The 46,040-nt window shown below is 44.6% G+C and carries 34 protein-coding genes, 2 tRNA genes and 1 pseudogene; 32 read left to right on the top strand and 5 right to left on the bottom strand.

Translation table 11 applies throughout. The features are described 5' to 3' along the window. Positions 1-135: 135 nt before the first annotated feature. The 8 genes from QZ323_RS08980 to QZ323_RS08945 all read left to right on the top strand — a co-directional run bounded on the left by QZ323_RS08980 (position 136) and on the right by QZ323_RS08945 (position 8,606). On the top strand, positions 136-1,281 hold the full coding sequence (locus tag QZ323_RS08980; protein WP_294634271.1) for a HAMP domain-containing sensor histidine kinase: 1,146 nt from the start codon (positions 136-138) through the stop codon (positions 1,279-1,281). Between the two features lie 74 nt (positions 1,282-1,355). Beyond that, the gene (locus QZ323_RS08975; protein ID WP_294634273.1) at positions 1,356-1,940 is read left to right on the top strand and encodes a DUF177 domain-containing protein; all 585 of its coding nucleotides are present in this window, start codon (positions 1,356-1,358) and stop codon (positions 1,938-1,940) included. A gap of 12 nt (positions 1,941-1,952) precedes the next feature. Beyond that, complete coding sequence (gene rpmF, locus QZ323_RS08970; RefSeq protein ID WP_002562387.1) at positions 1,953-2,138, top strand: 50S ribosomal protein L32; 186 nt, start codon at positions 1,953-1,955, stop codon at positions 2,136-2,138. Positions 2,139-2,257: 119 nt separating this feature from the next. Further along, positions 2,258-3,262, top strand: a complete 1,005-nt coding sequence (locus tag QZ323_RS08965) for a beta-ketoacyl-ACP synthase III (protein ID WP_294634269.1) — start codon at positions 2,258-2,260, stop codon at positions 3,260-3,262. An 80-nt stretch (positions 3,263-3,342) separates the two neighbouring features. Beyond that, on the top strand, positions 3,343-4,224 hold the full coding sequence (gene era, locus QZ323_RS08960) for a GTPase Era (RefSeq protein ID WP_294634268.1): 882 nt from the start codon (positions 3,343-3,345) through the stop codon (positions 4,222-4,224). Between the two features lie 47 nt (positions 4,225-4,271). Then, positions 4,272-5,585, top strand: coding sequence for a ribosome biogenesis GTPase Der (gene der, locus QZ323_RS08955; protein WP_294634267.1), 1,314 nt, complete (start codon positions 4,272-4,274; stop codon positions 5,583-5,585). A 152-nt stretch (positions 5,586-5,737) separates the two neighbouring features. Next, positions 5,738-7,945, top strand: a complete 2,208-nt coding sequence (locus QZ323_RS08950) for a tetratricopeptide repeat-containing sensor histidine kinase (protein WP_294634265.1) — start codon at positions 5,738-5,740, stop codon at positions 7,943-7,945. Between the two features lie 7 nt (positions 7,946-7,952). Next, positions 7,953-8,606 (top strand): response regulator transcription factor, encoded by a 654-nt coding sequence (locus QZ323_RS08945; protein WP_294634264.1) that lies wholly within the window; start codon positions 7,953-7,955, stop codon positions 8,604-8,606. A gap of 349 nt (positions 8,607-8,955) precedes the next feature. Here the strand turns inward: QZ323_RS08945 and QZ323_RS08940 are convergent, their stop codons facing one another. Together QZ323_RS08940 and QZ323_RS08935 are read right to left on the bottom strand one after the other, a co-directional pair. Continuing rightward, positions 8,956-9,726, bottom strand: a complete 771-nt coding sequence (locus QZ323_RS08940) for an ABC transporter ATP-binding protein (protein ID WP_294634262.1) — start codon at positions 9,724-9,726, stop codon at positions 8,956-8,958. After that, positions 9,723-10,466 carry an ABC transporter permease gene (locus tag QZ323_RS08935; RefSeq protein WP_294634261.1) on the bottom strand — a complete coding sequence of 248 codons (744 nt, stop codon included), beginning with the start codon at positions 10,464-10,466 and terminating at the stop codon, positions 9,723-9,725. Before QZ323_RS08935 ends, QZ323_RS08940 begins: the two co-directional genes overlap by 4 nt. Positions 10,467-10,567: 101 nt before the next feature. Between QZ323_RS08935 and lptB the strand changes: the two genes are divergently transcribed. Then, a complete protein-coding gene (gene lptB / locus QZ323_RS08930; protein ID WP_294634259.1) occupies positions 10,568-11,323 on the top strand; it encodes an LPS export ABC transporter ATP-binding protein in 756 nt (251 codons plus the stop codon). A 141-nt stretch (positions 11,324-11,464) separates the two neighbouring features. Here the strand turns inward: lptB and QZ323_RS08925 are convergent, their stop codons facing one another. Next, a complete protein-coding gene (locus tag QZ323_RS08925) occupies positions 11,465-11,713 on the bottom strand; it encodes an RNA-binding protein (protein ID WP_294634257.1) in 249 nt (82 codons plus the stop codon). Positions 11,714-12,744: 1,031 nt separating this feature from the next. Here QZ323_RS08925 and tig point away from each other — a divergent pair. The 11 genes from tig to mutL all read left to right on the top strand — a co-directional run bounded on the left by tig (position 12,745) and on the right by mutL (position 28,673). Further along, positions 12,745-14,100: a trigger factor gene (gene tig, locus QZ323_RS08920; protein WP_294634255.1), complete on the top strand. Its 1,356-nt coding sequence runs from the start codon at positions 12,745-12,747 to the stop codon at positions 14,098-14,100. A gap of 271 nt (positions 14,101-14,371) precedes the next feature. Beyond that, positions 14,372-15,034, top strand: a complete 663-nt coding sequence (clpP, locus tag QZ323_RS08915; protein ID WP_294634254.1) for an ATP-dependent Clp endopeptidase proteolytic subunit ClpP — start codon at positions 14,372-14,374, stop codon at positions 15,032-15,034. A 2-nt stretch (positions 15,035-15,036) separates the two neighbouring features. Beyond that, on the top strand, positions 15,037-16,305 hold the full coding sequence (gene clpX, locus QZ323_RS08910; RefSeq protein ID WP_294634253.1) for an ATP-dependent Clp protease ATP-binding subunit ClpX: 1,269 nt from the start codon (positions 15,037-15,039) through the stop codon (positions 16,303-16,305). Positions 16,306-16,472: 167 nt separating this feature from the next. Further along, positions 16,473-18,656 carry a DNA helicase RecQ gene (gene recQ, locus QZ323_RS08905; protein WP_294634252.1) on the top strand — a complete coding sequence of 728 codons (2,184 nt, stop codon included), beginning with the start codon at positions 16,473-16,475 and terminating at the stop codon, positions 18,654-18,656. A gap of 202 nt (positions 18,657-18,858) precedes the next feature. Next, positions 18,859-20,334 (top strand): IMP dehydrogenase, encoded by a 1,476-nt coding sequence (gene guaB, locus QZ323_RS08900; RefSeq protein WP_294634250.1) that lies wholly within the window; start codon positions 18,859-18,861, stop codon positions 20,332-20,334. Positions 20,335-20,834: 500 nt separating this feature from the next. Next, positions 20,835-22,376 carry a peptidylprolyl isomerase gene (locus QZ323_RS08895; RefSeq protein WP_294634249.1) on the top strand — a complete coding sequence of 514 codons (1,542 nt, stop codon included), beginning with the start codon at positions 20,835-20,837 and terminating at the stop codon, positions 22,374-22,376. 58 nt (positions 22,377-22,434) lie between these two features. Further along, complete coding sequence (locus tag QZ323_RS08890) at positions 22,435-23,277, top strand: peptidylprolyl isomerase (protein WP_294634248.1); 843 nt, start codon at positions 22,435-22,437, stop codon at positions 23,275-23,277. A 14-nt stretch (positions 23,278-23,291) separates the two neighbouring features. Next, entirely contained in the window at positions 23,292-24,659 is a 1,368-nt protein-coding gene (locus tag QZ323_RS08885) for a peptidylprolyl isomerase (protein ID WP_294634247.1), read from the top strand. Positions 24,660-24,684: 25 nt separating this feature from the next. Further along, a complete protein-coding gene (locus QZ323_RS08880; protein ID WP_294634246.1) occupies positions 24,685-26,346 on the top strand; it encodes an OstA-like protein in 1,662 nt (553 codons plus the stop codon). 5 nt (positions 26,347-26,351) lie between these two features. Further along, the gene (locus QZ323_RS08875) at positions 26,352-26,642 is read left to right on the top strand and encodes a hypothetical protein (protein WP_294634245.1); all 291 of its coding nucleotides are present in this window, start codon (positions 26,352-26,354) and stop codon (positions 26,640-26,642) included. Positions 26,643-26,720: 78 nt separating this feature from the next. Further along, complete coding sequence (mutL, locus tag QZ323_RS08870) at positions 26,721-28,673, top strand: DNA mismatch repair endonuclease MutL (protein ID WP_294634244.1); 1,953 nt, start codon at positions 26,721-26,723, stop codon at positions 28,671-28,673. A gap of 190 nt (positions 28,674-28,863) precedes the next feature. Here mutL and trpS read toward each other — a convergent pair whose 3' ends face one another. Continuing rightward, positions 28,864-29,958 carry a tryptophan--tRNA ligase gene (trpS, locus tag QZ323_RS08865; protein ID WP_294634243.1) on the bottom strand — a complete coding sequence of 365 codons (1,095 nt, stop codon included), beginning with the start codon at positions 29,956-29,958 and terminating at the stop codon, positions 28,864-28,866. A gap of 1,280 nt (positions 29,959-31,238) precedes the next feature. Between trpS and QZ323_RS08860 the strand changes: the two genes are divergently transcribed. From QZ323_RS08860 to tsf, 12 genes are all read left to right on the top strand, one after another. After that, the gene (locus QZ323_RS08860; RefSeq protein ID WP_294634242.1) at positions 31,239-31,862 is read left to right on the top strand and encodes a hypothetical protein; all 624 of its coding nucleotides are present in this window, start codon (positions 31,239-31,241) and stop codon (positions 31,860-31,862) included. Positions 31,863-31,949: 87 nt separating this feature from the next. Then, positions 31,950-32,951, top strand: coding sequence for an O-antigen ligase family protein (locus QZ323_RS08855; protein ID WP_363174877.1), 1,002 nt, complete (start codon positions 31,950-31,952; stop codon positions 32,949-32,951). 520 nt (positions 32,952-33,471) lie between these two features. Continuing rightward, complete coding sequence (carB, locus tag QZ323_RS08850) at positions 33,472-36,696, top strand: carbamoyl-phosphate synthase (glutamine-hydrolyzing) large subunit (protein WP_294634238.1); 3,225 nt, start codon at positions 33,472-33,474, stop codon at positions 36,694-36,696. 316 nt (positions 36,697-37,012) lie between these two features. Then, a tRNA-Val gene (locus tag QZ323_RS08845) sits at positions 37,013-37,087 on the top strand. Between the two features lie 30 nt (positions 37,088-37,117). Beyond that, positions 37,118-37,192, top strand: a tRNA-Val gene (locus tag QZ323_RS08840). 260 nt (positions 37,193-37,452) lie between these two features. After that, positions 37,453-38,799, top strand: a complete 1,347-nt coding sequence (gene purB / locus QZ323_RS08835; protein WP_294634237.1) for an adenylosuccinate lyase — start codon at positions 37,453-37,455, stop codon at positions 38,797-38,799. A gap of 135 nt (positions 38,800-38,934) precedes the next feature. Continuing rightward, entirely contained in the window at positions 38,935-40,353 is a 1,419-nt protein-coding gene (locus tag QZ323_RS08830; protein WP_294634236.1) for a pseudouridine synthase, read from the top strand. 30 nt (positions 40,354-40,383) lie between these two features. Continuing rightward, entirely contained in the window at positions 40,384-41,787 is a 1,404-nt protein-coding gene (asnS, locus tag QZ323_RS08825) for an asparagine--tRNA ligase (protein WP_294634235.1), read from the top strand. A gap of 357 nt (positions 41,788-42,144) precedes the next feature. After that, positions 42,145-42,606, top strand: a complete 462-nt coding sequence (gene rplM, locus QZ323_RS08820) for a 50S ribosomal protein L13 (RefSeq protein WP_294634234.1) — start codon at positions 42,145-42,147, stop codon at positions 42,604-42,606. Between the two features lie 5 nt (positions 42,607-42,611). Then, a complete protein-coding gene (gene rpsI / locus QZ323_RS08815; RefSeq protein ID WP_294634233.1) occupies positions 42,612-42,998 on the top strand; it encodes a 30S ribosomal protein S9 in 387 nt (128 codons plus the stop codon). Positions 42,999-43,302: 304 nt separating this feature from the next. After that, positions 43,303-44,136, top strand: coding sequence for a 30S ribosomal protein S2 (rpsB, locus tag QZ323_RS08810; protein ID WP_294634232.1), 834 nt, complete (start codon positions 43,303-43,305; stop codon positions 44,134-44,136). Between the two features lie 130 nt (positions 44,137-44,266). Continuing rightward, positions 44,267-45,259, top strand: coding sequence for a translation elongation factor Ts (gene tsf, locus QZ323_RS08805; RefSeq protein WP_294634231.1), 993 nt, complete (start codon positions 44,267-44,269; stop codon positions 45,257-45,259). A 352-nt stretch (positions 45,260-45,611) separates the two neighbouring features. Here the strand turns inward: tsf and QZ323_RS08800 are convergent. Next, a pseudogene (locus tag QZ323_RS08800) lies at positions 45,612-45,848 on the bottom strand (hypothetical protein); the annotation flags it as partial. Between the last annotated feature and the right edge of the window lie 192 nt (positions 45,849-46,040).

The raw sequence follows: 46,040 nt of genomic DNA, 5'->3' as shown, positions 1-46,040 counted from the left end.
TTCGATATATTGTCTATTGACAATGGAAAGATACTTCAATTTCTTTTAGGAATTTAATAATTGATAATGGAAAGAGAATAGATAAACTATATATAATTCGTCGCAGTTCAAGAAGGTCTTATCAATATGTAGATTATGAAGAAACCTGGTCTGATTAAATTTTGGTTAGTATTGGCTGCCATATTAATAGCCATTGCTTCCCTTTGCGTTTCCCACACTCTTATTAACGATCTGTTTAACGAAGAGCGGGGGCGTATGGAACTATGGGCAGAAGCCATGAAGAATTTGCAAACGGCAGATGAGAATACTGATCTGACTATGGTTCTGAAAGTGCTGAATGCTAATCATACCATTCCGGTGATCGTGGCCAATCAGGCTGATGAAATACAAACTTATCGGAACATAAGGTTTACCTCTTCTGATACACTTGCCGTCCTGAAAGAGAATTTAAGCCACTTTGGTAGTGAACGCCATTGCATTCGGATTGATTTGGGTGACGGTGATAATGGTGATTATCTGAATGTGTACTATGGACCTTCCTTGCTTCTGACTCGTCTTGCAGTCTATCCTTATATACAATTGGCTGTGGTACTCATTTTTGTCTTAGTTGCCATATTCGCTTTGTTGAGTTCCAAAAAGGTGGAACAGAATAAAGTATGGGTCGGGCTTTCGAAAGAAACGGCTCATCAATTGGGCACTCCCATCTCTTCACTCATGGCTTGGACGGAACTGTTGAAGTCGAAATATCCGTTGGATGACCTTCTGCCGGCAATGGCGGAAGACGTGGAGCGTCTGCAGGTGATTGCCAACCGTTTTTCTAAAATAGGTTCCATCCCTGAATTGGAAAGTGTAGATATTAAGTTGCTATTGGAGAAAGTGACGGATTATATGGGGCACCGTACCTCGGATAAGGTAAAGATCATAACCCGTTTGCCGGACGAATATCCGATGTTGCGGTTGAATGCAGCTTTGTTTGAATGGGTGATAGAGAACCTTTGCAAGAATGCTATTGATGCAATGGGCGGAGTAGGCACCTTGATTATTTCGGTGCAAGAAACCTCGAAATACTGCTACATTGATGTGGCTGATACGGGTAAGGGCATCGATCGGCGCAATTTTGAAACTGTTTTTGCACCGGGTTATACGACTAAAAAGAGAGGGTGGGGACTAGGCTTGTCATTGGCACGCCGGATTGTGGTTGACTATCATTCCGGACGTATATTTGTGAAGCAATCGGAGATAAATAAAGGAACTATATTCAGAATAGAGCTTAAAAAATAAATATTTCGTTGCTAATTTATACATAATGAGGATAATTATTTGTATCTTTGTCGCCCGAATAAATGAAAGAAGCTTTGGGAAAGTTTGATAAATACAAAATAGACTTGAAAGGTATGCAAGCAGACTCTTGTAAATATGAGTTTGTCTTGGATAATCTTTTCTTCGTTAACATTGATGGACCGGAAGTACAGAAGGGTAAAGTCAATGTTACATTGGTTGTAAAGAAAACATCTCGTGCTTTCGAATTGAGTTTCCAAACGGATGGTATGGTATGGGTACCGTGCGACCGTTGTTTGGATGACATGGAGCAACCGGTTAGTTCTACTGATAAGTTGTTGGTGAAGTTCGGTCATGAATATGCGGAAGAGGGTGATAACCTCATTGTGATTCCGGAAGAAGAAGGGGAAATCAATGTGGCATGGTTCATGTATGAGTTCATAGCATTGGCTATTCCGATGAAGCATGTGCATGCTCCTGGAAAATGCAATAAGGCAATGAGTGGTAAGTTGCATAAGCATCTGCGTACGAAGGCAGGTGATGAGGATGCGGAAGATGAAATGTTCATGGGAGAAGACAATACGTTGCCTGATATGGGTGAGGAAGAAACGCCGATTGATCCGCGTTGGAATGAATTAAAGAAAATATTAGATAACAATTAAAGATTAAGAAAAATGGCACATCCTAAGAGAAGACAGTCTAAAACAAGAACTGCAAAGAGAAGAACTCATGATAAGGCAGTAGCTCCTACTTTGGCTATTTGCCCGAACTGTGGCGAGTGGCATGTATACCACACTGTATGTGGTGCTTGCGGATATTACAGAGGCAAGCTTGCTATTGAAAAAGAAGCTGCTGTTTGATTTGCAGCCTGATAAAGAATATACCTGAATGTCGGTTGTCTAAAAAGATTTATGAGGGTGAACCGGTAAACCTTTTTAGACAATCGTTGTTTAGGTATTTGTTAATTTAAGCAGGATTAATGGAAAAAATAAATGCAGTAATTACAGGAGTCGGTGGATATGTACCTGAGTATATCTTGACAAACGACGAGATATCAAGGATGGTAGATACCAATGATGAATGGATTATGACTCGTATCGGAGTAAAAGAAAGACGAATTTTGAATGAAGAGGGATTAGGTACTTCGTATATGGCGCGTAAGGCCGTTAAACAGTTGATGCAGCGTACTGGTGCCGATCCTGATGATATTGATCTGATTGTTGTCGCTACTACTACTCCTGATTATCATTTCCCTTCTACAGCATCCATCTTATGTGATAAGTTGGGGTTGAAGCATGCTTTTGCCTTTGATTTGCAGGCTGCCTGCAGCGGTTTCCTCTATTTGTTGGAAGTCGGGGCAAACTTTATTCGTTCGGGAAATTATAAGAAAATAATTTTAGTGGGTGCTGATAAAATGTCGTCTATGGTAGACTATACCGAGCGTGCCACTTGCCCGATATTCGGTGACGGTGCGGCTGCGGTGATGATGGAACCCACGACGGAAGATGTGGGTGTGATGGATTCTATCTTAAGAACGGACGGTAAGGGATTACCTTTCTTGCATATGAAAGCCGGTGGTTCTGTATGCCCTCCTTCCTATTTCACGGTAGACAATCACATGCACTTTATTTATCAGGAAGGCCGTACGGTATTTAAATATGCTGTTTCAAATATGTCGGATGCTTGTGCTGCTATCGCGGAAAGGAATCACCTGAACAAAGACAATATCGACTGGATTATTCCTCATCAGGCAAACTTGCGTATCATTGACGCAGTGGCTCATCGCCTGGAGGTTCCTCGTGAGAAAGTGATGGTCAACATCGAGCGCTATGGTAACACCAGTGCAGGTACTCTTCCGCTTTGCTTGTGGGACTTCGAAGATAAATTGAAAAAAGGAGATAATCTGATCTTCACGGCATTTGGTGCGGGATTTACTTGGGGAGCCCTTTACATGAAGTGGGGTTATGATGGAAAGAAACAGTAACTGACGTTACACTATAGAAATAAGAAAAACGCATCCTATTTTCGATGCGTTTTTTTGTCTCAACTAAAATATGGAATGTGATGCATAAAGCAGGTTTTGTAAATATTGTGGGGAATCCGAATGTAGGCAAGTCTACGTTGATGAATGCTTTGATAGGCGAACGGATTTCGATTGCTACTTTCAAGGCACAGACAACCCGTCATCGTATTATGGGAATATATAATACGGATGATATGCAGATTGTGTTTTCGGATACTCCGGGAGTGCTGAAACCGCAATACAAATTGCAGGAGTCTATGCTGAACTTTTCGACTTCAGCGTTGACGGATGCAGATGTTTTATTGTACGTGACAGACGTGGTTGAGACGCCCGACAAGCATAGCGAGTTTGTCGAAAAGGTGGCGAAAATGAATGTGCCGGTGCTATTGCTTATCAATAAGATCGACTTGTCCGATCAGGAGAAATTGGAGGCGATAGTGGAAGCATGGAGAGAATTGTTGCCTACGGCAGAAATTATTCCTATTTCTGCTTCGATGAAGTTTAATGTGGAATATGTGATGAAGCGGGTGAAAGAGTTGTTGCCCGATTCGCCTCCTTATTTTGACAAAGACCAGTGGACGGACAAGCCTGCCCGTTTCTTTGTTACGGAGATTATTCGCGAGAAAATCCTGTTGTATTATGACAAGGAGATTCCATATTCGGTAGAGGTAGTGGTGGAACAGTTTAAGGAAGACGCTAAGAAAATACATATCCATGCCGTGATTTATGTAGAGCGTGATTCACAGAAAGGGATTATCATCGGCAAGCAGGGTAGGGCATTGAAGAAAGTGGCTACGGAAGCTCGCCGTGATTTGGAGAAATTCTTTGGAAAAACGATTTTCCTGGAGACATTTGTGAAGGTGGATAAGGATTGGAGAAGCTCGGACAAGGAACTCCGTAATTTTGGTTATCAACTGGATTAAGAATATTCATACGACTGTGACAGTCGTGAAAAACAAGAGAGAAAACTATGGGAAATTTAGTTGCAATTGTAGGACGTCCCAATGTGGGGAAGTCGACCTTATTTAACCGCTTGACCCGGACACGTCAGGCGATTGTGAACGAAGAAGCAGGAACTACGCGTGACCGCCAGTATGGAAAGTCCGAATGGTTGGGAAGGGAGTTCTCTGTGGTAGACACCGGCGGATGGGTGGTAAATTCCGATGATATATTCGAGGAAGAGATACGCAAACAGGTATTGATGGCTGTGGAAGAAGCGGATGTCATTCTGTTTGTGGTGGATGTGATGAATGGGGTGACTGACCTCGACATGCAGGTGGCTGCGATTTTGCGCCGTGCCAAGAAGCCGGTATTGCTGATAGCCAATAAGACGGATAACGGAGAGTTGCAATACAATGCTCCCGAATTTTATAAGTTGGGATTGGGCGATCCTTATTGCATTTCAGCGATGACCGGCAGTGGAACCGGTGATATGATGGATCTGATAGTGGGTACATTCAAAAAGGATACAGATGAGATATTGGATGAGGATATTCCACGTTTTGCAGTGGTGGGACGTCCCAATGCCGGTAAGTCTTCCATCGTGAATGCCTTTATTGGCGAAGACCGTAATATCGTGACAGAGATTGCCGGTACGACGCGCGATTCCATTTATACCCGTTACAATAAGTTCGGGTTTGATTTCTACTTGGTGGATACGGCAGGTATCCGTAAGAAAAACAAGGTAAGTGAAGACTTGGAATATTATTCAGTAATCCGTTCTATCCGTTCCATCGAAAATGCGGATGTATGTATTTTGATGCTGGATGCCACGCGTGGTATTGAAAGTCAGGACCTGAACATCTTCTCTTTGATACAGAGGAATGCCAAAGGATTGGTGGTCGTGGTGAATAAGTGGGATTTGGTGCAAGACAAGACAGTGAAAGTAATGAAAACTTTCGAAGATGCCATTCGTAACCGCTTTGCTCCCTTTACCGATTTTCCTATTATTTTTGCTTCAGCTCTGACGAAACAACGTATCCTGAAGGTATTGGAAGAGGCACGCGAGGTGTACAATAACCGCATGACACGTATATCTACCGCCCGTTTGAATGAAGAGATGCTTCCGCTGATAGAAGCCTATCCGCCTCCTTCCATCAAGGGTAAATATATTAAGATAAAGTATATTACCCAGTTGCCCAATACCAAAATCCCTTCTTTCGTTTATTTTGCCAATCTGCCACAATACGTGAAAGAACCGTATAAGCGTTTCCTGGAGAACAAAATGCGCGAAAAGTGGAACTTGACGGGAACGCCGATTAATATTTACCTCCGCCAGAAGTAATACGTTTAGACTTAGAAATATTGAAATGAAACCATCTGATTTTATAATAAATCGGATGGTTTTTTCTTTTTTTCCTGGAATATGTAAACGAAAAATAGGTTTATATGGATATATTATCTATTTTTGTATAATAACTAAAAAAGAAAGAACGGATGAAACGTCAAGGGTGGTTGTTTGTGGCTCTTTGGTTCTTCTCCATAGCTGTGCTATGGGCGGAGGATGGGGGAGATTTGCACTCTCTGCGGCAACACGCCGCTCGCAATAAAAGTTTGGATAGCTATGTTGAAGTCTGTAAGTACCTCTATCAGACAGAGGAGGATGCAGATCTGTTGTTGCTCTATGCAGACTCCATCCATCAATTGGCCGTTGGCAGCGGGATGCCGGAACAGCTTGTAGAATACTATGTCTGGGCAAGTGAAGGGTATTTCATCAAGGGAGAGTTTGAGCAAGGATATGCGTTGAAACGTAAAGCGATAGCTTTAGCTGAGGAGATAGAGTTGCCGTTGCAGGTGACCCAAGCATGTTGCGATATGGGATATTACTGCAACACGGACGCCCGTTACGATTCCGCCCGCTACTATTTCCGTAAAGGGTTGAATGCCGGTCAGGATTTGCAGGGAATGGAAGACGTGTGCCGTACAATGCTGACCAATTATGCCAGTTCGTTCCTCTTCGAGGGACAGACAGATTCCGCTTTGGTCTATACGATTCGTGCCAGCGAACGTTCTGCGGCAGATAAAGATACGGCTATGCTGATTGAAAATCTAAACCAGCTGGGTACGATTTACCGGCGGAAGAAGGACATGGAGAATTGCATATACAACTTTGAACAGGCATTGCATCTGTGTGAATTACGCGGAAATCACAGTGCGGTCGCTTTCATCTATGGGAACATAGCGACTGCCTATTGTGACTGGAACCGGCCGCAAGATGCCATTCGTTTTTCGAGGAAGGCAGTGGAACATGCCTTGAAGACCGGAAACAAACGAAGGATCGGAGCGTGCTACGTCAATCAGGGTGCTATTCAGGTCAAGGTGGAGGAGATGCGTGCCGAAGGAATCACCATATTGCTGAAGGCTATCCCTATTTTGGAGCAGGTGAATGACAAACGGTTTCTGTGTGATGCCTACAATTATCTGGTCAATGCATACCGCTTGGAGGGAGACTTGGATGTGGCAATGCAATATTTGCAGAAGTTGGATAAGTTGGCACACGAGTTGCAGACTGATGCGGAACGTTTCCGATACTATCAGGCAAAAGCTGCTTTGTTGCAGGACAACGGAAACTATTCGGAAGCGAGTGCCTATTACCGGAGGATGACGGACATGCTTCGTGCCGGATATAAGGATACGCGCGATTATGACCATTATAAACATCTGTCTGAATGCTATTTGTCAATGGGTAACTACTCTTTGGCATACGACTATTTGACTCAGGCTTATGCTTTGCGCGACTCGGTGTTTCATACAGAACAGACAGAACAATTGTCCGAATACTCCGTGAAGTACCAGACGAAAGAGAAAGAACTGGAGATTGTGACCCTGAAGCGGGAGCAACTGGAGCGGGAGACTTATATTCTGCGCCATCGCATCGTGGTAGGTTCAGTGATTTCGTTGCTGATCATGTTGCTGTTGGGGTTGCTTTATGCCCGCCAACGGCAGAAAGCAAGGATAGCACTGCTGGCAAGTGCGGCAAGCGAGAAGGAGCGCCAGTTCGTTGAACTTCAGAAAGAAACAGAATTGCGCCTGACACGGAAGTACATTGATGGTTTGGAGAGTGAACGTGAACGGCTGGCAACGGAGTTGCACGATGATGTCTGCAACAGTCTGCTTGCACTTGAGATGAACATACGTGCCCTTTCCAGTGAGACAAATACGGAACTGGACGAGCAGCTGGATCTGCTCGACAATACCCGCGAAAGGGTGCGGACACTCTCACATGAATTGATGCCGCCTGTCTTCCAGTATGCCACGCTTGACGAAATGTTGGCTGACTATGTGCTACATCTCTCCTTGCCGGACAAGATGCGTGCGGAATATCACTCTACGGAGGGAGTCGACTGGAACCGTGTGCCTAAGTTCATAGGTTTTGAATGCTACCGTATCGTTCAGGAGGCGGTGAGCAATGCGTTGAAGCATGCCGGCAGCGACGCCCGGTTGAGTGTGGAACTGTCATTGGAGGAAGACAATCGCTGTTCCATATCCGTGTCGGATGACGGCAAAGGATTTGAAATGAACAAGAAAACCAATGGAATAGGATTGCAGACCATCCGGCAGCGAGCTGAGACAATTGGTGCTGAAGTTGAATTGGCTTCCGCTCCGGGAAGAGGAACCCGGTTGAAGGTAAGCGTGTTAATCTAGTCGAACGATGGAGAAGAAAGTAAAGGCAGAATTATTGGTAGTAGACGATCATAGCCTGGTGTTGGAGGGTATCTGTGAGGTGGTGAATAAAATGCCGGAGGCGGTAGTGGCGGATGCGGTGACTTCCGGCAAGAAGGCTATGGAGTTGATAGAGAAGCGGGACTATGATGCATATATAATGGATATCAGTATTCCTGAAATATCCGGTTTTGATCTGATTGCGCGAATCCGCGAGTTGAATGAGTTGGCGCGTATTGTGGTGATTACGATGCACGAAGAGATTTGGATGATCAACCGCTTGGCGCAATATGGAGTTAATGTCATTGTCTTGAAAACGTCGGCTACTACAGAATTGGTTGCGGCGGTCCGCAACGTGCTTCGTGGAGAGAGTTATACCTGTTCCCGATTCGCTTTCATAGCCCATAAACTGAGTTTGGGGATGGTGGGTATGCAGTCGAAGGATATCCCGACACGGCGCGAACGCGATGTGCTGGAAGCAGTGGCAAAGGGGATGAATACCCATGAAATTGCGCTTCTACTGAAAATATCGGAAAATACTGTGGAAACATTTCGCAAAAGGCTGATTAGTAAGTTTGAGGCGAAAAATGCTATAGACATGGTAGTCAAGGCGGTTTCTCAAGGATGGATAAAATTGGATTGAGTTGTGAATATTCTAAATGGTAACGGTTTACCGTGATTTTTTATTATCTAATTTTCCCTATCTTTGTTCCCGTAATTGAAATAGTGAAGGTGTGTCGTAAATGTTTTTTTGACACATTTCCTACAAGACAATCAAAGTATGTCGTGAAGATATATGTAGATTCTATTAACTGGTTTTATGAGGGAAAGAAGGTGTATCAAAACGCCTTTTTTAAGAAAATCACTCCTGCCACAGCTATTTGTGGCAGGGGTGATTCTTTCAATTCGGGCATTATGACACACCTTCTTTAGTAATAGTATGCTCCATGGTCTGCTATATGCAGCTACGTCGGACCGATGCTTTCGGTTCATCATCCTTCGATATTCTGTACTTCCACTTCTTTTACCTTGCGGAACAGATCTGAGGCAAAGATGAAATCGTTCAGTTTCTGGTTGCTGGAGGTGAAGATATCATCTTTACTGCCCTCCCACTCTTTGTGTCCGTCGTAGATATAGATGATTTTCTCTCCGATGCCCATTACGGAATTCATGTCGTGGGTATTGATAAGGGTCGTCATGTTGTATTCATGGGTGATGTCGCGCACCAGTTCATCAATGACGAGTGACGTCTTCGGGTCGAGACCGGAGTTGGGTTCGTCGCAGAACAGGTATTGGGGATTGAGGGCTATGGCACGAGCTATGGCAACGCGCTTCTGCATTCCACCACTGATTTCGCCGGGGAATTTATCTTTCGCGTTCGATAGGTTCACGCGGTCCAGACAGAACAGGGCACGCCGTGTGCGGTCGCGCAACGTGTCATTGCTGAACATGTTCAGCGGAAACATGACATTATCCAGCACGGTCATGGAGTCGAACAAGGCGGCGCTCTGGAAAATCATTCCCATTTCCCGTCTCAAAGCCTTCTTTTCCTTCTTTCCCATAGCCAGAAAATTACGATTATCGTATAACAATTCCCCCCGTTCGGGTGTAAGCAATCCGACAATGCACTTCATGAGCACCGTCTTTCCCGAACCGCTTTGTCCGATGATGAGGTTGGTTTTTCCGTTCTCGAAGGTGGTGTTGATATCTTTTAACACATCTTTACCTTCAAATGATTTCCAGAGTCCTTTCAGTTCAATCATCCCATTAAGAGTTTAGTTAATATTAAGTCGGCAAATAGAATCAGTACGCTGCTACACACCACAGAGTCCGTGGATGCCTTGCCGACCTCTATGGATCCTCCCTCAACGGTATAGCCGAAGAAGGCCGATACGCTGGAGATGATGAACGCGAAAAACAATGACTTGATGATGCCGCCCCAGATGAACCATTCCACAAACATATATTGCAAGCCGTATTCCAAATCTACAGCCGACATGATTCCGCCAAACCAGCAGGCAGCGAAGGCGCCGATGACTCCGGCGAAAATGCTGAACGTAACCAAGAACGGGATGGTGGTGACCATGGCAAAAATCTTGGGAAGTATCAGGTAATTGGCGGAGTTGATACCCATGATCTCAAGGGCGTCAATCTGCTGCGTCACCCGCATGCTACCCAACTCGGAGGCAATGTTGGAACCTACCTTTCCCGCCAGTATCAGACACATGATGGAGGACGAAAATTCCAGCAACATGATTTCGCGCGTGACGTAGCCCACTGTCCAGCGTGGCATGAACGGGCTTTCGATGTTCAGCTTGATCTGTATGGTAATGACCGCGCCGATAAAGAAAGATATCAGCAGGACAATACCTATCGAGTTCACGCCAAGTTGCCCTATCTCGTTGAGATATTGGTGGAAGAACATGCGCATGCGTTCCGGACGGGCAAAAGTGCGTCCCATCAGCTGGATATATCTTCCGACGGTTTTAAGTGCTTTTATCATGACTCTTAACTATTTTGTGTGCAAATATAGCCCATTTTCAGTTGATAATTGCTACATTTGCGGCAAAATGTGTGACTAATAGGGTCGTAAGCTGTAAGAATATGGAAGAGAGCAAAATGGTGCTTCGCACCGAAGATTTGGTGAAAAAATATGGAAAACGTACGGTGGTGAGCCACGTCTCCATCAATGTGAAGCAGGGAGAGATTGTAGGTTTGTTGGGGCCGAACGGTGCCGGCAAGACGACTTCATTCTATATGACTGTAGGATTGATCACGCCTAACGAGGGGCGTATCTTCTTGGACGATTTGGACATTACGAAGTATCCGGTGTATAAGCGCGCACAGACAGGTATTGGTTATTTGGCACAGGAGGCTTCCGTATTCCGTCAGATGAGCGTGGAAGACAACATTGCTTCCGTATTGGAAATGACGGACAGACCCTTGGAGTATCAGAAAGATAAGTTGGAAAGTCTGATTGCGGAATTCCGTCTACAGAAAGTGCGCAAGAACAAAGGTAACCAGTTGTCGGGAGGCGAGCGCCGCCGTACGGAGATTGCCCGTTGTCTTGCCATCGACCCTAAGTTCATTATGCTTGACGAACCTTTTGCCGGTGTCGACCCGATTGCGGTGGAAGATATCCAGCAGATTGTGTGGAAGCTGAAAGATAAGAACATCGGTATTCTGATTACCGACCATAATGTGCAGGAGACACTGAGCATCACGGACCGTGCCTATCTGCTATTCGAAGGCAAGATCCTGTTTCAGGGTACGCCGGAAGAGTTGGCAGAGAATAAGATTGTACGTGAGAAATATCTGAGCAACAGTTTCGTGCTTCGCCGCAAAGATTTTATGAAATGATTTTTAAATAGCTAAGAGGTAATCACCGTGTTTCGTTAGGAGTTAAATCCGATATTCTTGGTATGTATGTGTAAGAATATTGGCTTTAACTCCTTAACTTTATCATATCTCCTTAAACTTCCCGGTATCGGGAATAGTGAATTAATATTTCGGAGGTCTTGCTTCTTTGACTACCATGTTGCGTCCGAAGTATTCGGCGCCGTCAAGTTCTTCGATAGCTTTGGCAGCAGCGGCAGAATCTTCCATTTCGACGAATGCGATGCCTCTGAAGCGTCCAGTTTCGCGATCCTTGATGAATTTAACTCCGGTTACCGTACCGTATTCTTCCATGACCTTTTGCAGGTCTGATTCCCTAACTCTGTAGTTAAGGTTTCCTACGTAAATGTTCATAATGAAAATGTAAAATAAATAAATTGAATAAAACTCTCTACGAATAGTGATTATAATAATAAAAGGATTACAATAACAGAGAGTTTACAAAAGCGTTCTGATAAAAAACGGAGTAAAAACCATGCAATGGAAATCTAAATAAATAGTATATCGCTATTCCGCAACAAAGAAACGCAATAATATCGGATTGGCAATGCTTTTTTTACCTTTTTTTGTTCTTTGCTGCTTTTCAGACCATATTTCGCATCCAAAGGAGTGTTAATACCTGGCTGCCTCTTATCTCATATCCCCAAGAGACGAAGAGTTTTTTAAAACTGCTTCCTGCCAGAAGAGGACACAATCACATGGCTTATTGTGACAATTCCCGTAGAGAAATACATTTTTCTCCTATGTTTATTCTTATAGGATAGCTTGTTGGTGTATTAACTACCAATGTGGAACAGCTGTTCCATATATGTGGTTCTACTTCTCCACGATTGTGGAACACGTGAACCACGGACGTGGAGCAACTGTTTCACAGCTGTGGATAATCTATAAACATCGTACTTCAATAGGATGAACACAGGAGGTTATTACAATAAAAACGCAACATAAACAGATGTGCCTCCTGCCCGGCATAGGTAAGTACATGACGGAAACCGGAAAAGGAAACAGAATAATGGCAAAATAAACCGGAAAAACAGCCTTTAAGTAAGCGTCTCCGCGATGCCGTCTTGTTTTATTTACCGAAGTGGTGTAGGCGATTTTACCTACATCGCTGCTTACACCGCTACCTACACCGCTGTATTTGATTGTCAGACAGGAATGTAGCGCATGGGTGTAGGTGGTGTAGGTAAAATGCGCAAAAATCTCATGTATACGCGCGCGAAAGATTTTCGGAAATATACTCGGAGATATACAAAGTTACTTGTCCCTCTTGGCTTCTCACGAAATAATTCAGCATTGTTTTTTGAAAATTGAAAGAATAACACTAATTTTGCACCCTCATTTGAGATTGGAATAAAGTATAAATCAAATAAATAATTGTCAGAATGAACGTTTCATTACAAAACATTGACAAGGTAAGCGCTTTGCTTACCGTAAAACTTGAGAAAGCTGATTATCAGGAGAAAGTTGATAAATCATTGAAAGGCATTCGCCAGAAAGCCCAAGTTCCGGGTTTCCGCAAAGGAATGGTGCCGATGAGCCTGGTGAAGAAGATGTATGGTAAATCTGTCATTGCTGAAGAAGTGAACAAAACGTTGTCGGAAGCTGTATACAAGTATATCCAAGATAATAAGGTGAATATTTTGGGTGAGCCGCTGCCTAATGAAGACAAACAGCCGGATATCGACTTCGATACAATGGAAGAATTCGAATTCCTGTTCGACATCGCTTTGGCGCCGGAATTCAAGGCAGAAGTAACCGCTGAAGATGAAGTGGATTATTATACGATTGAAGTTACCGACGAAATGGTAGACAATCAGGTAAAAGCATATACTCAGCGTACCGGTAAATATGAGCAGGTAGAGGCTTACGAAGCTAACGACATGCTGAAAGGTCTGATCGCCGAGCTGGACGAAAACGGCAACACGAAAGAAGGCGGTGTACAGGTAGAAGGTGCTGTCATGATGCCGTCTTACATGAAGAACGACGAGCAGAAAGCCATTTTTGCTAATGCAAAAGTAAATGACGTGCTCGTGTTCAATCCCTATACTGCATGGGACGGTAATGCTGCCGAACTTGCTTCTTTGCTGAAGATCGATAAGGAAGCTGCTGCTGAGATGAAGTCAAACTTCAGCTATCAGGTAACTGAAATTACCCGCTTTGTTCCGGGCGAACTGAATCAGGAGATTTTCGATCAGGTATGTGGCGAAGGCGTAGTGAAGACAGAAGAAGAGTTCCGCGCTAAGGTGAAAGAAGTAATCGCCAACCAGTTCGTTGTAGACGGCGATTATAAATTCCTGATCGATGCCCGTAAGATGTTGATGGAAAAAGTCGGCAAGCTGGAATTCCCTGATGCACTGCTGAAACGCATCATGCGTCTGAACAATCAGGATAAAGACGAGAAGTTCGTGGAAGACAACTACGAAAAGAGCCTCGAAGAACTGACTTGGCATCTGATCAAAGAGCAGTTGGTAGAAGCTAACGGTATCAAGGTGGAACAGGAAGATGTAGCCAACATGGCGAAAGAAGCTACTCGCGCACAATTCGCACAATACGGCATGATGAGCGTTCCTGAAGATATTTTGGAGAACTACGCAAAAGAAATGCTGAAAAAGAAAGAAAGTGTAGAAGGTCTGGTGAACCGCGTAATCGAGACGAAACTGGCTTCTGCCTTGAAGTCTCAGGTGAGACTGAACAACAAGTCTATTTCGGCAGAAGAATTCAACAAAATGTTTGAATAAGCATTTTTGTGCAGAAATCGGATTATTAAGGAGATATTGAAGGAGTTAAGGGAATTTCGGTTAACTCCGTTAATCACTTAGAGCCTGTTTGAATTTTCCTCAAAAAGAACTCTCAAAAGAAAGCTGAACAAAATTCAAACAGGCTTTTAATTATAAAAAACATCAAAGAAACACAGAGTTTTATATCAATAACTCTGTGTTTTTTTGTGTCTCTGTGTTCTTTTTTGTTTCTTTGCATCCTCATTTTAAAAATCTAAAATAAATACACAATATGGATGATTTTAGAAAATACGCTACCAAGCATTTAGGTATGAACAGTCTGGTGCTGGACGATGTGATTAAGTCGCAAACCGGATATTTGAATCCCTATATCCTCGAAGAGCGCCAGTTGAACGTAACCCAGCTGGATGTTTTCTCCCGTTTGATGATGGATCGTATCATTTTCTTGGGTACTCAGATTGACGACTATACCGCCAACACATTGCAAGCACAGCTGCTTTATCTGGACTCGGTAGATCCAGGTAAGGATATTTCCATCTATATCAATTCGCCCGGAGGTTCCGTATATGCCGGACTGGGCATCTATGACACGATGCAGTTTATCACAAGCGATGTAGCTACCATCTGTACGGGTATGGCAGCAAGTATGGCAGCCGTGCTGCTGGTGGCAGGTGCCGAAAAGAAACGCTCGGCGCTGACACATTCCCGCGTGATGATCCATCAGCCGATGGGCGGTGCGCAAGGACAGGCGTCGGATATCGAAATCACTGCACGTGAGATCCAGAAGTTAAAGAAAGAATTGTATTCTATCATTGCCGACCATTCTCATACACCTTTTGATAAGGTATGGGCGGATTCAGACCGTGACTATTGGATGACCGCACAAGAGGCTAAGGAATATGGCATGATAGACGAAGTTTTGATAAAGAAATAAATATGGGAACTTCAAAAAAAAGCCAGTCGCCAACGTGTAACTTTTGCGGACGTTCGGAAAATGAAGTCGGATTCCTCATTACGGGACTGAACGGTCACATCTGCGACAGTTGTGTCACGCAAGCTTATGATATCGTACAGCAGGCGATGGGGGGTACGGGTAGTGCAAACGGCTCGTATAAAGGTAAAGGCGCATCGGCACTGAACCTGAAGAAACTTCCGAAACCGATCGAGATCAAGGAATTTCTTGATCAATACGTCATCGGTCAGGATGATGCCAAACGTTTCCTTGCCGTGTCGGTCTACAACCACTACAAACGGTTGATGCAGCAGACCGGTGGCGACGATGTGGAAATCGAAAAGTCAAACATTATCATGGTAGGAAGTACCGGAACGGGAAAAACATTGTTGGCGCGTACTATCGCCAAACTGCTTCAGGTGCCTTTTACTATTGTAGATGCTACGGTGCTGACCGAAGCCGGATACGTGGGCGAAGACATCGAAAGCATTCTCACCCGTCTGCTTCAAGTGGCCGATTACAATGTGCCGGAAGCCGAGCGGGGAATCGTGTTCATTGACGAGATTGACAAGATAGCCCGTAAGGGAGACAATCCTTCCATTACGCGCGACGTAAGTGGTGAGGGTGTGCAGCAAGGACTGCTGAAGCTGCTGGAAGGTTCCGTCGTGAACGTACCTCCCCAAGGCGGACGCAAGCATCCGGATCAGAAAATGATTCCGGTGAATACGAAGAACATCCTATTCATCTGCGGTGGTGCATTCGACGGTATCGAGAAGAAAATCGCTCAACGACTGAACACGCATGTGGTGGGTTATGGTGCAGTGCGCAACACGTCAGTGCTCGACAAGAACAACATGATGCAGTACATCGCTCCGCAAGACCTGAAATCATTCGGGTTGATACCCGAAATCATAGGTCGTCTGCCGGTGTTGACTTATCTGAATCCGTTGGACCGGACTGCCTTGCGTGCCATCCTTACGGAACCTAAGAACTCCATCATCAAACAATACATCAAACTGTTCGAGATGGATGGCGTGAAACTGACATTCGAAGATGCTGTCTTCGAGTATATCGTAGATAAGGCTGTGGAATATAAGTTAGGTGCCCGCGGATTGCGCTCCATCGTAGAGACCATCATGATGGATGCCATGTTCGAAACCCCTTCTGACTGTCCGGAAAGTTTTGTGATCACATTGGACTATGCAAAACGGCAACTGGAGAAAGTGAATATTGCAAAATTGCAAAATGCTTAAAATCAGGAGGTAGAAAACGTGAAAATCGGTTTTTTTGTTTTTTATTGAAAAATATTCATTGGATTATGCTTGATATTTAAGAAGTTGTTTATAACTTTGTTAGGGCTCTTTCGAGAAGACCACTAATCGAGATAGTAAACATCACTAATAAAACAACCTAATGAATCATGGCAGGGAAGAAGATTAATTTGACAGACCAATTGAAGAAGTACTTCGGATTTGACACGTTTAAAGGGAATCAGGAAGCTATTATACAGAATTTATTGGCGGGTAATGACACATTCGTGCTGATGCCTACGGGAGGAGGCAAATCGTTGTGCTACCAATTGCCTTCCTTACTGATGGAAGGTACAGGCATTGTAATATCTCCGTTGATCGCCCTGATGAAAAACCAGGTCGATGCGATGCGCAACTTTAGTGAAGAAGACGGTATTGCTCATTTTATAAACTCTTCCCTTAATAAAAGTGCGATAGACCAGGTGAAGTCTGACATCCTCAGCGGAAAGACCAAACTGCTGTACGTAGCTCCCGAATCGTTGACGAAAGAAGAGAACGTGGAGTTTCTGAAGACAGTCAAGATCGCTTTCTATGCTGTGGACGAAGCACACTGTATATCCGAATGGGGACATGACTTCCGTCCGGAATACCGTCGTATCCGCCCTATAATCAATGAAATCGGAAAAGCTCCGGTGATAGCTCTGACGGCGACTGCCACGCCTAAGGTGCAACACGATATCCAGAAGAACCTGGGTATGGTGGATGCCGTGGTGTTTAAGTCATCGTTCAACCGCCCGAACCTCTATTATGAGGTACGGCCTAAAACCAATAATATAGATCGGGATATCATCAAGTTCATCAAGAACAATCCGGAAAAGTCGGGCATTATCTACTGCCTGAGCCGGAAGAAGGTAGAAGAACTTGCTGAAGTTCTGCAAGCGAATGGCATTAACGCCCGCGCTTACCATGCAGGTATGGATTCTGCAACACGCACGCAAAATCAAGACGATTTCTTGATGGAAAAGATAGAAGTGATTGTAGCGACCATTGCCTTCGGTATGGGTATTGACAAGCCGGACGTACGTTTTGTCATTCACTATGATATTCCGAAAAGTCTGGAAGGATATTATCAGGAAACAGGACGTGCCGGAAGAGATGGAGGCGAAGGACAGTGTATTACTTTTTATACGAACAAAGACTTGCAGAAACTGGAGAAGTTCATGCAAGGAAAGCCCGTGGCAGAGCAGGAAATAGGCAAACAGCTTCTGTTGGAGACTGCCGCGTATGCTGAATCTTCTGTATGCCGCCGGAAAGCATTGCTGCATTACTTCGGCGAAGAGTATACGGAAGCAAACTGTGGAAATTGTGACAACTGTTTAAATCCGAAGAAACAAGTGGAGGCTCAAGAACTATTATGCACCGTGATAGAAACCATTCTTGCGGTGAAAGAAAATTTTAAAGCAGATTATATTATTGATATTATACAAGGACGTGAAACCAGTGAAGTACAGGCGCACCTGCATGAAGACCTGGAAGTTTTCGGCTCCGGCATGGGAGAGGAAGACAAGACATGGAATGCAGTTATTCGTCAAGCCTTGATTGCTGGTTACTTGAGTAAGGATGTGGAGAATTACGGCTTGCTGAAAGTGACAGATGCCGGAAAGAAATTCCTCAAGCATCCCAAATCGTTTAAGATAACCGAAGACAATGACTTCGAAGAGGTGGAAGAAGAAGCACCGGCACGTGGCGGAGGCGCCTGTGCGGTCGACCCGGCTCTTTATTCCATGCTGAAGGATTTGCGCAAGAAGTTATCGAAGAAACTGGAAGTACCCCCATACGTGATATTCCAAGATCCGTCGTTGGAGGCTATGGCGACTATCTATCCGGTTACCTTGGAAGAGTTGCAGAATATCCCCGGCGTAGGTGCTGGTAAAGCCAAACGTTATGGCGAAGAATTCTGTAAGCTGATCAAGCGTCATTGTGAAGAGAATGAGATCGAACGTCCGGAAGATTTGCGTGTCCGCACCGTAGCCAATAAGTCGAAATTGAAGGTGTCCATCATTCAGGCGATCGACCGCAAGGTGGCATTGGATGATATCGCCTTGTCCAAAGGCATTGAATTTGGTGAGTTGCTGGACGAGATCGAAGCCATCGTTTACTCCGGTACGAAGCTGAATATCGATTACTTCTTGGATGAAATCATGGACGAAGACCACATGCTGGACATCTATGATTACTACAAGGAATCTACCACCGACAAGGTGGACGACGCGCTGGACGAACTGGGTGATGATTTCACGGAAGAAGAAGTGCGTCTGGTCCGCATCAAGTTTATTTCTGAAATGGCGAACTAAGAGAGCCAGTTTAAATATTGTTCATCCTTCTTTTAAAGAAACTCAAAAGAAGCTGAATAAAAACTTTTTGAAGAAAATTTAAACAAGCTCTAAAATAAGTTGACTTTTCAACTATAAAAAAGAAAAAAATGTTGCGTGCAGGTATATGGTATTGAATAAAAACCGTATATTTGCACGCAATAAATTTTAAACGCATAGCCCTATGTCATTTATTGCTGATAAGATTGTAATGGATGGATTAACCTATGATGATGTTTTGTTAATCCCCGCTTATTCTGAAGTACTCCCCAAAACAGTCGAGTTATCGACTAAGTTTTCACGGAACATTGAGTTGAAAATACCGTTTGTCACGGCCGCTATGGACACGGTGACCGAAGCGAAAATGGCTATTGCCATTGCACGCGAAGGAGGTATTGGTGTTATTCACAAGAATATGTCCATTGAAGAACAGGCACGTCAGGTTGCCATTGTGAAGCGTGCAGAGAATGGTATGATTTATGACCCTGTCACCATTAAGAGAGGTTCTACCGTGGGAGATGCGTTGGCATTGATGGCAGAATACAGAATTGGCGGTATTCCTGTGGTGGACGACGAAAAGCATTTGGTCGGAATTGTTACTAACCGCGACTTGCGCTTTGTGAAAGACATGAACAAGCGTATCGACGAGGTTATGACAAAGGATAACATCATCACCACCAATCCTACGACCGATATGGAAGCTGTAGCACAAATCCTGCAGGAGCATCGGATAGAGAAACTGCCGGTTGTGGACAAAGACGGTAAATTGGTCGGTCTGATTACTTATAAAGATATTACGAAAGCCAAAGACAAACCGATGGCTTGCAAGGACTCTAAAGGTCGCCTGCGTGTAGCTGCCGGAGTGGGTGTTACGGCTGACACTATCGACCGCATGCAGGCTTTGGTAGATGCCGGAGCGGATGCGATTGTGATCGATACGGCTCACGGACACTCAGTTTATGTGATCGAAAAACTGAAAGAAGCCAAGAAACGTTTCCCGAATATTGATATCGTGGTAGGTAACATTGCTACAGGCGAAGCTGCAAAGGCTTTGGTTGAAGCTGGTGCCGACGGTGTGAAGGTGGGCATCGGTCCGGGTTCCATCTGTACTACTCGTGTGGTGGCAGGTGTAGGTGTTCCCCAGTTGTCTGCTGTATATGATGTGGCTAAAGCACTGAAGGGTACAGGCATTCCTTTGATTGCCGATGGTGGTTTGCGCTATTCAGGCGATGTAGTCAAGGCTTTGGCTGCCGGAGGATATTGCGTCATGATCGGTTCGTTGGTAGCCGGAACAGAAGAGTCTCCCGGTGATACGATTATCTTCAACGGACGTAAGTTTAAATCATACCGTGGTATGGGTTCGTTGGAAGCTATGGAGAATGGTTCAAAAGACCGTTACTTCCAGAGCGGAACGAGCGATGTGAAGAAACTCGTACCGGAAGGTATCGCTGCGCGCGTGCCTTATAAGGGAACTTTATACGAGGTTATCTATCAGTTGGTAGGCGGTCTGCGTGCCGGTATGGGATACTGTGGTGCTGCTAATATTGAGCAATTGCATGACGCTAAGTTTACCCGTATCACCAATGCCGGTGTGTTGGAAAGCCATCCTCATGATGTGGCCATCACGAGCGAAGCGCCGAACTATAGCCGTCCCGAATAATTAGAATATTGTTAGAGCCTGTTTAAATTTTCTTCAAAAAGAACTCTCAAAAGAAGGCTGAAGAAAGTTTAAACAGGCTCTTAATATCTAATCATGGGTTGGGACGTTTTAAGACTCCCCAATGGAAATCGCCCCTATCACAGGATTGGAACTCTATTTCCGAAGTCGGATATAAAACTTCGAGAATATAGTTCCAATCCTGTGATAGGGGCCATTTTTTTTGTTAAAAGGGATATTGGAACAGGGCTTTATTGAGCGAAAATCAATTGAAAAGCAGGTTCTGATATTTGTCTCACGAGACGGGCAAATTCGTCTCGTGGAACGAAAAAAAACATCCCATGAGATGAAAAAATCCATCCCATGAGATGAAAATTTTCATCTCACGAGACGAAAATATCCGTCTCGTGAGACAAAACAAAACGAAAAGAAACCTATGATAGGCAAGCAATATAATGGTAGGTTTTCCGTTATATCAGTGTTTTTTCATAGCGATAAGATATATGATAAGATGTGGATTGACAATCGTTTTTCTGTATATGGTGTGTTGGGCTTCTGCCCAGCAGGATCCGGTGCTGATGCGTATTAACGGGAAAGATGTACTCCGTTCCGAATTTGAGTATATATATAATAAGAACAATTCTCTTGCCGGAGTGGAGCAGAAGACCTTGCAGGAATATGTGGACTTGTTCGTGAACTTTAAACTGAAAGTTGCTGCGGCTGAGGCTGCCGGGATGGATACAACCCGTGCTTTTCGTGAAGAGCTGGAGGGATATCGCCGCCAGTTGGCAAAGTCCTATCTGACGGATGAAAATGTTTCGGAAGCAGCTGCCAGAAAAGTGTACGATAAAATGAAAGCCGGTCATCGTGCAGGGCAGGTGCTGGTCAGCCATATATTCAAGTATCTTCCCCAGACGGTAACTGCCCATGCACTTCGAAGTGCGGAACACCAGATGGACTCCATCTATGCGGTATTGCAGAGCGGGAAGGTCGATTTTTCCTCCTGCGTATCAACGTATTCCGATGAAAAAGAATCTTTCTGGGTGAGTTGGTTGCAAATGCCGGCCGAGTTTGAAGATGTTGCTTTCAGCTTGCCGACCGGAGAAGTGTCGCGTCCCTTTTTTACACCGCAAGGTATCCATATCGTCAAAGTCCTTGACCGTAAGGAAATCCTTCCTTTTGCTGAAGTAAAGAGTGAAATCATCCGCCGGCAGGCGCGCCATCATGGCTCAGACAAGGGAACGGAGGCGTTGGTGGAAAGATTGAAGAAAGAGTATGCATATACGCCTGATAAAGCGGGAATGGATGAATTGTTTTTGAAGGGAAGTACGGATAAAAGACTGTTTGTGATAGACGGCAGGGAATATACAGGAGAGATGTTTGTCCCATTTGCTGCCGCGCATCCGCAAGGTGTGAAACGCCAGCTTGCCGGTTTTGTGATGAAATCAGTGCTTGATTATGAATACACCCGTCTGGAGCAGAAATATCCGGAGTTCCGTATGCTGATGCAGGAGTATAGGGACGGTATGCTGTTGTTCGAAATCAGTAATCGGGAGATTTGGGAACGGGCTTCTCAGGATGAAGCAGGGCTGAAGGCATACTTTACCCGAAATCATTCGGATTATCTTTGGGAAACTCCTCGCTATAAGGGAATTGTGCTGCATGCTACCACGAAACAGGTGGGAAAACAAGCCCGTAAGATGCTTAAATCTTTGCCGGAAGAAGAGTGGCAGAATGCGATCCGGCTGATGTTCAATGCAAAATTCCGGCAGGTACAGGCAGAGCAGGGATTGTTTGCTCCGGGAGATAATCCTTATGTGGATGAGAAAATCTTCGGAAGGGGTAAAGCCGAAACCATGACGTCATTTCCTTTTACTACTTTGCTGGGTGAAAAACTGAAAGGACCGAAAACCTATCAGGAGGTGCGCGGAGCAGTGGCGGAAGACTATCAGAACTATTTGGAAAAATGCTGGACAATGCGGTTGAGGGCAGATTTTAAGGTTGAAATAAACCAAGAGGTTTTAAAAACCGTTAATAATCACTGATGCAACCGATTAATCTCTTATCTTCGTAGCCTAAAATTAAGTAAATATCATATCGGTGATGCGAATAATTTTCCTGGGAATCCTATCCATCCTTTTCTGCGTGGCTTGTAGCGAGCAATACGATCATAAAGGTAAAACACCGCTGGTGGAGCTGGACGGTAATTTCCTTTACCGGGAAGATTTGCAGGCGGCGCTTCCGGAAAGAGTGTCAACAGATGACAGTTTGCTATTTGCAGAGCATTATATCCGTAACTGGGTGGAGGATATATTGCTCTATGAGAAAGCACAAAGTAATATTCCCGATAATGGGGAAATAGAGAAATTTGTAGAGAATTATCGGAAAGCATTGATCATGCATACCTATCAGCAGGCATTGATTCACCAAAGACTATCAGATGAAATTTCGGAGCAGGAGTTGACGGAATATTACGAAAAGAACAAAGAACTTTTCAAACTGGAGCGTCCCATCGTACAAGGATTGTTTGTCAAGGTTCCTCTTGCAGCTCCCGAACTGAACAATGTGCGCCGTTGGTATAAGACACCCACGCAGGACGCGGTAGAGCATTTGGAAAAATATAGTCTGCAGAACGCTGTGAAGTACGAATATTTCTACGATAAATGGGTGCCGATGGCTGATGTGATCGACCTGGTGCCACTGAAAGTGCCGGAAGTGGAGAAATATGTGAATGAAAAACGCCATATCGAGTTGAAAGATACAGCATTCTATTACTTCCTGAACGTGAGCGAATATCGTTCGGTGGGTGAACAGGAACCATACGAGTTTGCCCGTCCCAAAGTGAAAGGTATGTTGCTGAATCTGAAACAAGTGGAGTTTATGAAGGCAGTGAAAGACGACCTGTATCAGCAGGCGGTGAAGAGAAACAAGATTAAATATAATTAGTTTAGATATACAGAATGAGAAATTTGAAAAGCTTTAAGTTTGTAGCTTTATGTGCCTTGGCGCTGTTGTCCGGTTCTACCGTCTACGGACAGGACAATGTGATAGATGAAGTCGTTTGGGTAGTGGGCGACGAGGCTATATTGAAGTCAGAAGTGGAAGAAGCACAGATGAGTGCCCAATACGAGGGACGTAGGTTCGACGGTGATCCCTATTGTGTGATTCCGGAAGAGATAGCCGTACAGAAGTTGTTTCTGCACCAGGCGGCTCTCGATAGTATTGAGGTTGCTGAAAGCGAGGTTATTCAGCGTGTGGACTATATGACGAATGTGTATATCGCCAATATTGGTTCGCGCGAGAAGATGGAAGAGTACTTTAACAAGACATCCAGCCAGATACGCGAAACATTGCGCGACAATGCCCGTGAGGGGTTGAAGGTGCAAAAGATGCAGCAGAAGTTGGTCGGTGATATCAAGATCACTCCGGCAGAGGTGCGCCGCTATTTCAAAGACCTTCCGCAAGATAGTATTCCTTATATTCCCACTCAGGTAGAGGTGCAGATCATTACGCAGCAGCCGAAGATTCCTTTGGAGGAAATAGAAGATGTAAAAAGACGTTTGCGTGAATATACAGACCGTGTAAACAATGGAGAGAGTTTCTCCATGCTGGCACGTCTGTATTCCGACGACCGCGGTACAGCCATCAATGGTGGTGAAATGCCGTTTACCGGACGTGGTTACTTGGATCCTGCATTTGCCAATGTAGCTTTCAACTTGCAAGACCCCAACAAGGTATCCAAAATTGTAGAGTCCGAATACGGATTCCACATTATCCAGTTGATGGAGAAACGCGGAGACCGTATCAAAGTACGTCATATTCTGTTGAAGCCGCATGTGCCGGAAGAAGCATTGATGGCAGGTACTGCCCGCCTGGACTCCATTGCCGATGACATTCGTAACGGTAAGTTTACGTTTGAAGAAGCCGCTTCCGTGCTTTCGCAGGATAAGGATACGCGCAACAACCACGGTCTGTTGCCTAATCCCCAAACCAACACTTCCAAGTTTGAAATGCAGGAACTTCCTCCTGAGATTGCCAAGGTGGTGGATAAAATGAAGGTGGGAGAAATCTCTGAAGCATTCACCATGATACCGCAGAAGACGGGTAAAGAGGAGTGTGTCATCGTGAAGCTGAAAAGCCGTATCAATGGACATAAGGCTACGATTTCCGAAGACTATCAGAACCTGAAAGAAATCGTGTTGGAGAAACGCCGTGACGAGATGCTCGATAAGTGGATTCGCGAGAAGCAGAAGCATACCTACGTGCGCATCAACGAAAACTGGAGCAATTGTGCGTTCAAGTATCCGGGATGGATTAAAAAAGACTGATTCCGGGTGAAATATTGATTTTTTTATGCGGAAGAAATATATAAGGACTAATATACTGAGCAGGCATAGATTCCTATTGACAGGTATTCTATGCCTGTTTGGCGTCTGCCTGTTGAGTGCCCAGGACAAGAAAAAGGAGCCGGAAAAGAAGAAAACCCGGGTCGACTTATTGTATGCCGATGAAGCTCAGGCGGACAAAGTCAAGCTGCCGGATGTGCAGATACTGGTCGGATCGGTGAAGTTGCGCCATGACAGTATGTATATGTATTGTGACAGTGCATTGATCTTCGAGAAAACAAATTCGGTAGAGGCGTTCGACAATGTGCGCATGGAGCAGGGAGACACGTTGTTCATTTATGGCGATTACCTCTATTATGACGGGATGTCGCAACTGGCTATGCTGCGTGGAAACGTCCGCATGATCAATCGGAATACAACGCTGACTACCGATAGCCTGAACTACGACCGTGTGTATAATCTGGGGTATTATTTTGAAGGAGGAACACTGACTGACGAAGAGAACGTACTGACTTCCGAGTGGGGAGAATACAGCCCCGCTACCAAGTTGTCGGTCTTCAATCACGATGTGAAGCTGGTGAATCCGCAATTTGTCCTGACTTCGGACACTCTGAAATACAGCACTGAAAGCAAGATTGCCACCATTTTAGGTCCTTCGGACATCGTGAGCGACAAGAACCATATCTATTCCGAACGAGGCATTTACAACACGACTACCGAGCAGGCTGAACTGTTGGACCGCTCTGTGTTGACCAACGAAGGCAAGAAACTGACTGGCGACAGCCTCTTCTACGACCGTGTGTTGGGATATGGCGAGGCTTTTGACAATGTGCAGATGAACGACACTGTCAACAAGAATATGCTAACCGGCAATTATTGTTTTTATAACGAGACAACGGGAAATGCCCTTGCCACGCAGCGCGCTGTAGCCATCGACTATTCGCAAGGTGACAGCCTGTTCATGCATGGCGACACGCTGAGATTGGTCACCTATCACATGAATACGGATTCCATGTATCGTGAGATGCGTGTTTATCATAAGGTGCGTGCTTACCGTACGGATATACAGGCTGTCTGCGACTCGTTGGTGTACAACTCCAAGGACTCATGCATGACCATGTACACCGATCCTATCCTGTGGCACGGCGAGCAACAGGTGTTGGGCGAAGAGATCAAAGCATACATGAACGACAGCACCATCGACTGGGTACATATCATCAATCAGGCTCTGGTTGTGGAGAAGAAAGATACTATGCACTACAATCAAGTGACAGGTAAAGAGATAAAAGGATTCTTTGTAGAAGGAGATATGCGGCAGATAGATGTGAATGGCAATGTTTTGGTTGTCTTTTATCCGATAGACGATAAGGACAGCACTATGATAGGGCTGAACTATGCAGAAGGCAGCTTCTTGCGTATGCTGCTGAAAGAGCGCCGTATGGAAAAGGGAGCCTTCATAGGCAAAACCAACGGAACGCTATACCCGATGGACCAGATTCCGGCAGAGAAATACAAGTTGCCCCCTTTTGTCTGGTTCGACTATATCCGTCCGCGGAACAAGGAAGATATATTTAACTGGAGGGGCAAGAAAGCTGGTGAGCAATTGCAGAAATCAGACCGGAAACCGATAACCTCGCCAAGGAATATGAACATTAAAAGAAATAAATAAGCGCTATGGGAATGTTTACTATGCGGAAGCCACGTGGCTTTAATCATCCATACATTTATGTAGATGAGCGGAAGGAGAAACTGGCGAAAATGGAAGAAAGCGCCAAGCGTGAATTGGGCATGTTGCCGGAGAAAGAGTTTGCTCCGGAAGATATTCGCGGAAAGTTTGTAGAGGGAACTACCCATCTGAAACGGCGTAAGGAGAGCGGACGCAAACCGATGCATCTGGGAGTGATATTGGTAATTATTACTCTGCTGGTATACTTGTGGTATGCGATAAGCAACGGGATTATCTGATTCTTTGGGTCAATTATTTTTTGTTGGTTTTCTATTTAGATGATCATTTACTACTAATTACTTACTACTTTATTCGTTATGAGCGACATTATTCATTTACTGCCCGATTCGGTTGCCAATCAGATTGCTGCCGGAGAGGTGATACAGCGTCCGGCATCTGTCATTAAGGAACTGGTGGAAAATGCGATTGATGCCGAAGCACAAGAGATACATGTATTAGTGACAGATGCAGGGAAGACCTGTATACAAGTGATTGATGATGGCAAAGGTATGTCCGAGACGGATGCGCGTCTGGCTTTCGAGCGTCATGCCACGTCCAAGATAAAGGAGGCTTCCGATCTGTTTGCTTTGCGTACGATGGGCTTCCGTGGCGAAGCGTTGGCATCCATAGCTGCGGTGGCAGAAGTGGAACTGAAGACCCGTAAGCCTGACGAAGAACTGGGTACGCGGATCGTGATAGCCGGTTCGAAAGTGGAAAGCCAGGAGGCGGTTTCCTGTCCGAAAGGGAGTAACTTTTCTATTAAGAATTTATTCTTCAATATACCCGCCCGCCGGAAGTTTCTGAAAGCGAACTCCACGGAACTGAGCAACATCCTGACCGAATTTGAGCGCATTGCTTTGGTACATCCCGAAGTGGCTTTCTATTTATACAGCAACGACAGCGAGTTGTTCAATCTGCCGGTCATGCCGCTTCGCCAACGCATTATGGCTGTGTTTGGCAAGAAACTGAATCAGCAGTTGCTGTCAGTGAGTGTAGATACCACTATGGTAAAGGTATCCGGTTTTGTTGCCAAACCGGAGGCTGCACGTAAGAAAGGTGCCCATCAGTATTTCTTTGTGAACGGCCGCTATATGCGTCATCCTTATTTCCACAAAGCAGTGATGGATGCATACGAACAGTTGATTCCGGTTGGTGAACAGATTTCTTATTTTATTTATTTTGATGTAGATCCGGCCAACATTGATGTAAACATACATCCTACGAAGACGGAGATCAAATTTGAAAACGAACAAGCCATTTGGCAGATACTTTCTGCGGCGGTGAAGGAATCGTTGGGCAAGTTCAATGCCGTGCCCTCTATTGATTTTGATATGGAAGGCATGCCCGATATCCCGACCTTCAACCAGACCCAGCCGATAGAACCGCCTCAGGTGCATTATAATTCGGATTTCAATCCGTTCAAGACTTCTTCTTCCTATGGTGGAGGTAACTATTCGCGTCCGAAAGTGGATTGGGAGGGATTGTACGACGGACTGGAAAGAGCCAGCAAGATGAATGAACCAGAAGAGGAAGAACCGTTTGTAGACGAAACCGGTTGGTCCTCTGCACCGGTTGCTGCAGATATGCCCGAAGAGCGTATGCCGTATGTCGTGGAAACGGAGCCTGCGCCATCGGTACCGACGTCATCAGAGCCGACATCATTAACATCATCCTTGTATGCCAATAGTGGGCTATCGTCAGAGAAAGGAGCATTGCATTTCCAGCTTAAGGGGAGATTTATTCTTACTTCTGTGAAGTCCGGGTTGATGCTGATCGATCAGCACAGGGCACATATCCGGGTATTGTTCGAGCAATATATGAATCAGATTCGCCAGAAGCATGGAATGTCCCAAGGGGTATTGTTTCCGGAGATCATACAGCTGCCGGTATCGGAAGCGGCAGTGCTCGAAAGCATTCAAGACGATTTCTCTGCCGTTGGTTTTGAGTTGACTTCATTAGGCGGAGGCAGTTATGCGATAAATGGTATCCCGTCAGGCATCGATGGTCTGAATCCGGTGGAATTGGTGCGCAATATGCTGCATACGGCAATGGAGAAAGGAAGCGACGTGAAAGAAGAAGTACAGACCATATTGGCACTGACATTGGCAAAAGCGGCCGCTATTGTCTATGGTCAGGTGCTGAGCAACGAAGAGATGGCAAACCTGGTGGATAATCTTTTTGCCTGTCCGTCGCCGAACTATACACCGGATGGTCGCATTGTGCTGGCAACGATTAAGGAAGAAGATATCGAGAAACTGTTTTCGCGGTAAGTACGAAGGTGTATCGTAATTGATTTTACCACAAATTGCACAGATTGTCGCAGGTTATTTAGTTTAATTATTCATCATTTAAAGAATAACCTGCGATAATCTGTATAATCTGTGTAATCTGTGGTAAGTTTTGTCACACCATTATTTCTATTCGCAGAACTTTCAACTCTGCGAGTTTTTACTGAGCACCTTATTCTGCGTTAAATCTCTTTACCTGCTCTGCAATCAGCTCCGCATCATCGAAGTAATTTATCTTCATGGCATTGCGCACCTCGCTCAATGTTGCGGCAGCGGTTTCGCGTGCGGTCTCGCAACCTTTCTTCAGCATCTCGTAGATGGCAGGAATATCCTTCTCAAATTCCTTCCGGCGGTTGCGGATCGGTTCCAGTGTTTCTTGCATGACGGCATTGAGGAATCTCTTCACTTTTACGTCGCCCAGCCCGCCACGCATGTAATGTGCCTTCAATTCATCCAGATTAGGATAATCGGGCAGATATCTTTCGAAGTGTTCGGGACGTGAGAAAGCGTCCAGATAGGTGAATACGGGATTTCCTTCCACCTTGCCCGGATCTTGCACACGCAAGTGGTCGGGATCGGTGTACATGCCGCGGATCTTCTTTTCTACTTCATCTGCGCTATCGGAGAGGTAGATGCAGTTACCTAAAGACTTGCTCATTTTGGCTTTACCGTCCGTTCCGGGCAGACGGAGGCAGGCGGCATTGTCAGGCAAGAGGATTTCCGGTTCAACGAGGGTCTCACCGTATATATGGTTGAAGCGGCGCGCGATTTCGCGTGCTTGTTCAATCATCGGTTCCTGGTCCTCACCTGCGGGAACGGTTGTAGCCTTGAAGGCTGTGATGTCTGCTGCTTGGCTGATGGGGTAGGTAAAGAATCCCACCGGAATGCTTGCCTCAAAATTGCGCATCTGGATTTCCGTTTTTACGGTCGGATTGCGTTGCAGGCGGGATACCGTCACCATGTTCATGTAGTAGAACGAGAGTTCGCATAGTTCCGCTATCTGCGACTGGATGAAGATGGTAGACTTGGTCGGGTCTATTCCGCAAGCCAGATAATCCAGTGCTACTTCAATCACGTTTTGACGCACTTTCTCCGGATTGTCGGCGTTGTCAGTCAGTGCCTGTGCGTCGGCAATGAAGACGAATATCTTGTCATATAAACCGGAGTTCTGCAACTCTACTCTTCTTCTCAATGAACCTACATAGTGTCCTACGTGCAGGCGTCCTGTGGGGCGGTCTCCCGTGAGAATGATTTTTTCCTTAGCCATATCTGTTTTTCTGTTTTCTTTCTTTGATTTTTTTCTTTTCCTGTTGTTTCAGCCTGCTCTTCGGATAACTTTTCGTCTCGGAACCTTTTGGGGTATTTGTCCCCATACTGTCCCCAAAAAGTGCGGCTGCTTTTTCAGGGGGTAAAGATAATGCTTTTTGGCTTTATATATCGTGTATTTTTCTGAAAAGTTATGCCTATTGCCCTTTCTTTTATAGGTTTGGGATAGAAATGGAAATTAGGAATGTTTCCGGTTGTTTATACTTTTTGCTGCTTATGGAGGGAGAATGGGGACAATAGGGACAGTGACCCCGCTCTCCCTCACACACACACGCACATGCGAGCGCGCGTATATAAGGTGTATGAAGTAGATTTTAGCTTTATCTGATATTTGGAACACGGTTCTTTTGGGCAGGAATTATAGTAAGAACCTGTTTTATTTTTCTTCAAAAAGTCTTTTATTCAGTTTCTTTTGAGCTTCTTTCCGGTCTGTTTTCCTGTTCTTAATTCGTCACATACCCACTATGCTCCTCATAAAAACAGGAAAACATCCTCAAAAAGAACTCTCAAAAGAAGGCTGAACAAAATTTAAACAGGCTCTAAATAGCTTTTGAGTTTTTGAATTTGTTAGTTGATGAGTTTTTGAGTTGTTTTCGTTAGTGCGTCACCTAACAAACTTATCGCTAACAAACTTATCGCTAACAAACTTATCACTAACAAACTTATCGCTAACAAACTTATCACTAACAACTCCTGTAACTTCTTAAAATTTTTTTTGTATCGGTTTAACTCTTAATGAAGTGGTAATTCCTATAAATGGAAAAACCGTGTATTTGGAGCAATACACGATAATAGCAACAGGGTCACTTAAGGGCATTGACCCTATTTTTTATACAAGGAAGAGAAAAGAATCAATAGCATTGATTTCTATAAACAGTAGGATTGAATCTTATAATTATTGGACTGGTTAGTAGTCTCAATTAGTTGAATATTAATTGGATATGTAGATGATGCTGACTTGCGTCAGCATTGCTTCTTCGATAACTTCACTGAAATAAGGGAGTATTCCATTTGAGTATTACGTCATATCCTGAATAAGTCTAAAAACGACTTCATACACCTTATATACGCGTGCGTGCGTACTCGTGTGTGTGTGAGGGAGAGCGGGGTCACTGTCCCTATTGTCTCCATTCTCTGATTTCATAAACCTGACCTTTACGTTGCTAACCCTCAACTCTGCGTTGCAAAACCTGACCTTTACGTTACTTAATTTTTACTTGGATGGAAAATATTCTTTTTGGTGCATCCTTTTTTGTTGTAATGGCGACCTTATTGGTGGCTTGTAATGAGGATATGTATGTGAAACAGTTTGAAAAGAGTGATGTTCTGACTTACGAAGAAGAAGTGGCTGCTGCCCGTGAGTTTTATGAGGCTAAGAGACCGCCTAAGACGCGTGTGACAGCCGACCTTAGTACGGAATCGGGTATGATTGCGAACATGGAACCACTTTGGGGTAAACAGTTTACATATCGTAGGAAGAATAAGAAGATTCGTACGGTAGAGACAGTGATAGAAGGGAGCAAGCGGATTACGTTCATGTTGCCGGAAGTACGCAAAAAATACAAAGAAACCAAGGATCCGCGCTACAAACAGTCTATGACACGGTTAGTAGTGGAGACAAATGTGGAGACGGGAGAAAAACAAGTCTTTACAATGACTATTATGCCTGACTTGGATTATCTTGAACGTACAAACTTCAAGCCTTTCTATAACACGTATCTGCAAAGGGATGAACACTTCAGCGGCCTTATCCTTTTCCACGAGTTGGATGGCTCTTTTGCCAATGGATGGCGGTATAAAGATGGGAAGATAACTCATACCATAAAAGAATCACCATTCTCGTAGGAAGAGATAGGAGAAAATAAAGCGCAGAATCGTGCGATTGAATAGCAATGCGGAAGTTATGAGAAAATTGGAATTGGTCTGGGGCATTTGTGGACTTTTGGGTATTTTTTATCCATGTTCGGTCTCTTATTATTCTTATCTTCCGGTTCAGTATGCATATTTGCTTTATTCCAGTTGCTATTTCGGAGTTTGTATTTGCATAAGAAAGATTCCGGAAATGGCAGGTTGTTGATATGGCGTGTCTCTTGCGAAATGATAAAAGACGCTCCTCTGTGGGGGCATGGAGTGGATGGATTCCAGAAGAATTATATGCTTTATCAGGCATCGTTTTTTAACAAGTATCCCACGCACAAGTGGCGGATGCTGGCAGATGATAACAGTTTTGCTTTCAATGAGTATATAAAGTTTGTGGTGGAGCATGGCGCTGTTGCTGCCGTTTTCTTCTTTTCTTTCTTTTTGTATGTCTTGTTGAAGCAGGCCGGTGTGAGACGTTTGGAAAACATCTTTTCAAAATCAATATTATTGGGGTGGGGGATTATCGCTTTTTTCTCTTTTCCGTTTTTCTTATGGCAGTTCATTGTTCTTTTATTGTTTTTTGTAGCCGGTATAGGTGGTGGAAATGCGATGTGTATGCCGTGTAGGGAAACTTCTATCTGTGGGATTTGCAAATTCATTGGGATAAGTTGGATGATTATTCTGTTTTGGGGAGGCATCCTATATGGACGAAAGACAATCCTATTATTTAATAGAGGGACAAGCCTATATGCTGCAAGGCGTCTGGATGAAGCGAAGGATGCCTTGAAGTGTTCTTTCTTATATACTCCGGATTATAATACCGCCATGTTGTTGGGGGAGATTTATAGTGAGTTACAAAAATGTGATTCGGCAACATATTACTGGCATTTGGCGTCTGAAATGGTCCCTAATAGGATTATGCCTCATTTCTATTTATTTCGATTGTATCGGGGCTGCGACATAAGAGCCTGTTTAAATTTTCTTCAAAAAGTTTTTTATTCAGCTTCTTTAGAGTTTCTTTTCGGTCTGTTTTCCTCTTTTTATTCGTCACATAGCCCGCTATGCTCCTCATAAAAACAGAAAAACATCCTCAAAAAGAACTCTCAAAAGAAAGCTGAACAAAATTTAAACAGGCTCTAAAGAAAGCTTATAAAGAAGCGGAACTGATAAAAAATATGCCGGTGAAGGTGTACGCCTCTCAACTTAATGATATATAACGGGAAATAGATGACTTTATTGGCCATGTTCCCAAGGAATATTCTGGAAGATAATTTGTTTATTATCAAAATAAGTCGTTACTTTGCACAAATTTTGAATGACGATGCAACCACACGAAAAGAGAAGTAAATATAATCTGCGTTCGAATGAATTTCATTCGTTAGCCGATTATTTCTCTTTTTGGGGAAATGATATTGTTAGTTCTTTGTAATGCGTTAATCCTTTTGGGGTAACGCATTTTTTTTGTGAATTAACAAGTCGTTCGTAACTCGTGGCACGTAACTTGTAACTCATAGCTGTCAGTTCGTAACTTGTAGCTCGTAGTTCCGTAATTCGTCACTCGTAGCTTGCATAAACATACACAACAAAAGAAAATATGGAAAAGAATTTGAAGAAAGTGTTGGTCTTGGGCTCAGGTGCACTCAAGATCGGTCAGGCCGGGGAGTTCGACTATTCCGGTTCGCAGGCATTGAAGGCTTTGCGTGAAGAAGGTATCAGTTCTGTATTGGTGAATCCCAACATTGCTACTATCCAGACATCGGAAGGTATTGCGGATAAAGTCTACTTCTTGCCCGTAACCACTTATTTCGTAGAAGAGATCATCAAGAAAGAACGTCCTGATGGCATCTTGCTGGCATTCGGTGGCCAGACTGCACTGAACTGTGGTGCGGAACTCTACACGAACGGTATTCTGGATAAATATGGTGTACGCGTATTGGGTACTTCGGTAGAAGCGATCATGTACACAGAAGACCGCGATCTCTTCGTGAAGAAACTGGATGAGATTGAAATGAAGACTCCCGTCAGCCAGGCTGTAGAAAGCATGGAAGATGCGATTGCTGCTGCCGAGCGTATCGGTTTCCCGGTGATGATCCGTTCTGCTTATGCATTGGGCGGCTTGGGTAGCGGTATCTGCCAGAACAAGGATGAATTCCTGAAACTGGCTGAAAGCTCATTCGCTTTCTCTAAACAAATTCTTGTAGAAGAATCTTTGAAAGGTTGGAAAGAAATAGAATTCGAGGTTATCCGCGATGCTAACGACCACTGCTTCACAGTGGCAAGCATGGAAAACTTTGACCCGCTGGGCATTCACACCGGAGAATCTATTGTGGTTGCTCCTACTTGCTCGCTGACTGACGAACAGGTGAAAATGTTGCAAGACCTCTCCATTAAGTGTATCCGTCACTTGGGTATCGTAGGTGAATGTAACATTCAGTACGCATTCAATGCCGAAACCAACGACTACCGCGTGATTGAGGTAAACGCCCGTTTGTCTCGTTCTTCTGCTTTGGCGTCTAAAGCTACGGGATATCCGTTGGCATTCGTTGCTGCTAAGATTGCGTTGGGCTATACGCTCGACCAGATTGGCGAGATGGGAACTCCCAATTCGGCATACGTAGCTCCGCAACTGGATTATCTGATTTGTAAAATACCGCGTTGGGACTTGACGAAGTTCGTAGGTGTCAGCCGCGAAATCGGTTCCAGCATGAAGTCGGTGGGTGAAATCATGTCTATCGGACGTTCTTTCGAGGAAATCATCCAGAAAGGTCTGCGTATGATTGGTCAAGGCATGCATGGTTTTGTAGGCAATGACCTGCATTTCGACGACCTCGACCGCGAACTTTCATGCCCTACGGACTTGCGCATATTTGCCATAGCTGAGGCTCTGGAAAACGGTTACACGATAGACCGTATTTTTGACTTGACTAAGATTGATCCTTGGTTCCTTGGCAAGCTGAAAAACATTGTAGACTACAAACTGAAACTGTCGCAATATAACAAGGTAGAAGAAATTCCGGCAGACGTGTTGCGTGAAGCAAAAGTACTTGGCTTCTCTGACTTCCAGATCGCACGTTTCGTGCTGAATCCGCAGGGTAACATGGAGAAGGAAAATCTTCAGGTACGCGCACGCCGTAAGGAACTTGGCATTCTGCCGGCAGTGAAGCGCATCAATACGGTAGCTTCCGAACATCCTGAACTGACCAACTATCTCTATATGACGTATGCTGTTCAGGGCTACGATGTGAATTATTATAAGAATGAAAAGTCGGTAGTCGTACTGGGGTCCGGTGCTTATCGTATCGGTTCGTCCGTTGAGTTCGACTGGTGTTCGGTGAACGCAGTGCAGACTGCACGCAAGCTGGGTTACAAATCAATCATGATCAACTATAACCCCGAAACGGTATCTACCGACTACGATATGTGTGATCGTCTCTATTTCGACGAACTCTCTTTTGAACGTGTGCTCGATGTTATTGACCTGGAACAGCCTCGTGGTGTAATCGTATCCGTAGGTGGACAGATCCCGAACAATCTTGCCATGAAACTGCACCGTCAGTCAGTGCCCATCTTGGGAACTTCTCCGATCTCCATCGACCGTGCCGAAAACCGTAATAAGTTCTCTGCAATGCTCGACCAGTTGGGCATCGACCAGCCGGCTTGGCAAGAACTTACCAGTCTGGAAGATGTGAAGGGCTTTGTGGAAAAGGTAGGTTATCCGGTGCTGGTTCGTCCGTCGTATGTGCTTTCGGGAGCAGCGATGAACGTATGCTATGACGAAGAAGAGTTGGAGAACTTCCTGAAAATGGCTGCTGAGGTTTCTAAGGAATATCCGGTGGTTGTCTCTCAGTTCTTGCAGAACACGAAGGAAATTGAATTTGATGCGGTTGCGCAGAACGGAGAAGTGGTGGAATATGCTATCTCCGAACATGTGGAGTTTGCAGGCGTACACTCTGGCGATGCTACTCTGGTGTTCCCCGCACAGAAGATCTATTTCGCTACGGCACGCCGTATCAAGAAGATCAGCCGTCAGATTGCTAAAGAACTTAATATCTCCGGTCCGTTCAATATCCAGTTCCTGGCGCGCAACAATGAAGTGAAGGTGATCGAATGTAATCTCCGTGCTTCACGTAGTTTTCCGTTTGTGTCTAAGGTGCTGAAACGTAATTTTATTGAGACCGCTACACGCATTATGCTTGATGCACCCTATACCCGTCCGGACAAGTCGGCATTTGATATTGACTGGATTGGTGTGAAGGCTTCTCAGTTCTCGTTCTCACGTTTGCATAAGGCAGACCCGGTTTTGGGTGTGGACATGTCTTCTACGGGTGAAGTGGGATGTGTTGGTGATGATTTCCCTGAAGCTTTGCTGAGTGCCATGATTGCTACCGGTTTCAAGATTCCTTGTCCGGAGAAGGGGGTTATGTTCTCTTCCGGTGCAATGAAGTCAAAAGTAGATTTGCTGGAGTCCAGCCGTATGCTTTTTGCTAAGGGATATAAGATTTATGCAACGGCAGGCACGGCAGCATTCCTTAATGCCCATGGAGTGTCTACTATAGCTGTATTCTGGCCTGATGAACGTCCTGATGCAGAAGATAATGTCATGACGATGATTGCCGACCATAAGTTTGATTTGATTGTCAATATCCCGAAGAATCATACGAAACGGGAACTGACGAATGGTTACAAGATCCGTCGTGGTGCCATCGACCATAATATTCCGTTGATCACGAATGCCCGTTTGGCAAGTGCTTTCATTGAAGCATTCTGCGAAATGAAGCAGGAAGATATCCAGATCAAGAGTTGGCAGGAATATAAATAAGATAGTATAATTACCACAAAAGAAGAAGGGCGGCATGGATACCGGAAGCATCCGGTGTCTGTGCTGCTTCTTTTTTTGCATATATAGCGCCTATTTAAATTGAGTTCGGTCTTCTTGAAGAAAGTTTAAACGGGCTCTATATATGCTGAACGCTAAGAATAGAGCGTTTGAGAGAAAAAAAAGTTTCAGATATAAGTTGCTGTAATTCAACGAATAGATAAAAATGTTAGTTTTTTATTGAAAAAATAATCGGCAAATGTTTTGGAGATTTCAAAATAAGCTGTACCTTTGCATCGCTTTTGAAACGGAAGTGTAAGGGCGTTTAGCTCAGCTGGTTCAGAGCATCTGCCTTACAAGCAGAGGGTCGGCGGTTCGAATCCGTCAACGCCCACGATAAAAACCAAGCACTTTCGTACCAAAAGGGCGTTTAGCTCAGCTGGTTCAGAGCATCTGCCTTACAAGCAGAGGGTCGGCGGTTCGAATCCGTCAACGCCCACAACAATTAGAAATAGTTTTTGTAAATTGCGGATCAATAGGGAATATTGGTTCGCGATTTTTTTTATAAGGCAATTCTATCGGGTATGCAAATCCTTGATGATTTGAGCATGGGGAGGTATGGAGAGGATGTGGAGCTGATAGTTTTGTAACTGCTTTTTTTATCTGTTAACTCCTTTGCTAAACTTTCTTGCCTCTTTATGACTTGTAACTCAGAAAAAAACGCTAATTTTGCGGCTCGATAATTATCAAAATACACGTATGGAACTTGATTTACTGACAGCGATTTCTCCGATTGACGGTCGATACAGAGGAAAAACGAATGCCTTGGCGGCCTATTTTTCGGAATTTGCTTTGATAAAATACCGCGTACAGGTAGAAGTGGAGTATTTCATTACCTTGTGCGAGTTGCCTTTGCCGCAATTGAAAGGTGTGGATAAGGGCGTGTTCGAAACCTTGAGAAACATCTACCGGAACTTTTCTGAGGCTGATGCGCAGCGTATCAAAGACATTGAGAGTGTGACGAATCACGACGTAAAAGCCGTGGAGTATTTCCTGAAAGAAGAATTTGACAAGATGGGCGGGATGGATGATTACAAGGAATTCATCCACTTCGGATTGACTTCGCAGGATATCAACAATACTTCCATTCCTTTGTCCATAAAAGAGGCACTGGAGCAGGTTTATTATCCTCTGATAGAAGAGTTGATTGCGCAACTTCGTGCGTATGCCGAAGAATGGGCAAATATCCCCATGCTGGCAAAGACACACGGACAACCGGCATCTCCTACTCGTTTAGGTAAGGAAGTGATGGTTTTCGTCTACCGCCTCGAACGTCAATTGGCTACACTGAAGGCTTGTCCGCTGACAGCCAAATTCGGTGGCGCAACCGGAAACTACAACGCCCACCATGTGGCTTATCCGGAATTTGACTGGAAGATGTTTGGAAATAAGTTCGTTGCCGAAAAACTGGGACTGGAACGTGAGGAGTATACTACGCAGATTTCCAATTACGACAATCTTTCTGCTGTGTTTGATGCAATGAAGCGTATCAATACAGTGATGGTGGATATGAACCGTGACTTCTGGCAGTATATCTCGATGGAGTACTTCAAGCAGAAAATCAAAGCGGGTGAAGTAGGATCAAGCGCCATGCCGCACAAGGTGAATCCGATTGACTTTGAAAATGCCGAAGGTAATCTGGGTGTAGCCAGTGCAATTTTAGAGCATTTGGCTGTGAAGTTGCCCGTATCCCGTTTGCAGCGCGACCTGACGGATTCTACAGTGTTGCGTAATGTCGGTGTTCCGTTTGGACATATCATCATTGCCATCCAAAGCTCATTGAAGGGGCTGCGTAAGCTGTTGCTGAACGAAACTGCTATTTACCGTGATTTGGACAGTTGCTGGAGTGTGGTGGCTGAAGCTATTCAGACCATATTGCGCCGTGAGGCATATCCGCATCCGTATGAGGCACTGAAGGCACTGACGCGTACCAATCAGGCGATCACGGAAAAATCCATTAAAGAATTTATTGAAGGATTGAATGTAAGCGAGGAAATTAAGAAAGAGTTGCTTGCTATTACTCCTCATTCGTATACAGGAATTTGAGAAAGAAGAGGGTAACCGGATGATGGAGCCAACATTTTAATCCGGCAATCGTTATTTGGAATATACATATATTATAGTATAAAAGTAATTATAAAATGGCCGTGAGGCCAACGTTTAATTTTATTCGAATAAAAAATGAGTATAGAAAACGAAACTTGGCGTGACGATTCTTCCCATGAGGAGAATTCAGGCAACAGATTTGAAAGACCGAACAGTTATAGTCGTCCGTCTTACAACCGTGAAGGTAGCGAACGTCCTTACCGTCCTCGCTTCAATAGCGAAAACGGTGACCGTCCGCAACGCACTTACAGCAGTGACCGCCCTTATCGCCCACGTTTTAATCCTAATGCTGAAAACGGCGATCGTCCGCAACGCACTTATGGCGAGCGCCCTTATCGTCCGCGCTTTAACAGCGAAAACGGTGATCGTCCGCAGCGTTCGTCTTATAACCGTGAAGGTGGCGAGCGTCCCTATCGTCCTCGCTTCAACAGCGAAAATGGCGATCGTCCGCAACGTCCTTCTTATGGTGATCGTCCGCAGCGTCCGCGCTTCAATAATGGTGACGGGCAACAACGTTCATACAATAACGATCGTCCTTATCGCCCTCGTTATAATAACGATGGAGGCGAACGTCCGCAACGCTCTTCTTACGGTGGTGGCTATGGCAACTCTTCTTATGGCGATCGTCCGCAACGTTCACGCTTCAACTCGAACGGTGGAGGAAGACAGGGAGGATACAACCGTCCTCAGCAGCGTCGTACGGCAGACTACGATCCAAATGCAAAGTACAGCCGTAAGAAGCAGATCGAATATAAGGAGCAGTTTGTTGATCCCAATGAACCGATTCGTCTGAATAAGTTCCTTGCCAATGCCGGCGTTTGCTCTCGTCGTGAGGCGGATGAGTTTATCACGGCAGGAGTGGTTTCGGTGAACGGGGTAGTCGTTACGGAACTCGGAACCAAAATCAAGCGTGGGGATGAAGTGAAATTTCACGACCAGACGGTGAGCATTGAGCGTAAAATCTATATCTTGCTGAATAAGCCGAAAGATACAGTGACTACTTCGGATGACCCGCAGGCGCGTCGCACGGTTATGGATCTGGTGAAAGGGGCTTGCAGCGAACGCATCTATCCGGTAGGCCGTTTGGACCGCAATACTACAGGTGTATTGCTGTTGACGAACGACGGTGACTTGGCTTCTAAGCTGACGCATCCGAAATTCTTGAAGAAGAAGATTTACCACGTACATACGGATAAGAACGTGACGAAAGCGGATATGGAGCAGATCGCAGCCGGAATCCAGTTGGATGACGGTGAAATCCATGCCGATGCCATCAGCTATACGGATGACGTTAAGCGCGATGAAGTAGGGATTGAGATCCACTCCGGAAAGAATCGCATTGTGCGCCGTATATTCGAGTCGTTGGGTTACAAAGTTGTGAAGCTCGACCGTGTATTCTTTGCCGGACTGACGAAGAAGGGTTTACGTCGTGGCGAATGGCGCTACCTGACTGAGCAAGAAGTCAACTTCCTGCGCATGGGCTCTTTTGAGTAATTATATAAATAAGGTATTAAACACAAATTTATGGAAAAAATTAGTAGAACAAAGATTGTTGACGTGCTGAAGCGTGAAGATTTCGGCGTTATGGTCAACGTGAAAGGTTGGGTTCGTACTCGCAGAGGTAGTAAACAAGTTAATTTTATCGCCCTGAATGACGGTTCTACCATAAATAACGTGCAAATAGTAGTGGACTTGGCCAACTTCGACGAGGGGATGCTGAAGGAGATCACTACCGGTGCCTGTCTGAGTGTGAACGGTGAACTTACCGAGTCTGTAGGTTCTGGTCAGAAAGCTGAGATCCAAGCTCGTGAGATTGAAGTGCTGGGAACCTGCGACAATACATATCCTTTGCAGAAGAAAGGCCATACGTTGGAGTTCCTGCGTGAGATTGCCCATTTGCGTCCACGTACGAATACCTTCGGTGCTGTGTTCCGCATCCGTCATAATATGGCGATCGCTATCCATACTTTCTTCCATCAGAAAGGTTTCGTCTATTTTCATACCCCTATCATTACGGCTTCCGACTGTGAGGGTGCCGGACAAATGTTTCAGGTGACCACGAAGAACCTGTATGACCTGAAGAAAGACGAGGCAGGTTCTATCATCTACGATGACGACTTCTTTGGCAAACAAGCCAGCCTGACCGTTTCGGGACAGTTGGAAGGTGAACTTGCCGCTACGGCACTGGGTGCTATCTATACGTTTGGTCCTACGTTCCGTGCCGAGAACTCCAACACTCCGCGCCACCTTGCCGAATTCTGGATGGTGGAACCGGAAGTGGCATTCAACGATATCACGGACAATATGGACTTGGCGGAAGAATTCATTAAGTTCTGTGTGAAGTGGGCATTGGATAACTGTGCCGATGATGTGAAGTTCCTGAACGATATGTTTGACAAGGGATTGATCGAACGTCTGCAAGGTGTGTTGGGCGAACCTTTCGTCCGCTTGCCCTACACGGAAGGTATCAAGATACTGGAAGAAGCTGTGGCAAAAGGCCATAAGTTTGAGTTCCCTATATACTGGGGGGTAGATTTGGCTTCCGAACACGAACGCTATCTGGTAGAAGAACACTTCAAACGCCCTGTCATCCTGACTGATTATCCGAAGGAAATCAAGGCGTTCTATATGAAACAGAACGAAGACGGCAAGACAGTGCGCGCAATGGATGTATTGTTCCCGAAGATTGGTGAGATCATCGGCGGTTCCGAGCGTGAGGCTGATTATAACAAGCTGCTGACGCGTATCGAAGAACTGCATATTCCGATGAAGGATATGTGGTGGTATCTCGACACCCGTAAGTTTGGTACCTGTCCTCACTCCGGTTTCGGTCTGGGTTTTGAACGCTTGCTGCTGTTTGTTACGGGTATGGCGAACATTCGTGACGTGATACCTTTCCCACGCACACCGCGTAACGCCGAGTTCTAATCCTGTTCCTGTCAGGAATGAGGCGACCGGATTCCGGAATACGATAGACAGAATGGAGGATTTTCCTTTTTCCGATAACATCATCCCTGCTGCAAATTTTTGTGGCAGGGATTTTTGTTTTCGGAGAGGGGATCTTGTGAATCGTTGCATTCCTGCATTGTTTGTTATTGATTGATAGCCTCTTAAAAAAAGAAGAAAAACTTTTGCCAGTTTTAGGAAAATCCGTACCTTTGCAAGCCGATTATTATCTAATAAGGATAAGCATTTAATTCAGAGCGAGTTAATCAGCCTTTGTCCGGGGCGGTTGATTTGCGAAGAAGTATTTTAGTAGTAACATTTAAAAAAAACAAATTAAGAGTGGATACTTTAAGTTACAAGACCATTTCTGCAAACAAAGCTACAGTAACCAAAGAATGGGTTATTGTTGACGCTACAGACCAGGTATTGGGACGTCTGGGCGCTAAAGTTGCGAAACTGTTGAGAGGAAAGTATAAACCTAACTTTACCCCTCATGTAGATTGCGGTGATAATGTAATCATTATCAATGCCGATAAGGTGAAGATGACAGGAAACAAGTGGACAGATAAGGTCTATTTGTCATACACTGGTTATCCCGGTGGTCAGAGAGAAATGACTCCTGCCCGTTTGCAGGCTAAGCCTAACGGTGATGAAAAACTGTTGAGAAAAGTAGTAAAGGGTATGTTGCCTAAGAACAAATTGGGCGCAAAATTGCTGAACAATATGTATGTATATGCTGGTAGCGAACACAAGCATGATGCTCAGTGCCCCAAATTAATAGATATAAACTCACTTAAATAAGAGATATGGAAGTAGTAAATGCATTAGGCAGACGTAAAAGTGCAATCGCACGCATTTTCGTAACCGAAGGTACAGGAAAGATTACTATCAACAAGAGAGACCTTGCAGAGTACTTTCCATCAACTATTCTTCAGTATGTAGTAAAACAACCGCTGAGCAAGCTGGGTGTTGCTGAAAAATATGATATTAAAGTAAATCTTTGCGGTGGTGGTTTCACCGGTCAGTCTCAGGCTTTGCGTTTGGCCATTGCCCGCGCATTGGTGAAGATGAACGCAGAAGACAAGGCTGCTCTCCGCGCCGAAGGCTTCATGACGCGTGACCCGCGTTCTGTTGAACGTAAGAAACCGGGACGTCCGAAAGCTCGTAGAAGATTCCAGTTCAGTAAACGTTAATTTGGGGTTTGTAAGTTTTATAAGTTTATTGGTCGGTTAATTAGTAAGTTATGTAAGTTTGTTGGTTTGTGAGTTTGGAGGTGATGAGGCTTTCCCTAACTTAAAAACTCAAGAACTGAAAAAACTCAAGAACTGAAATCGCGTTTCCTTCGGACTCGGAAACTTAAGAACTCAGAAACTTAAAAACTCAAGAACTGAAAAAGCGTTTAGCATCTAAACTACCGGGACTCTGGATGAAAAGGACTACCCGGCGGTTGGTTTAGAAAAACAAAAAAGAAAGTAAACGATTAAAAGAAAAAACAAAATGTCAAGAACTAATTTTGATACATTATTGGAAGCCGGCTGTCACTTCGGTCATCTCAAAAGAAAGTGGAATCCTGCAATGGCTCCCTATATTTTCATGGAACGCAATGGTATTCATATCATTGACCTCCACAAGACGGTTGCTAAAGTAGACGAAGCTGCTGAAGCTTTGAAGCAAATCGCCAAATCAGGAAAGAAGATCCTGTTTGTTGCTACTAAGAAACAAGCTAAACAAGTGGTTGCTGACAAGGCTGCCTCTGTAAATATGCCTTATGTAATCGAGCGTTGGCCGGGCGGTATGTTGACTAACTTCCCCACTATCCGCAAGGCTGTTAAGAAGATGGCTACTATCGACAAGTTGACTAACGACGGTACGTATGCTAATCTTTCTAAGAGAGAAATTCTGCAGATCTCACGTCAACGTGCTAAGTTGGACAAGACTTTGGGTTCTATCGCTGACCTGACTCGTCTGCCGTCTGCACTGTTTGTTGTGGATGTGATGAAAGAAAACATCGCAGTTCGCGAAGCTAACCGTCTGGGTATTCCCGTATTCGGTATCGTTGATACGAACTCTGATCCTACGAACATCGACTTCGTAATCCCGGCTAATGACGATGCTACCAAGTCAGTAGAAGTAATTTTGGATGCTTGCTGCGCTGCTATGCAGGAAGGTTTGGAAGAAAGAAAAGCTGAGAAAGTAGATATGGAAGCTGCCGGTGAAGGTTCTGCCAACAGAGGTAAGAAGAAAGCTACCAAGGCAAGACTCGACAAGTCTGACGAGGAAGCTATCAACGCATCTAAGGCAGCCGCTTTCATGAAAGAGGAAGAGGCTTAATATATAGTTGAGAGTTGAGAATTGAAAGTTGAGAGTTACTTTAAAACGGCGATTCTCAATTCTCTGTTCTCAACTCTCAATTGTTTTTATAAAGAATTTATTAATAACTAAAATATAGAGGAAATATAATATGGCTGTAACAATGGCTGATATTACCAAACTCCGCAAAATGACTGGAGCTGGTATGATGGATTGCAAGAATGCGTTGACTGAGTCAGAAGGCGATTTCGACAAGGCTATGGAGATTATCCGTAAGAAGGGACAGGCTGTTGCCGCTAAGCGTTCGGATCGTGAAGCTTCCGAAGGTTGCGTTTTGGCTAAGTCTACAGGCAACTTTGCCGTTACCATCGCTTTGAAGTGTGAAACTGACTTTGTTGCTCAGAATGCTGATTTCGTAAAACTTACTCAGGACATTCTTGATCTTGCTGTTGCTAACAATTGCAAGACTCTGGATGAAGTGAAAGCTCTTCCGATGGGTAACGGTACTGTACAGGATGCAGTGACTGACCGTAGCGGTATTACAGGTGAGAAGATGGAACTTGACGGTTACATGACAGTAGAAGGTGCAAGCACTGTTGTTTACAACCACATGAACCGTAACGGTCTTTGCACCATCGTTGCTTTCAATAAGGAAGTTGACGCTGCCTTGGCTAAGCAGGTAGCTATGCAGATTGCTGCCATGAACCCGATTGCAATTGACGAGGACGGTGTTTCTGAAGAAGTGAAACAGAAAGAGATCGAAGTGGCTATCGAGAAGACTAAGGCTGAACAGGTACAGAAGGCTGTTGAGGCTGCTTTGAAGAAAGCCGGCATCAATCCTGCTCACGTGGACAGCGAAGACCACATGGAAAGCAACATGGCTAAGGGTTGGATTACAGCTGAAGACGTAGCTAAGGCTAAGGAAATCATTGCTACCGTTTCTGCTGAAAAGGCTGCACACTTGCCTGAGCAAATGATTCAGAACATCGCTAAGGGTCGTCTGGGCAAATTCTTGAAAGAGGTTTGCTTGCTGAACCAGGAAGATATCATGGATGGCAAGAAGACTGTAAGAGAAGTATTGGCTGCTGCTGATCCTGAATTGAAGGTTGTAGACTTCAAGCGTTTCACTCTGAAGGCTGAATAATTTTTTATTCTATTCATATAATTTTGTAACGGTCGCACGGGATATCCGTAGCGACCGTTTCTTTTATTTCTTCCAGTGGAATGGACTTTTTTATCTCGCGGAACGAATAATTCTGTCTCGTGGGATGAATAAATCCGTCTCGTGGAACGAATAAATTCATCTCACGGGACGGATTTTTTTGTCTCCTGGGATGATTTTTTTTATCTCACGAGACGGATGGAGACGAGTTTCGCACCTGTTTTCACTTTGCGGAAGAGTTTCCGTATAATACGGGATTTAAGGCAGGGTCGTTATACATCTTCATCTGTTTATATACCTTCATATACTTTTATCCTTCCTTGATGTCCTCTATCTCCTGATAATAGTGTTTGAAGCATCGAAAACCACCGGAATGAAACAGGATGAGAAGAACTATAATTTCCGTATCACTCATGTGGTTAGGCTTGTTGCGATGCTTATGGGATGTATCCTTAATCATATATTTTTCTTGTAGGATAGCAAATTCCTTGCAAAAATCATCTACTATACAATAAATCTCTGTAACTTTAACCTCTGAGAAAAAGGATTTTAAAAAGAGAGAGTCTTTCATCGCTAAATATCTGGGCAAAGATAAGAATGACCACTCTACATGGGAGACAAAATTAAACCGATCTATGGATATATGTAATAAGCAAATTTTAAATCATCATTTTTCGGTAAAGTAAAATCGACATATGATATTCGAGCCTCTTCGTTTATAATATTGATTGCTTTAGGATACCGGTCATCTTTGGCTGGGGAT

The sequence above is a fragment of the uncultured Bacteroides sp. genome, assembly GCF_910585845.1.
Classification (GTDB): domain Bacteria; phylum Bacteroidota; class Bacteroidia; order Bacteroidales; family Bacteroidaceae; genus Bacteroides.
The sequence above is the reverse complement of the archived record's forward strand: the minus strand, read 5'-3'. Positions and strand labels throughout refer to the sequence as shown.

Excerpts from the sequence above, each read along its gene's own strand:
- QZ323_RS08885 (WP_294634247.1), top strand. The coding sequence starts at position 23,292 with ATGAGAAATTTGAAAAGCTTTAAGTTTGTAGCTTTATGTGCCTTGGCG.
- asnS (WP_294634235.1), top strand. The coding sequence starts at position 40,384 with ATGGAAAAAATTAGTAGAACAAAGATTGTTGACGTGCTGAAGCGTGAA.
- recQ (WP_294634252.1), top strand. The coding sequence starts at position 16,473 with ATGGCAGGGAAGAAGATTAATTTGACAGACCAATTGAAGAAGTACTTC.
- rpsB (WP_294634232.1), top strand. The coding sequence starts at position 43,303 with ATGTCAAGAACTAATTTTGATACATTATTGGAAGCCGGCTGTCACTTC.
- QZ323_RS08945 (WP_294634264.1), top strand. The coding sequence starts at position 7,953 with ATGGAGAAGAAAGTAAAGGCAGAATTATTGGTAGTAGACGATCATAGC.
- QZ323_RS08950 (WP_294634265.1), top strand. The coding sequence starts at position 5,738 with ATGAAACGTCAAGGGTGGTTGTTTGTGGCTCTTTGGTTCTTCTCCATA.
- purB (WP_294634237.1), top strand. The coding sequence starts at position 37,453 with ATGGAACTTGATTTACTGACAGCGATTTCTCCGATTGACGGTCGATAC.
- trpS (WP_294634243.1), bottom strand. The coding sequence starts at position 29,958 with ATGGCTAAGGAAAAAATCATTCTCACGGGAGACCGCCCCACAGGACGC.
- QZ323_RS08980 (WP_294634271.1), top strand. The coding sequence starts at position 136 with ATGAAGAAACCTGGTCTGATTAAATTTTGGTTAGTATTGGCTGCCATA.
- clpX (WP_294634253.1), top strand. The coding sequence starts at position 15,037 with ATGGGAACTTCAAAAAAAAGCCAGTCGCCAACGTGTAACTTTTGCGGA.
- tig (WP_294634255.1), top strand. The coding sequence starts at position 12,745 with ATGAACGTTTCATTACAAAACATTGACAAGGTAAGCGCTTTGCTTACC.
- guaB (WP_294634250.1), top strand. The coding sequence starts at position 18,859 with ATGTCATTTATTGCTGATAAGATTGTAATGGATGGATTAACCTATGAT.
- QZ323_RS08925 (WP_294634257.1), bottom strand. The coding sequence starts at position 11,713 with ATGAACATTTACGTAGGAAACCTTAACTACAGAGTTAGGGAATCAGAC.
- QZ323_RS08890 (WP_294634248.1), top strand. The coding sequence starts at position 22,435 with ATGCGAATAATTTTCCTGGGAATCCTATCCATCCTTTTCTGCGTGGCT.
- QZ323_RS08940 (WP_294634262.1), bottom strand. The coding sequence starts at position 9,726 with ATGATTGAACTGAAAGGACTCTGGAAATCATTTGAAGGTAAAGATGTG.
- clpP (WP_294634254.1), top strand. The coding sequence starts at position 14,372 with ATGGATGATTTTAGAAAATACGCTACCAAGCATTTAGGTATGAACAGT.
- QZ323_RS08875 (WP_294634245.1), top strand. The coding sequence starts at position 26,352 with ATGGGAATGTTTACTATGCGGAAGCCACGTGGCTTTAATCATCCATAC.
- QZ323_RS08935 (WP_294634261.1), bottom strand. The coding sequence starts at position 10,466 with ATGATAAAAGCACTTAAAACCGTCGGAAGATATATCCAGCTGATGGGA.
- mutL (WP_294634244.1), top strand. The coding sequence starts at position 26,721 with ATGAGCGACATTATTCATTTACTGCCCGATTCGGTTGCCAATCAGATT.
- QZ323_RS08880 (WP_294634246.1), top strand. The coding sequence starts at position 24,685 with ATGCGGAAGAAATATATAAGGACTAATATACTGAGCAGGCATAGATTC.
- rpsI (WP_294634233.1), top strand. The coding sequence starts at position 42,612 with ATGGAAGTAGTAAATGCATTAGGCAGACGTAAAAGTGCAATCGCACGC.
- der (WP_294634267.1), top strand. The coding sequence starts at position 4,272 with ATGGGAAATTTAGTTGCAATTGTAGGACGTCCCAATGTGGGGAAGTCG.
- QZ323_RS08830 (WP_294634236.1), top strand. The coding sequence starts at position 38,935 with ATGAGTATAGAAAACGAAACTTGGCGTGACGATTCTTCCCATGAGGAG.
- carB (WP_294634238.1), top strand. The coding sequence starts at position 33,472 with ATGGAAAAGAATTTGAAGAAAGTGTTGGTCTTGGGCTCAGGTGCACTC.
- era (WP_294634268.1), top strand. The coding sequence starts at position 3,343 with ATGCATAAAGCAGGTTTTGTAAATATTGTGGGGAATCCGAATGTAGGC.
- lptB (WP_294634259.1), top strand. The coding sequence starts at position 10,568 with ATGGAAGAGAGCAAAATGGTGCTTCGCACCGAAGATTTGGTGAAAAAA.
- QZ323_RS08895 (WP_294634249.1), top strand. The coding sequence starts at position 20,835 with ATGATAAGATGTGGATTGACAATCGTTTTTCTGTATATGGTGTGTTGG.
- QZ323_RS08965 (WP_294634269.1), top strand. The coding sequence starts at position 2,258 with ATGGAAAAAATAAATGCAGTAATTACAGGAGTCGGTGGATATGTACCT.
- tsf (WP_294634231.1), top strand. The coding sequence starts at position 44,267 with ATGGCTGTAACAATGGCTGATATTACCAAACTCCGCAAAATGACTGGA.
- QZ323_RS08860 (WP_294634242.1), top strand. The coding sequence starts at position 31,239 with ATGGAAAATATTCTTTTTGGTGCATCCTTTTTTGTTGTAATGGCGACC.
- rpmF (WP_002562387.1), top strand. The coding sequence starts at position 1,953 with ATGGCACATCCTAAGAGAAGACAGTCTAAAACAAGAACTGCAAAGAGA.